The sequence below is a fragment of the Streptomyces sp. NPDC001220 genome, from assembly GCF_053597895.1.
This window is the reverse complement of record NZ_JBSFJE010000007.1, coordinates 116010-173680: the sequence shown is the minus strand read 5'-3', so window position 1 is coordinate 173680 and position 57671 is coordinate 116010. Positions and strand designations below refer to the sequence as shown.

47 protein-coding genes (1 of these 47 only partly in view) are annotated in these 57671 nt (G+C 71.2%); 27 read left to right on the top strand and 20 right to left on the bottom strand.

The genetic code is table 11. From position 1 onward, the window contains the following. Positions 1-352, top strand: partial view of an HTTM domain-containing protein gene (locus ACWDGI_RS18730; RefSeq protein ID WP_450760335.1) — the 3' end only. Its footprint begins 848 nt before the window's first position; the window shows 352 of its 1200 coding nt (coding positions 849-1200); its start codon lies off the left edge, out of view; the stop codon is at positions 350-352. Beyond that, positions 349-1083 carry a TrmH family RNA methyltransferase gene (locus ACWDGI_RS18725; RefSeq protein ID WP_450760333.1) on the top strand — a complete coding sequence of 245 codons (735 nt, stop codon included), beginning with the start codon at positions 349-351 and terminating at the stop codon, positions 1081-1083. Before ACWDGI_RS18730 ends, ACWDGI_RS18725 begins: the two co-directional genes overlap by 4 nt. 100 nt (positions 1084-1183) lie before the next feature. Here the strand turns inward: ACWDGI_RS18725 and paaN are convergent, their stop codons facing one another. Further along, positions 1184-2890 carry a phenylacetic acid degradation protein PaaN gene (gene paaN / locus ACWDGI_RS18720; RefSeq protein ID WP_450760331.1) on the bottom strand — a complete coding sequence of 569 codons (1707 nt, stop codon included), beginning with the start codon at positions 2888-2890 and terminating at the stop codon, positions 1184-1186. Between the two features lie 145 nt (positions 2891-3035). Here paaN and ACWDGI_RS18715 point away from each other — a divergent pair, with 145 nt between their 5' ends. Further along, positions 3036-4550, top strand: a complete 1515-nt coding sequence (locus tag ACWDGI_RS18715) for a 3-hydroxyacyl-CoA dehydrogenase (RefSeq protein WP_450760329.1) — start codon at positions 3036-3038, stop codon at positions 4548-4550. Continuing rightward, complete coding sequence (locus ACWDGI_RS18710; protein ID WP_450760327.1) at positions 4547-5134, top strand: TetR/AcrR family transcriptional regulator; 588 nt, start codon at positions 4547-4549, stop codon at positions 5132-5134. The genes ACWDGI_RS18715 and ACWDGI_RS18710 overlap by 4 nt, the downstream gene beginning before the upstream one ends. 16 nt (positions 5135-5150) lie before the next feature. Here ACWDGI_RS18710 and ACWDGI_RS18705 read toward each other — a convergent pair whose 3' ends face one another. Continuing rightward, positions 5151-5651, bottom strand: a complete 501-nt coding sequence (locus ACWDGI_RS18705; protein WP_450760325.1) for an Lrp/AsnC family transcriptional regulator — start codon at positions 5649-5651, stop codon at positions 5151-5153. A gap of 175 nt (positions 5652-5826) precedes the next feature. Here ACWDGI_RS18705 and pdhA (ACWDGI_RS18700) point away from each other — a divergent pair, with 175 nt between their 5' ends. The 7 genes from pdhA (ACWDGI_RS18700) to ACWDGI_RS18670 all read left to right on the top strand — a co-directional run bounded on the left by pdhA (ACWDGI_RS18700) (position 5827) and on the right by ACWDGI_RS18670 (position 14221). Continuing rightward, a complete protein-coding gene (gene pdhA / locus ACWDGI_RS18700; protein ID WP_450760323.1) occupies positions 5827-6972 on the top strand; it encodes a pyruvate dehydrogenase (acetyl-transferring) E1 component subunit alpha in 1146 nt (381 codons plus the stop codon). Then, entirely contained in the window at positions 6969-7973 is a 1005-nt protein-coding gene (locus ACWDGI_RS18695; RefSeq protein WP_450760321.1) for an alpha-ketoacid dehydrogenase subunit beta, read from the top strand. Before pdhA (ACWDGI_RS18700) ends, ACWDGI_RS18695 begins: the two co-directional genes overlap by 4 nt. Beyond that, on the top strand, positions 7973-9322 hold the full coding sequence (locus ACWDGI_RS18690) for a dihydrolipoamide acetyltransferase family protein (protein WP_450760319.1): 1350 nt from the start codon (positions 7973-7975) through the stop codon (positions 9320-9322). Before ACWDGI_RS18695 ends, ACWDGI_RS18690 begins: the two co-directional genes overlap by 1 nt. A gap of 108 nt (positions 9323-9430) precedes the next feature. Next, positions 9431-10528 carry an NTP transferase domain-containing protein gene (locus tag ACWDGI_RS18685; RefSeq protein WP_450760318.1) on the top strand — a complete coding sequence of 366 codons (1098 nt, stop codon included), beginning with the start codon at positions 9431-9433 and terminating at the stop codon, positions 10526-10528. Further along, positions 10525-11934: a molybdopterin molybdotransferase MoeA gene (locus ACWDGI_RS18680; protein WP_450760316.1), complete on the top strand. Its 1410-nt coding sequence runs from the start codon at positions 10525-10527 to the stop codon at positions 11932-11934. The genes ACWDGI_RS18685 and ACWDGI_RS18680 overlap by 4 nt, the downstream gene beginning before the upstream one ends. Continuing rightward, the gene (locus tag ACWDGI_RS18675; RefSeq protein ID WP_450760314.1) at positions 11931-13028 is read left to right on the top strand and encodes a potassium channel family protein; all 1098 of its coding nucleotides are present in this window, start codon (positions 11931-11933) and stop codon (positions 13026-13028) included. Before ACWDGI_RS18680 ends, ACWDGI_RS18675 begins: the two co-directional genes overlap by 4 nt. A 212-nt stretch (positions 13029-13240) precedes the next feature. After that, complete coding sequence (locus ACWDGI_RS18670) at positions 13241-14221, top strand: NAD(P)H-quinone oxidoreductase (RefSeq protein ID WP_450760310.1); 981 nt, start codon at positions 13241-13243, stop codon at positions 14219-14221. 7 nt (positions 14222-14228) lie between these two features. Here the strand turns inward: ACWDGI_RS18670 and ACWDGI_RS18665 are convergent, their stop codons facing one another. Further along, the gene (locus tag ACWDGI_RS18665; RefSeq protein ID WP_450760308.1) at positions 14229-14765 is read right to left on the bottom strand and encodes a hypothetical protein; all 537 of its coding nucleotides are present in this window, start codon (positions 14763-14765) and stop codon (positions 14229-14231) included. Positions 14766-14949: 184 nt separating this feature from the next. Here ACWDGI_RS18665 and ACWDGI_RS18660 point away from each other — a divergent pair, with 184 nt between their 5' ends. Further along, positions 14950-15489, top strand: a complete 540-nt coding sequence (locus ACWDGI_RS18660) for a bacterial proteasome activator family protein (RefSeq protein WP_360480622.1) — start codon at positions 14950-14952, stop codon at positions 15487-15489. An 87-nt stretch (positions 15490-15576) separates the two neighbouring features. Here ACWDGI_RS18660 and ACWDGI_RS18655 read toward each other — a convergent pair whose 3' ends face one another. After that, positions 15577-17217, bottom strand: a complete 1641-nt coding sequence (locus ACWDGI_RS18655) for a protein kinase domain-containing protein (protein ID WP_450760306.1) — start codon at positions 17215-17217, stop codon at positions 15577-15579. 330 nt (positions 17218-17547) lie between these two features. Here ACWDGI_RS18655 and ACWDGI_RS18650 point away from each other — a divergent pair, with 330 nt between their 5' ends. Further along, entirely contained in the window at positions 17548-19134 is a 1587-nt protein-coding gene (locus ACWDGI_RS18650; RefSeq protein ID WP_450760304.1) for a protein kinase domain-containing protein, read from the top strand. 46 nt (positions 19135-19180) lie between these two features. On the opposite strand, the gene ACWDGI_RS18645 is transcribed toward ACWDGI_RS18650, so the two are convergent. Continuing rightward, the gene (locus ACWDGI_RS18645) at positions 19181-20197 is read right to left on the bottom strand and encodes a phosphotransferase (RefSeq protein WP_450760302.1); all 1017 of its coding nucleotides are present in this window, start codon (positions 20195-20197) and stop codon (positions 19181-19183) included. Positions 20198-20746: 549 nt separating this feature from the next. Here ACWDGI_RS18645 and pdhA (ACWDGI_RS18640) point away from each other — a divergent pair. Genes pdhA (ACWDGI_RS18640) through ACWDGI_RS18630 form a run of 3 tightly spaced genes read left to right on the top strand, consistent with a single transcriptional unit; the run spans position 20747 to position 24385 of the window. After that, complete coding sequence (gene pdhA / locus ACWDGI_RS18640; RefSeq protein ID WP_450760301.1) at positions 20747-21961, top strand: pyruvate dehydrogenase (acetyl-transferring) E1 component subunit alpha; 1215 nt, start codon at positions 20747-20749, stop codon at positions 21959-21961. A 2-nt stretch (positions 21962-21963) separates the two neighbouring features. Beyond that, positions 21964-22944 (top strand): alpha-ketoacid dehydrogenase subunit beta, encoded by a 981-nt coding sequence (locus ACWDGI_RS18635; RefSeq protein WP_450760299.1) that lies wholly within the window; start codon positions 21964-21966, stop codon positions 22942-22944. Between the two features lie 10 nt (positions 22945-22954). Continuing rightward, on the top strand, positions 22955-24385 hold the full coding sequence (locus ACWDGI_RS18630; RefSeq protein WP_450760297.1) for a dihydrolipoamide acetyltransferase family protein: 1431 nt from the start codon (positions 22955-22957) through the stop codon (positions 24383-24385). Positions 24386-24445: 60 nt separating this feature from the next. Here the strand turns inward: ACWDGI_RS18630 and ACWDGI_RS18625 are convergent, their stop codons facing one another. Both ACWDGI_RS18625 and ACWDGI_RS18620 read right to left on the bottom strand, forming a co-directional pair. Then, positions 24446-25381 (bottom strand): BRO family protein, encoded by a 936-nt coding sequence (locus ACWDGI_RS18625; protein WP_450760295.1) that lies wholly within the window; start codon positions 25379-25381, stop codon positions 24446-24448. A 176-nt stretch (positions 25382-25557) separates the two neighbouring features. Then, a complete protein-coding gene (locus ACWDGI_RS18620; protein ID WP_450760293.1) occupies positions 25558-26457 on the bottom strand; it encodes a D-alanyl-D-alanine carboxypeptidase family protein in 900 nt (299 codons plus the stop codon). Positions 26458-26654: 197 nt separating this feature from the next. On the opposite strand from ACWDGI_RS18620, the gene ACWDGI_RS18615 reads away from it, so the two are divergent. Then, entirely contained in the window at positions 26655-27305 is a 651-nt protein-coding gene (locus tag ACWDGI_RS18615; RefSeq protein WP_360480597.1) for a GntR family transcriptional regulator, read from the top strand. Beyond that, positions 27302-28603 carry an MFS transporter gene (locus ACWDGI_RS18610; RefSeq protein ID WP_450760291.1) on the top strand — a complete coding sequence of 434 codons (1302 nt, stop codon included), beginning with the start codon at positions 27302-27304 and terminating at the stop codon, positions 28601-28603. Before ACWDGI_RS18615 ends, ACWDGI_RS18610 begins: the two co-directional genes overlap by 4 nt. Positions 28604-28852: 249 nt before the next feature. On the opposite strand, the gene ACWDGI_RS18605 is transcribed toward ACWDGI_RS18610, so the two are convergent. Together ACWDGI_RS18605 and ACWDGI_RS18600 are read right to left on the bottom strand one after the other, a co-directional pair. Then, complete coding sequence (locus ACWDGI_RS18605; RefSeq protein WP_450760289.1) at positions 28853-29617, bottom strand: SAM-dependent methyltransferase; 765 nt, start codon at positions 29615-29617, stop codon at positions 28853-28855. 86 nt (positions 29618-29703) lie between these two features. Then, entirely contained in the window at positions 29704-30528 is an 825-nt protein-coding gene (locus ACWDGI_RS18600) for a maleylpyruvate isomerase family mycothiol-dependent enzyme (RefSeq protein ID WP_450760287.1), read from the bottom strand. Positions 30529-30709: 181 nt separating this feature from the next. Here ACWDGI_RS18600 and ACWDGI_RS18595 point away from each other — a divergent pair, with 181 nt between their 5' ends. Further along, positions 30710-31504 carry a carbon-nitrogen family hydrolase gene (locus tag ACWDGI_RS18595; protein ID WP_450760285.1) on the top strand — a complete coding sequence of 265 codons (795 nt, stop codon included), beginning with the start codon at positions 30710-30712 and terminating at the stop codon, positions 31502-31504. Positions 31505-31556: 52 nt separating this feature from the next. On the opposite strand, the gene ACWDGI_RS18590 is transcribed toward ACWDGI_RS18595, so the two are convergent. Then, entirely contained in the window at positions 31557-32051 is a 495-nt protein-coding gene (locus ACWDGI_RS18590) for an LURP-one-related/scramblase family protein (protein WP_450760283.1), read from the bottom strand. Further along, complete coding sequence (locus ACWDGI_RS18585) at positions 32048-33046, bottom strand: GlxA family transcriptional regulator (RefSeq protein ID WP_450760281.1); 999 nt, start codon at positions 33044-33046, stop codon at positions 32048-32050. Before ACWDGI_RS18585 ends, ACWDGI_RS18590 begins: the two co-directional genes overlap by 4 nt. 53 nt (positions 33047-33099) lie before the next feature. Between ACWDGI_RS18585 and ACWDGI_RS18580 the strand changes: the two genes are divergently transcribed. Beyond that, complete coding sequence (locus ACWDGI_RS18580) at positions 33100-33513, top strand: cupin domain-containing protein (RefSeq protein WP_450760279.1); 414 nt, start codon at positions 33100-33102, stop codon at positions 33511-33513. A gap of 66 nt (positions 33514-33579) precedes the next feature. Next, positions 33580-35415, top strand: a complete 1836-nt coding sequence (locus tag ACWDGI_RS18575) for a thioredoxin-like domain-containing protein (RefSeq protein WP_450760277.1) — start codon at positions 33580-33582, stop codon at positions 35413-35415. 9 nt (positions 35416-35424) lie between these two features. On the opposite strand, the gene ACWDGI_RS18570 is transcribed toward ACWDGI_RS18575, so the two are convergent. From ACWDGI_RS18570 to ACWDGI_RS18560, 3 genes are all read right to left on the bottom strand, one after another. After that, positions 35425-35670: a DUF6458 family protein gene (locus tag ACWDGI_RS18570; protein ID WP_360480570.1), complete on the bottom strand. Its 246-nt coding sequence runs from the start codon at positions 35668-35670 to the stop codon at positions 35425-35427. 74 nt (positions 35671-35744) lie between these two features. Beyond that, positions 35745-37094: a M18 family aminopeptidase gene (locus tag ACWDGI_RS18565; protein WP_450760274.1), complete on the bottom strand. Its 1350-nt coding sequence runs from the start codon at positions 37092-37094 to the stop codon at positions 35745-35747. Between the two features lie 82 nt (positions 37095-37176). Further along, positions 37177-39018 (bottom strand): acyl-CoA dehydrogenase, encoded by a 1842-nt coding sequence (locus tag ACWDGI_RS18560; protein ID WP_450760272.1) that lies wholly within the window; start codon positions 39016-39018, stop codon positions 37177-37179. Positions 39019-39194: 176 nt separating this feature from the next. On the opposite strand from ACWDGI_RS18560, the gene ACWDGI_RS18555 reads away from it, so the two are divergent. The 3 genes from ACWDGI_RS18555 to ACWDGI_RS18545 all read left to right on the top strand — a co-directional run bounded on the left by ACWDGI_RS18555 (position 39195) and on the right by ACWDGI_RS18545 (position 42191). After that, complete coding sequence (locus tag ACWDGI_RS18555) at positions 39195-39677, top strand: SseB family protein (RefSeq protein ID WP_450760270.1); 483 nt, start codon at positions 39195-39197, stop codon at positions 39675-39677. 149 nt (positions 39678-39826) lie between these two features. Beyond that, positions 39827-40804 carry a pirin family protein gene (locus ACWDGI_RS18550; protein ID WP_450760268.1) on the top strand — a complete coding sequence of 326 codons (978 nt, stop codon included), beginning with the start codon at positions 39827-39829 and terminating at the stop codon, positions 40802-40804. Positions 40805-41159: 355 nt separating this feature from the next. Continuing rightward, positions 41160-42191 (top strand): AI-2E family transporter, encoded by a 1032-nt coding sequence (locus ACWDGI_RS18545; protein ID WP_450760266.1) that lies wholly within the window; start codon positions 41160-41162, stop codon positions 42189-42191. Positions 42192-42329: 138 nt separating this feature from the next. Here the strand turns inward: ACWDGI_RS18545 and ACWDGI_RS18540 are convergent, their stop codons facing one another. Continuing rightward, a complete protein-coding gene (locus tag ACWDGI_RS18540) occupies positions 42330-44447 on the bottom strand; it encodes a SpoIIE family protein phosphatase (RefSeq protein ID WP_450760264.1) in 2118 nt (705 codons plus the stop codon). Positions 44448-44617: 170 nt separating this feature from the next. On the opposite strand from ACWDGI_RS18540, the gene aspS reads away from it, so the two are divergent. Both aspS and ACWDGI_RS18530 read left to right on the top strand, forming a co-directional pair. Then, positions 44618-46381 (top strand): aspartate--tRNA ligase, encoded by a 1764-nt coding sequence (gene aspS / locus ACWDGI_RS18535; RefSeq protein WP_450760262.1) that lies wholly within the window; start codon positions 44618-44620, stop codon positions 46379-46381. Positions 46382-46529: 148 nt separating this feature from the next. Continuing rightward, on the top strand, positions 46530-47444 hold the full coding sequence (locus ACWDGI_RS18530; RefSeq protein ID WP_450760260.1) for an intradiol ring-cleavage dioxygenase: 915 nt from the start codon (positions 46530-46532) through the stop codon (positions 47442-47444). Between the two features lie 100 nt (positions 47445-47544). On the opposite strand, the gene ACWDGI_RS18525 is transcribed toward ACWDGI_RS18530, so the two are convergent. After that, positions 47545-48018 carry a hypothetical protein gene (locus ACWDGI_RS18525; protein WP_450760258.1) on the bottom strand — a complete coding sequence of 158 codons (474 nt, stop codon included), beginning with the start codon at positions 48016-48018 and terminating at the stop codon, positions 47545-47547. A gap of 217 nt (positions 48019-48235) precedes the next feature. On the opposite strand from ACWDGI_RS18525, the gene ACWDGI_RS18520 reads away from it, so the two are divergent. Continuing rightward, entirely contained in the window at positions 48236-49585 is a 1350-nt protein-coding gene (locus ACWDGI_RS18520) for a pectate lyase family protein (protein ID WP_450760256.1), read from the top strand. 73 nt (positions 49586-49658) lie between these two features. Here the strand turns inward: ACWDGI_RS18520 and ACWDGI_RS18515 are convergent, their stop codons facing one another. The 4 genes from ACWDGI_RS18515 to ACWDGI_RS18500 form a co-directional block, all read right to left on the bottom strand. Further along, positions 49659-51143 (bottom strand): polysaccharide pyruvyl transferase family protein, encoded by a 1485-nt coding sequence (locus ACWDGI_RS18515; protein ID WP_450760254.1) that lies wholly within the window; start codon positions 51141-51143, stop codon positions 49659-49661. A 185-nt stretch (positions 51144-51328) separates the two neighbouring features. Further along, on the bottom strand, positions 51329-53062 hold the full coding sequence (metG, locus tag ACWDGI_RS18510) for a methionine--tRNA ligase (protein WP_450760252.1): 1734 nt from the start codon (positions 53060-53062) through the stop codon (positions 51329-51331). Between the two features lie 167 nt (positions 53063-53229). Continuing rightward, complete coding sequence (locus tag ACWDGI_RS18505; protein ID WP_450760250.1) at positions 53230-54549, bottom strand: VWA domain-containing protein; 1320 nt, start codon at positions 54547-54549, stop codon at positions 53230-53232. 798 nt (positions 54550-55347) lie between these two features. Beyond that, a complete protein-coding gene (locus ACWDGI_RS18500) occupies positions 55348-57294 on the bottom strand; it encodes an FUSC family protein (protein WP_450760248.1) in 1947 nt (648 codons plus the stop codon). Positions 57295-57671 lie beyond the last annotated feature (377 nt).

The following is a 57671-nucleotide window of genomic DNA, read 5'->3' as shown; positions in this document are numbered from 1 at the left end:
CCTCGCCGACCTGCTGTCCGCCAACGGCACACTGGTGATGCTGGTGACCTACGGGACGGTCATCGTCCAGGTCGCCTTCCCGTTCACGCTGTTCAACCGCCGGGTCAAGAACGTACTGCTGGCCGCGATGATGACCGAGCACGCGGTGATCGCGGTCGTCCTGGGCCTGCCCTTCTTCTCGCTCGCCATGATCGCCGCGGACTCGGTCTTCCTGCCGACGGCCTTCCTGCTCTGGCTGGGCGGCCGAGCGGCACGCGCGCGTGACCGCGTCTTCCGGCGCGACGCCCCCGCACTGCCTCCGGCTCGCTCCCCGGAGGCCGACGAACAGTCCCGCGTAGGCTTCGGGGCATGACCGACCCCCTGAACCACTGGGCGCGGCTGGCGGACTCGGCCGTCCTCCTCGACGGCTTCCACGCCCTCAAGCACGCCCTGCGCTTCGGCGCGCGGGTACCGGTGGCGGTCACCACGGACCGGGCCGCGGCACTGGCCCTGGCGGACGAGCTGGCGCCGGACGTACGGGAGGCGCTGGCCGCCCTGCTGACGGAGGTGCCCTCCCAGACGTACGCGTCCCTGGTCTCCCGCCCGCATCCCACGGCCGTGGCCGCGCTGGCGGTACGACCGTCCCGTGAGGCCAACCTGCGTGAGCTGGCCCGCGACCCGCGCCCCGCCCCCGTCGTGGTTCTCGACGAGCCCCGCAACCTCGGCAACGCGGGCGCGGTGATCCGCCTGGCGGCGGGCTTCGGCGTGACGGGAGTGATCACGACCGGCACGCTCGACCCCTGGCACCCGACGGTCGTACGAGGCGGCGCGGGCCTCCACTTCGCGACGGCGGTCGAGCGACTGACCGTGCCGGAGCTGCCGCCGGGCCCGGTGTACGCACTGGACCCGGAAGGCGAGGACATCCGGGACACAAAGCTCCCGGACCACGCGATCCTCGCCTTCGGATCGGAACGAACGGGCCTGTCGACGGACCTGCGCGCGCGTGCCGATCACCTGCTGCGTCTGCCGATGCGCCCGCAGGTGAGCAGCTACAACCTGGCGACCAGCGTGGCGATGACCTTGTACCACTGGAGTGCCTTGTAGCGGGCCTCGGCCGCGACGCCCCTGAAGGGGGCCGCGGGGAACTGCGCGACCAGCCACAACGGACCCGCGGTTCCCAACGGCGATCAGCCACCCCGAACGGCTACGCCTCCCGGCGCACCTCGATCACCCGGAACCGGTTCGCCACGAACGCCCCGTCGCACAGCGCGGCGTTCGCCGCGGGGTTGCCGCCGGATCCGTGGAAGTCGGAGAACGCGGCCGTCTGGTTGACGTACACCCCGCCGACCAGGTTCAGCGACAGCTGGGCCGCCTCCTCCAGGCAGACCTCCTCCACGGCGTGCTCCACGTCCGGGTCGACGGTGTACGCGCCGACCGTCATCGCGCCCTTCTCCCGGACCGTGCGCCGCAGCAGCTCGACCGCGTCGGCGGCCGAGTCGACGGCGACCGCGAAGGACACCGGGCCGAAGCACTCGCTCATGTACGCGGCTTCGTCGTCGGCCCCCTCCCAGTACTTCCGCGCACCGTCCAGCTTCACGATCACCGGCGTACGGACGACCGCGTCCGGGAACTCCGGGTTGGCGATCTCCCGGGAGGCGAGGGCGACCTCGCCGAGCCCGGCGGCGGCCTCCAGGCGGGCCTTGACGTCGGGGTTGACGATCGCGCCGAGCAGCGCGTTCGCGCGGGCGTCGTCGCCGAGCAGACCGTCGACCGCGCGGGCGAGGTCGGCGACCACCTCGTCGTAGGTCTTGGGGCCTTCGTCGGTGCGGATGCCGTCGCGGGGGATCAGCAGGTTCTGCGGGGTGGTGCACATCTGGCCGCTGTACAGGGAGAGCGAGAACGCCAGGTTGGAGAGCATCCCCTTGTAGTTGTCGGTCGACTCGACCAGGACCGTGTTGACACCGGCCTTCTCGGTGTACACCTGCGCCTGCCGGGCGTTGGCCTCCAGCCAGTCGCCGAAGGCGGTCGAGCCCGTGTAGTCGATGATCTTGATCTCCGGGCGGGTGGCGAGCGTCTTCGCGATGCCCTCGCCGGGGCGCTCCGCCGTCAGTGCCACCAGGTTCGGGTCGAAGCCGGCTTCGGCGAGCACCTGCCGGGCGACCTGCACGGTGAGGGCGAGCGGCAGCACCGCGCGCGGGTGCGGCTTCACCAGTACCGCGTTGCCCGTGGCGAGGGAGGCGAACAGGCCCGGGTAGCCGTTCCACGTCGGGAACGTGTTGCAGCCGACGACCAGTGCGATCCCGCGCGGGACCGGCTTGAACGCCTTCGTCAGCGCGAGCGGGTCACGCTTGCCCTGCGGCTTGGACCACTCGGCCGTGTCGGGGGTGCGGATCTGCTCCACGTACGCGTAGGCCACCGCCTCCAGGCCGCGGTCCTGGGCGTGCGGCCCGCCCGCCTGGAACGCCATCATGAACGCCTGGCCGCTGGTGTGCATGACCGCGTGCGCGAACTCGTGCGTCCGGTCGCTGATCCGCTTGAGGATCTCCAGACACACCACCGCGCGCGCCTCCGCGCCGGCGTCGCGCCACGCGCGCTGGCCGGACTTCATGGCGGACAGCAGTGTGTCGACGTCGGCGTGCGGGTAGGTCACGCCCAGCTCGATGCCGTACGGGGAGACCTCGTCGCCCAGCCAGTCGTCGGTGCCGGGCTGTCCGAGGTCGACACGGCTGCCGAGAAGGGCGTCGAAGGCCGCTTTGCCGGCCGCCGCGTCCAGGCTGCCGTGCTCGCCGTAGGCCTTGGGGTGCTCGGGGTGGGGGGACCAGTACGCGCGCGTGCGGATCGCCTCCAGCGCCTGGTCAAGCGTGGGCCGGTGCTTGGCGATCAGCTCGTGCACGGTGAGTTCGGCGGTCATGCGGGACCAACTCCTCTGATGAGCTCCCCTTCGAGCTCATGACCTGGGCGGAAACGGCCGGACAGAGTTAGAGTAACCGAACGATCGGTCGGGACAAGGGGGCCTGCCGCATCTGTGGAAAACCCCGTGCGGGAGGATCGCGCACATGACAGCACTCGACCTCAGCAGCCCCGTGGGGGTCGCCGGCGCCGGCACCATGGGCCAGGGCATCGCCCAGGTCGCACTCGTCGCGGGCCATCGCGTACGGCTGTACGACGCCGTCCCCGGACGGGCCGGGGACGCCGCCGCGGCGATCGGCGCCCGTCTCGGCCGGCTGGTCGGGAAGAACCGGATGACGGCCGCCGACCGGGACGCGGCCCGCGCCCGGCTGCTGCCCGCCGAGGACCTCACCGAGTTCGCGGACTGCACCCTGGTCGTGGAGGCCGTCCAGGAGCGGCTCGAGGCCAAGCAGGAGCTGTTCCGGGCCCTGGAGGACATCGTCGACGACGACTGTCTGCTGGCCACCAACACCTCCTCCCTGTCGGTGACCGCCATCGGCGGCGCCCTGCGCAGCGCCGCCCGCCTGGTGGGCCTGCACTTCTTCAACCCGGCCCCGCTGCTGCCGCTGGTCGAGGTCGTCTCCGGGTTCGCCACCGACGTCACGTCGGCCACGCGCGCGTACGAGACGGCCCGCACCTGGGGCAAGACGCCGGTCGCCTGCGCGGACACCCCCGGATTCATCGTCAACCGCATCGCGCGGCCCTTCTACGCCGAGGCGTTCGCGGTCTACGAGGCGCAGGCCGCCGACCCCGCCACCATCGACGCGGTGCTGCGCGAGAGCGGCGGCTTCCGGATGGGCGCCTTCGAACTGACCGACCTGATCGGCCAGGACGTCAACGAGTCCGTCACGCACTCCGTGTGGCATGCCTTCTTCCAGGACGTCCGCTTCACGCCCTCGCTGGCCCAGCGCCGGCTCGTCGAGTCCGGCCACCTCGGCCGCAAGACCGGGCACGGCTGGTACGACTACGCGGACGACGCCGAGCGCCCCGAGCCGCACACCGCCGAACCGGCCGACCGGCCCGCCTACGTCGTCGCCGAGGGCACCCTGGGCCCGGCGGCCGAACTGCTCGCGATGATCCGCGAGGCGGGCATCCAGGTCCGGGAGGAGGACGAGGACCACGGCACCCGCCTGGTGCTGCCCAGCGGCGGCCAGCTGGTCCTCGCCGACGGCCAGACCTCGGTGGAGTTCCGGGACGTCGTCTACTTCGACCTCGCCCTCGACTACCGCCGGGCCACCCGCATCGCCCTGTCCGCGGGACACGACACCCATCCCCAGACGCTCGGCGAGGCCGTCGGTCTCTTCCAGGCGCTGGGCAAGCAGGTCAGCGTCATCGGTGACGTCCCCGGCATGATCGTCGCCCGTACCGTCGCCCGGATCGTCGACCTCGCGCACGACGCCGTCGCCAAGGGCGTCGCCACCGAGGAGGACATCGACACCGCGATGCGCCTGGGCGTCAACTACCCGCTCGGCCCCTTCGAGTGGAGCCGCCGCCTCGGCCGTGACTTCGCCTACGACCTCCTCGACGACCTGCACCTGCGCGACCCGAGCGGCCGCTACGCGCCCTCCCTCGCGCTCTACCGCCACGCGTACGCCACCGAGAAGCGGGAGGGCGCCTCATGACCACCGCCAAGCGCGACACCTACACCCCCGAGACCCTGCTCTCGGTGGCCGTCCAGGTCTTCAACGAGCGCGGCTACGACGGCACCTCCATGGAGCACCTCTCCAAGGCGGCCGGCATCTCCAAGTCGTCGATCTACCACCATGTCTCCGGCAAGGAGGAACTGCTGCGCCGGGCCGTCAGCCGCGCCCTGGACGGCCTGTTCGGGATCCTCGACGAGGAGCCCGCGCGCGTGGGGGGCGCCGCCGACCGCCTGGAGCACGTCGTGCGGCGCATGGTCGAGGTGCTGATCACCGAACTGCCTTACGTCACGCTGCTGCTGCGGGTGCGCGGCAACACCGGCACCGAGCGGTGGGCGCTGGAGCGGCGCCGGGACTTCGACCACCGGGTGGCCGACCTGCTGAAGGCGGCCGCCGCCGACGGGGACGTACGCGGTGACATCGAGGTGCGCCTCGCCACCCGGCTGGTCTTCGGCATGGTCAACTCGATCGTGGAGTGGTACCGCCCGGACGGGCGCGGCGCGACCGAGCGCGAGGTCTCCGACGCGGTGGCGCGCCTGGTGTTCTCGGGGCTCCGCGCGGACTGACCCGGGCCGTCCGGCGTCAGCCGCCCGGTCCCAGGTCCTCCTCCTCGAACACCAGCAGGGTGCGGGTGCTGAGCACCTCCGGGATCGCCTGGAGCCGGGTCAGCACCAGCTCGCGCAGCGCCCTGTTGTCGGGCGTGTGCACCAGGAGCAGGACGTCGAAGTCGCCGCCCACCAGGGCGATGTGGTCGGCGCCCGGCAGCAGCCGCAACTCCTCGCGCACCGTGCGCCAGCTGTTCTGGACGATCTTCAGGGTGATGTAGGCGGAGGTGCCGTGCCCGGCCCGCTCGTGGTCCACCCGGGCGCCGAAACCGCGTATCACGCCGTCCTCGATCAGACGGTTGATACGCGCGTAGGCGTTGGCGCGCGAGACATGGACCCGTTCGGCGACCGACCGTATCGAGGCCCGGCCGTCCGCCTGGAGGATCTGCAGGATGTCCTGATCAATGGCGTCCAGCGGGCGCGCGGGCGGCAGTGCGGCGCGGTCCTGCGGGCCCTCGGCCATTTGTTCAGGTGGCATGTCCCCCCGCCTTCCTCGCATGGACGTACTGCGTTCATTGCAGGCTGTGGAGAACCGTTTGTCCACAGCCTGGAGCCGCCTGTAGCCAAAATGTGCTGACGACCGAACAATCGGTAGGTGGGACGGGTCACAGCCGATCCGTCTCCCGTAGCCACCCCCACGAGGAGGTGCCGTCATGACGGTCCTGGAGCAGCGAGGCGCATACCGCCCGTCGCCGCCGCCCGCCTGGCAACCCCGGACGGACCCCGCGCCCCTGCTGCCCGACGAGCGGCCCTACCGCGTCCTCGGGACCGAGGCGGCCGCCAAGGCCGACCCGGAGCTGCTGCGCCGGCTCTACACCCGGCTGGTGCACGGCCGCCGGTACAACACACAGGCCACCGCCCTCACCAAACAGGGCCGCCTCGCCGTCTACCCGTCCAGCACCGGCCAGGAGGCCTGCGAGATCGCCGCCGCGCTGGCCCTGGAGGAGCGCGACTGGCTCTTCCCCAGCTACCGCGACACCCTCGCGGTCGTCGCCCGCGGCGTGGACCCCGTGGAGGCGCTCACCCTGCTGCGCGGCGACTGGCACACCGGCTACGACCCCTACGCCCACCGCGTGGCGCCCCTCTCCACCCCGCTCGCCACCCAGCTCCCGCACGCTGTCGGCCTCGCCCACGCGGCCCGCCTCAAGGGCGACGACGTGGTCGCGCTCGCCATGGTCGGCGACGGCGGCACCAGCGAGGGCGACTTCCACGAGGCACTGAACTTCGCCGCCGTCTGGCAGGCCCCGGTCGTCTTCCTGGTCCAGAACAACGGCTTCGCCATCTCCGTCCCGCTCGCCAAGCAGACCGCCGCCCCCTCCCTGGCCCACAAGGCCGTCGGGTACGGCATGCCGGGCCGCCTGGTCGACGGCAACGACGCGGCCGCCGTGCACCAGGTCCTCTCCGACGCCGTGCGGCACGCGCGCGAGGGCGGCGGCCCCACCCTGGTCGAGGCGGTGACCTACCGCATCGACGCCCACACCAACGCCGACGACGCCACCCGCTACCGGGGCGACGCCGAGGTGGACGCCTGGCGCGACCACGACCCGATCCTACTCCTGGAGCGCGAGCTGACCGACCGCGGGCTGTTCGACGAGGACTTCGCACGGCACGCGCGCGAGGACGCCGAGACCATGGCCGCCGACCTGCGTGAGCGGATGAACCGCGACCCGGAGTTCGACCCCATGAGCCTCTTCGACCAGGTGTACGCCGAGACCACCAGCCAGCTGCGCGAGCAGCGCGCCATGCTGCGGGCCGAGCTGGAGGCCGAGCAGGCCGACCAGGAAGGCGGCCACCGATGACGACCGTCGCCGTCAAGCCCGCCACCATGGCGCAGGCCCTCACGCGCGCGCTGCGCGACGCGATGGCCGCCGATCCCGCCGTGCACGTCATGGGCGAGGACGTCGGAGCCCTCGGCGGGGTCTTCCGGGTCACCGACGGCCTCGCCAAGGAGTTCGGCGAGGACCGCTGCACCGACACCCCGCTCGCCGAGGCCGGCATCCTCGGCACCGCCGTCGGCATGGCCATGTACGGGCTGCGCCCGGTGGTGGAGATGCAGTTCGACGCCTTCGCCTACCCCGGGTTCGAGCAGCTGATCAGCCATGTTGCCCGGATGCGCAACCGCACCCGGGGCCGGATGCCGCTCCCGATCACCATCCGCATCCCCTACGGCGGCGGTATCGGCGGCGTCGAGCACCACAGCGACTCCTCCGAGGCCTACTACATGGCCACCCCGGGCCTGCACGTCGTCACCCCGGCCACGGTCGCCGACGCCTACGGCCTGCTGCGCGCCGCCATCGCCTCCGACGACCCGGTCGTCTTCCTCGAACCCAAGCGCCTGTACTGGTCCAAGGACACCTGGAACCCCGAGCACCCGACGGACGTTGAACCCATCGGCCGCGCGGTGGTGCGCCGCACAGGGCGCAGCGCCACGCTCATCACGTACGGCCCGTCCGTACCGGTCTGCCTCGAAGCCGCCGAGGCCGCCCAGGCGGAGGGCTGGGACCTCGAAGTCGTCGATCTGCGCTCCCTGGTGCCGTTCGACGACGAGACGGTCTGCGCCTCGGTACGGCGCACCGGGCGAGCGGTCGTCGTACACGAGTCGGGCGGGTTCGGCGGACCGGGAGGGGAGATCGCGGCCCGGGTCACGGAGCGCTGCTTCCACCACCTGGAGGCGCCGGTGCTGCGCGTGGCCGGGTTCGACATCCCCTACCCGCCGCCGATGCTGGAGCGCCACCACCTGCCCGGCGTCGACCGCATCCTGGACGCGGTGGCGCGTCTGCAGTGGGAGGCCGAGGGCTGATGGCACAGGTGCTGGAGTTCAAACTGCCCGACCTCGGGGAGGGGCTGACCGAGGCGGTGATCGTCACCTGGCTGGTCCAGGTCGGCGAGGTCGTCGCGATCGACCAGCCGGTCGTCGAGGTCGAGACGGCCAAGGCGATGGTCGAGGTCCCCTGCCCCTACGGCGGTGTGGTCACCGCCCGCTTCGGCGAGGAGGGCGCCGAACTGCCCGTCGGCGCCCCGCTGCTGACGGTCGCCGTCGGCGAGGCCACCCCGGTCCCCGAACCGGAGGGCTCCGGCAACGTCCTGGTGGGCTACGGCACCGGCGCGCCCCCGGCGCGCCGCCGCCGGGCCCGCCCCACCGCCCCGGACCGCGCCAACGGCACGGCTGGGAAGGCGGCCGCCGTCGAAACGGCGGCCCACCCGCACGTGCCCGCCCCGCCCCCGCTCCCCGAGGGCCCGGTCCCGGTGATCTCCCCGCTGGTCCGCAGGCTCGCCCGGGACAACGGCCTGGACCTGCGCCGGCTCTCCGGCTCGGGTCCCGACGGCCTGATCCTGCGCGCCGACGTCGAGGACGCGCTGCGGGTCAGCGCGGCCCGCGCCGCCACCAGGACGGCCGACCCGCTGGCCGCCCCGGTCGGCTCGCCGACCGCTTCGGCAGGCAGCCCGGTGAACGACCGGACGGGCATCCGTACGCCTCTCAAGGGCATCCGGGGCGCGGTCGCCGACAAGCTCTCCCGCAGCCGCCGGGAGATCCCCGACGCGACCTGCTGGGTGGACGCCGACGCGACCGAACTGATGCGTGCCCGGACCGCGATGAACGCGGCGGCCGGCCCGAAGATCTCCCTGCTCGCGCTGCTCGCCCGGATCAGTACGGCCGCCCTGGCCCGCTACCCCGAGCTGAACTCCTACGTCGACGTCGAGGCCCGCGAGATCGTCCAACTCGACCAAGTCCATCTGGGCTTCGCCGCCCAGACCGACCGGGGCCTGATGGTCCCCGTCGTCCGGGACGCCCACACCCGCGACGCCGAGGCCCTGACGGCGGAGTTCGCCCGGCTGACCGAGGCGGCCCACACCGGAAAGCTCACCCCCGGCGAACTCACCGGCGGCACCTTCACGTTGAACAACTACGGCGTCTTCGGTGTCGACGGCTCCACACCGATCATCAACCACCCCGAGGCGGCGATGCTGGGCGTGGGCCGCATCGTCCCGAAGCCGTGGGTGCACGAGGGCGAGCTGGCGGTCCGGCAGGTCGTCCAGCTGTCCCTCACCTTCGACCACCGGGTCTGCGACGGCGGCACGGCGGGCGGCTTCCTGCGGTACGTGGCGGACTGCGTGGAGCAGCCGGCGGTTCTCCTGAGGACGCTCTAGCCGGGGAGCGCCGGAGCTCCTGCAGGGGCGCATCCCGCGACCACTCCCTGCGGAGCGCACTCAGTCCCATCGGTTCCCAGTGATCCACCCGCCCCCCATACTCGAAAGGTGACCGACACCGAGCCGCCGGCCTACGACGCGATCGTGTTGGCCGGCGGCGCAGCGAGACGCCTCGGCGGGGCCGACAAACCCTCCGTCCAAGTAGGCGGCCGTCCCCTGCTCGACCGTGTGCTCACGGCCTGTGCCGGCGCCCGCGACACCGTCGTGGTGGCGGCGCCCCGCCCCACCTCCCGGCCCGTGCGCTGGACCCGCGAGGACCCTCCGGGCGGCGGCCCGGTCGCCGCCCTCGACGCCGGCCTGCGCCACACCACCGCCGACCGTGCGGTCGTACTCTCCGCGGATCTCCCGTTCCTCGAACAGGCGACCGTGGAGCGGCTGCTGACGGCCCTGCACAGCACCGGCGCCGACGCCGCCCTGCTCACCGACGCGGAGGGCCGGGACCAGCCCCTTGTCGCGGCGTACCGCACGGCACCGCTCCGCCGCGCCCTGTCCGCCCTCGCCGAAGACGCCGGCGCCGGCCACGACGACAGCACCACCCACGGCGGCGGTAGCCATGACGACAGTGCCACCTATGGCGGCGGTAGCCATGACGACAGCGCCACCTATGGCGGCGGTAGCCACGGCGGTGACAGCGAGGCACTCGGCCGTGCGGCCCCCGGCGGCCGCGCGGGCCCCGGCGGCCGCGCGGGCCCCGGCGGCCGCGCGGGCCCCGGCCTCGCCGGTCTCCCCCTGCGGCGCCTGACCGCCGCACTCGATCTCACCCGCGTCCCGGACCCCCTCGCGTCCTTCGACTGCGACACCTGGGACGACATCGCCGACGCCAGGGCACGCATCAGGGAGCATGGGCACGTGTTGGATGAATGGATCTCCGCAGTCAAGGACGAGCTGGGCATCGACCTGGACGTCGACACCGGCGTCCTGCTCGACCTGGCCCGGGACGCCGCGCACGGCGTGGCGCGCCCGGCCGCCCCGCTGACCACGTTCCTCGTCGGCTACGCGGCCGCGCAGGGCAAGGGGGGCCCCGAGGCGGTCGCCGAGGCGGCCCGCAAGGCCGTCGCGCTGGCCCTGCGCTGGGAGGAAGAGGCGAACGCCGCCGAACAGTCCGCTTCCGGGAAGCCCGCTCCCGGCTCCGGGCCCGGCCGGTGACCGCCCGCGGCATCCGGGTCGGCGCGTCCGCCGGGGACACGGACGACGATCTCGACGTCGAGGAGGCGCTCGCCCTCGTGAGAGAGCCCAGGGAGCCCAGGGAGTTCGGCAAGGGGGCCACCGGCAGCCAGGCGCTTCCGGCCGCCGCCCAGAGCGAGCACGCCCAGGGCGGCCACGCCCACGGCGACCCGTCGGCGCACCAGCACCGTGCCACCCCCTGGCCTCAGGCCCGCGAGATCGCCGCCCGCGCCGCCCGCTCGGGCGCCCGCCGGGCCCCCGTCTCCGTACCGCTGGCGGACGCGCTCGGCCTGGCCCTGGCCACCCCGCTGGACGCCCTCACCGACCTGCCCTCCTTCGACACCTCCGCGATGGACGGCTGGGCGGTGGCGGGCCCCGGCCCCTGGGACGTGCGCGAGGAGGGCGTCCTGGCCGGGCATGCGCAGCCCGAGCCGCTCACCGACGGCGAAGCGGTACGGATCGCCACCGGCGCCCGGATCCCGGCCGACACCACCGCGGTGCTGCGCAGCGAACATGGCCGTATCGACGCCCAGGGCCGGCTGCACCCCACCCGTGAGGTCGTGCACGGGCAGGACATCCGCCCGCGCGGCCAGGAGTGCCGTAGCGGCGACCAGTTGCTGTCCGTCGGGACCCTGGTCACCCCGGCCGTCCTCGGCCTCGCCGCGGCCGCCGGCTACGACGACGTCACGGTCGTCCCACGCCCCCGGGCCGAAGTCCTGATCCTCGGGGACGAGTTGCTCACCGAAGGGCTGCCGAGCGAAGGACGCATCCGGGACGCGCTCGGCCCGATGCTGCCGCCCTGGCTGCGCGCGCTCGGCGCCGAGGTGACCGCCGTACGCCGGCTCGGCGACGACGCCAAGGCCCTGTACAAGGCGATCACGTCGTCCGGCGCCGACCTGGTCGTCACCACCGGCGGCACCGCGTCCGGCCCGGTCGACCATGTCCACTCCACCCTGGAACGCATCGGGGCGGAACTCCTCGTCGACGGCGTCAAGGTCCGCCCCGGCCACCCCATGCTGCTGGCCCGCACCCAGCAGAACCAGCACCTCGTGGGTCTCCCCGGCAACCCCCTCGCCGCCGTCTCCGGCCTGCTCACCCTCGCCGAACCCCTGCTGCGCACCCTCGCCGCCCACCCGGCTCCCGAGCCGTACGCGGTACCCCTGGCGGAAGCGACGCACGGACACCCGTACGACACCCGGCTCATCCCGGTCGTCCTGCGCGGTGACGCGGCCGTTCCGCTGCACTACAACGGCCCGGCGATGCTCCGTGGCATCGCCGCCGCCGACGCACTCGCGGTCGTACCGCCGGGCGGGGCGCGGCAGGGCCAGGAGACGGAACTGCTGGATCTGCCATGGGCGGCCGCGGGCATCGAGGTGTGTTTCACGTGAAACTTCCGGGCCATGACGCCATCGCCCGCCAGGCGGACGAGCATCTGGTGACCCAACGGGTGAAACTCCCGTCGAAGGTGGTGGAGCGCCCGATCCGCCAGGTCAGCAAACGGCTGTCACTGGCCCTGCTGTTGCTGGTCGCCACCGCGTTCATCGTCTATGCCGACCGCGACGGCTACAACGACACCTCGGACGGCAGCGTCGACCTCCTCGACGCCTTCTACTACGCGACCGTCACCCTCTCCACCACCGGGTACGGCGACATCACCCCGGTCAGTGACGCCGCCCGGCTCACCAACATCTTCGTCATCACGCCGCTGCGCGTGCTGTTCCTGATCATCCTGGTCGGCACCACGCTCGAAGTCCTCACCGAACGCACCCGGGAGGAATGGCGCCAGAACCGCTGGAGGTCCGCCTTGCGGGATCACACCGTCGTCGTCGGCTTCGGGACGAAGGGGCGGTCGGCGATCCAGACCGTCTGCGCGACGGGGCTCAACACGGAGCAGGTGGTCGTCGTCGACCCCAGCGCCAAGGCGATCGAGGCGGCCACCGCCGAGGGCTACGCCGGCGTGATCGGGGACGCGACGCGCAGCGAGGTGCTCAAGCGGGCCGAGGTGCACCGGGCCCGGCAGATCATCATCGCGACCCAGCGGGACGACACGGCCGTCCTGGTGACCCTGACCGCCCGGCAGCTCAACAAGGGCGCGAAGATCGTGGCCGCGGTCCGTGAGGAGGAGAACGCGCCGCTGCTGAAGCAGTCGGGCGCCGACGCCGTCATCACCAGCGCGAGCGCCGCCGGGCGGCTGCTGGGGCTGTCCGTGCTGAGTCCGGCCGCCGGCATGGTCATGGAGGACCTGATCCAGCAGGGCACCGGCCTGGACCTGGTGGAGCGCCCGGCGGTCAAGGCCGAGGTCGGCAAGACCCCGCGCGAGACGGCCGACCTGGTGGTGAGCGTCCTCCGCGGACACCGGGTGCTCGGCTACGACGACCCGGCCGTCGGCACCATCCAGCTGACGGACCGCCTGATCACGATCGTGCGGGCCTCCCCGGGCACCCAGGTCGCCCCGGACATACGACCGTTGCCCCGGGCCTGACCGGGACACACGACCGCTGCCCCGGGCCTGACCGGGGCACACGACCGCTGCCCCGGGCCTGACCGGGGCACACGACCGCTGCCCCGGGCCTGACCCGGACACATGACGGCTGCCGCGGGTCGACCGCGACATACCGCCGTTTCCCCGGGACATACGACCGTTGTCCCGGACCTGACCGGGAGCGCGGCCGGGCGGGGGGTAGCGTCGGCCGCATGTATGCGATCACGATTCCCGAACCTGGTGGGCCCGAGGCGCTGGTGTGGGACGAGGTCCCCGATCCCGTGCCCGGCGAGGGCGAGGTGCTGGTCGAGGTGGTGGCCAGTGCCGTCAACCGTGCCGACATCCTGCAGCGGCAGGGCAACTACAACCCGCCGCCCGGCGCTTCCGCCTATCCCGGTCTGGAGTGCTCCGGCCGGATCGTCGAGGTCGGCCCCGGTGTCTCCGGCTGGTCGGTCGGCGACGAGGTGTGCGCCCTGCTCGCGGGTGGCGGCTACGCGCAGAAGGTCGCCGTCCCGGCCGGGCAGCTGCTGCCGGTGCCGGCGGGCGTGGACCTGAAGCAGGCGGCGGCGCTGCCCGAGGTGGCCTGCACGGTCTGGTCGAACGTCTTCATGATCTCCCACCTGCGCCCGGGTGAGACGCTGCTCGTGCACGGCGGCTCCAGCGGCATCGGCACCATGGCGATCCAGCTGGGCAAGTCGATCGGGGCCAAGGTCGCGGTCACCGCGGGCACCAAGGAGAAGCTGGACTTCTGTGCGGAGCTGGGCGCGGACATCCTCGTCAACTACCGCGACCAGGACTTCGTCGCCGAGGTGCGGCGCGCCACCGACGGTGCCGGGGCCGACGTCATCCTCGACAACATGGGCGCCAGCTACCTGGACCGGAACGTGCGGGCCCTCGCCGTCAACGGACGGCTCGCGATCATCGGTATGCAGGGCGGGGTGCAGGGCGAGCTGAACATCGGTGCGCTGCTCGGCAAGCGGGCCGCGATCAGCGCGACCTCGCTGCGGGCCCGTCCGCTCGGCGAGAAGGCGGCCATCGTCGCGGCCGTGCGGGAGCATGTCTGGCCGTTGATCGAGGGCGGCCACGTCCGGCCGGTCGTCGACCGGGAGCTGCCGATGGCCGAGGCGGCCGAGGCCCAGCGCCTGGTGGAGGCCAGCGGTCACATCGGCAAGGTCCTCCTCGTGGCTTCCTGACCAGGAACTAGCTCCGCCGCACCCGGAGGGCGACGAAGGCGAGACCGAGCCCGAGGCCGATCAGGACCAGGCCGCTGCCCAGCGGAAGGATGTGCAGCACGGGCTCGGAGCCGTCGTCCTCGCTGTGGGCCACGGCCTGGTGGGCGGGGGGCGGCTGGGGTGCGCTGGGCACCAGCTCGACATCCCGGGGCGGCTGCGCCGAGGTGGCGGCCGGGCTGGCGTCACCCGTCTCCTCGCCGGGCTCGTCCTCGTCCTCGTTCCCGTTCTCGTCCTCGTCCTGCCCCTGGACGGCCGCCGCCGGGCCCTGGGGCCGTCCGGGCCGCAGCCTGCCCTCACCGGCCAGGGTTCCGGCCCGGGACGGCTCGGGGGAGGCCGAGGCGTCTGAGGAGTCCGAGGACACCGGCTCGGGACCATGGACGACCACGGGCTCGGGGTCGTACGCGACGGCCGTGCCGTACGGCAGCAGGACCGTCGCGAGGACGAGCAGCAGGCGTACCGGCGCGAGCCGTACGCCGCCGAGGGTGGATCGCGGCCTTGGAGTCACGTCGGTGACCTCCTGGAACACAGTCGTCAGAGCCGACGGACACCAGCCTCACATTCACCGACAAGACCGGCATTTCTGATTCGGCCGATGGGTCTAAGCCCGTCAGGGGCGGCTCGGAAAGGTGGATCAGGCTCAACGGGGGGCACCACGGTGGTGAGGTGTACGGGTGCGAGAGAATGGCGGCATGGAGATGCCGAGGAACGAACGGTCGCCCGAGAACCCGCAGATCCTGGTCGTGGGCCAGGACGGGATGGCACTCGGTGGCGGCAACGGGGACGAGGACTCCCGCGAGATCCCGGTGACGGAGATGGTGGAACAGCCCGCCAAGGTCATGCGGATCGGCAGCATGATCAAGCAGCTCCTGGAGGAGGTGCGCGCGGCTCCTCTCGACGAGGCCAGCCGGGTCCGGCTCAAGGAGATCCATGCCAGCTCCGTGAAGGAGCTGGAGGACGGTCTGGCGCCGGAGCTGGTGGAGGAGCTGGAGCGGCTCTCGCTGCCCTTCACCGACGACGTGACCCCGACCGACGCGGAACTGCGCATCGCGCAGGCCCAGTTGGTGGGCTGGCTGGAGGGCCTCTTCCACGGGATCCAGACGACGCTGTTCGCCCAGCAGATGGCCGCCCGTGCCCAGCTGGAGCAGATGCGCCGGGCGCTGCCGCCGGGCGTCGGCGACGCGGGCGAGGAACACGGACCGGCCGGCCGCTCCGGCGGACCGTACCTCTAGGACCACCGAGCAGGACGGCGAAGGGCCCGGCGGTGTCACCGCCGGGCCCTCACTACTGGGTCTACCGGGTACTACCGCGCCGCTGCCTCAGCCGGTGGGCGGGTTGCCCGTCGACACCTTGAGCTCGATGGTCGGCATGTTCTCGGGGTCGACGTCCGTGCCGGAGGCCGGGAACTGCTCCATGATCGTGCCGTCGCCGTACGTGTTCTCGTCCTCGGAAGTGATCTTCATCCGCCAGCCGGCGGCCTGGAAGCACTCCTTGACCGACTTGATGTACTTGAACTTGAAGTCCGGGACCTGGATCTTGTCGGCGTCGTCGTACGACTCCTGCGGCTCGGTGCACTCGGACTTCTCTATGGTCTTCGCGGTGTCCGGGCCGCGGTAGCCCGATGTGTGCGAGGCCCCGGTGCTCGCGGTGCCGCCACCGCTGCCGCCTCCGCCGTTGTCGTCCTCGCCGCCGCCGCCGTTCAGCGCCAGCGCGACGACCAGACCGATCACCGCGACCAGCGAGACCACGATCGACCCGATGACCACCGGCCGGTTGCCCTTGCCCCCACCACCGCCGGAGGACGGCGACTGGGGGGTGATGTTGTACGGCGGCGGGGTCGTCGGCGCCTGCTGGGGGTACCCGGCCGGCGTCTGGTAGCCCGCCTGCTGCGGATAGCCGTACGCCGGAGCGGGAGCCGGGGTGCCGTACGGGTTCGGGGTGGGCATCGGCTGGTACGGGGTCTGCACCGGCCCGGGAGGCGCCGGTGCCGCCTGGTCGACCGGCGGGAACACCGCGGAGCCGACCCCGGAGCCGCTCTGCGTGGGCGGGATGCCCGGGACGATGCTGGGCGCGGCAGGCTGGAGCGAGGCGGCGATCCGCAGGCACTCGTCGCGCATGGACTCGGCGGTCGGGAAGCGCTCGTTCGGGTTCTTTTTCAGGGCGCGGGCGACCAGCGCGTCCACGGCCGGGGGAAGCGCGCGGTTGACCGAGGAGGGAGCGACCGGCTCCTCCTGGACATGCGCGTAGGCGATGGCCAGCGGCGAGTCCGCGTCGAACGGCAGCCGACCGGTGACCAGCTGGAACAGCATGATGCCGACCGAGTAGAGGTCGGAGCGGGCGTCCACGCCCCGGCCGAGCGCCTGCTCCGGGGAGAGGTACTGCGGGGTGCCGACGACCATGCCGGTCTGCGTCATCGAGGTGACCCCGGACTGCATGGCACGGGCGATGCCGAAGTCCATCACCTTGACGACCCCGCGCTTGGTCATCATCACGTTGCCGGGCTTGATGTCGCGGTGGACCAGCCCCATCTCGTGGCTGATCTCCAGCGCGGCCAGTACGTCGGCGGTGATCTTCAGGGCCTTGTCGGCGGGCATCGCGCCGTGCCGCGTCACGTCCTCGTCGAGCACCGAGCCGAGCGGGCGGCCCTCGACGTACTCCATGACGATGTACGGCATGGTCGAGCCGTCGAGCTCTTCTTCCCCGGTGTCGAAGACGGAGACGATGTTGGTGTGCGTGAGCTTGGCCACTGCCTGGGCCTCGCGGCGGAAGCGCTCGCGGAAGGCCTGTTCCCGGCCGAGTTCGGTGTGCAGGGTCTTGATCGCGACCTGCCGGTCCAGGACCGAGTCGTACGCCAGGTGTACGGAGGCCATACCGCCCGCGCCGAGCAGGTCGCGCAGTTGGTAGCGGCCACCGGCCAGAGCCCGCCCCGCGTAACGGCCGTGTGCGCCGTCCTGGCTCATTTTCCCCGTCCCCCGCCGGGCGCTCAGGCACCCTTGTTGATCGAATGTCCCATTCCTGGTCAAGTTCCGGGCCAAGTCTGCCCGAGGGCACTGACACGTCAAGCGCGGTGCCCGTTCCGTGACCGTACGCGAAAGAAGAGGCGCGGAAGCGTTACAGCTGCCGTACCTCCGGTACACGGAATTTGCACGGCAACGCGGGGTACGGGTTTGATGGCCGGTCCGTCCACGGGCCGGAACCCGGACCTGGGGGTTGCGCGGAGGCTGTAGCGTGGCCGACGGAGACCGTGACAACACCGCGCGTACCGCGGGCAGAAACGACGGCGAGGACCGATGGCACAGACGCACAGCGCCCAGGGCCCGTCCGACCCCGAGGCGACTGGCGGCGGCATGTCAGAGACGCCGGAGATGTGGGGCAACGGCGGCCTGGTCGGCGACGGCCGTTACCGGCTCACCCACCGGCTCGGCCGGGGCGGCATGGCCGAGGTGTTCGCCGCCGAGGACGTACGGCTCGGCCGGACCGTGGCCGTCAAGCTGCTGCGCGCCGATCTCGCCGAGGACCCGGTCTCCAAGGCCCGTTTCACCCGCGAGGCACAGTCGGTCGCCGGGCTCAACCACCACGCGATCGTGGCGGTGTACGACTCCGGCGAGGACGTCGTCGGCGGCCAGTCGGTGCCGTACATCGTGATGGAGCTGGTCGAGGGCCGCACCATCCGCGACCTGCTGATCAACGCCGAGGCGCCGGGCCCCGAGCAGGCCCTGATCATCACGTCCGGGGTGCTGGAGGCGCTGGCCTACTCGCACCAGCACGGCATCGTGCACCGTGACATCAAGCCCGCCAACGTGATCATCACCCACAACGGCGCGGTCAAGGTGATGGACTTCGGCATCGCCCGCGCCCTGCACGGTGCGTCCACGACGATGACGCAGACCGGCATGGTCATGGGCACCCCCCAGTACCTCTCCCCGGAGCAGGCGCTCGGCAAGGCCGTCGACCACCGTTCCGACCTGTACGCCACCGGCTGTCTGCTGTACGAGCTCCTCTCGCTGCGGCCGCCCTTCATCGGCGAGACCCCGCTGTCGGTGGTCTACCAGCACGTCCAGGACATCCCGGTGCCGCCGTCCCAGACCTCCGAGGGCGTCGCCCCGCCGGAGCTGGACGGCCTCGTCATGCGCTCGCTCGCCAAGGAGCCCGACGACCGCTTCCAGACCGCCGAGGAGATGCGCGGGCTGGTCCAGTACGGCCTGCAGATGCTGTACGACCAGGGCGCCCACACCGGCACCTGGAACACCGGCCCGGTCACCGTGCACGACGGCCGGCACGCCGCGGCAGGCGGTTTCGCCGGCACGTCGGTGATGCAGAACCCGATGGACTCCAACGGGACCTCGCAGATCCCGCAGCCGATCCTGCCGTCCGGCTACGGCGGCGGTGACGACGGCGGCTTCGAGGGCCACGGCAACCGGGGCAGCGGTCGCGGCAAGCTGTGGATCCTGGCCGTCTTCGCGGTGATCGCCATCGCGGCGGGCGTCGCGCTGGCGCTGAACAAGGGCGGCGGCCACGGCGGTGACCCGGGCACGTCGACGTCGCCGAGCATCTCGCACTCCACCAAGGACGAGACGCCCAGCGAGAGCCCCTCCGACAAGGCCACCGACACCGCCACGGACACGGAGACCGACACCAGCGGCTCGGGCAACAACGACAACTCCCACTACACGCCGTCGGAGACCCCGTCGTACACCCAGTCCCAGACGGAGAGCACCGACCCGACCGACGAGCCCTCGGACACGGCGAGCGCCTCCCAGCCCACCGACACCGCGAGTTCCCCCGAGACGGACCCCACCGAGTCGACGGGCACGGACGGCGGCGGCGGGAACACGGACGCGGGTTCCGTCGCCGGCACCGGCCTGGGCAACCCCTGAAGGACACCGACGCCTCTGCGGGGCTGAGCGCCGGTGCCGGCGGTCCTCACCGGACGAACGCGTCGCACACCGCGTCGTACTCGCTGGTCCACCACACGGCCAGCGCCGAGGCGGCCGGGAACTGCGAGTCCGCGCGGGTGTCACCGCGCTCGTAGTGCCAGCGCAGCATCCAGAAGTCGTTGAGCCGTTCCCACCACACGCGGTGCACGGCCGCCGCCAGCTCCGAGGGCGTGGCGCCGGCCGCGCGCCGGTACGCGCGCGCGTACGCCCGCACCTTCGGCAGGTCGAGCGCCCCCGCCGGGCGCACGAAGAAGATCGCGGCGGCGCGCACGGCCTCCTCCGCGCGGGGCTGCACGCCCAGCCGGTCCCAGTCGACGATCGCGGCGGGCGCGTCGTCCTTGTAGAGCAGGTTGAACGGGTGGAAGTCGCCGTGCACCCAGCCCACCGAGGCGCCGCGCGGGGGGCGCCGGCCGGCGTGCTGCTCCAGGAGGGCGCGGCGTTCGAGCAGCCGGTGGCGGGCGAGTTCGTCGAAGGCGTCGGCGGGGCGGTGCCGGCTGACGTGGGCGAGCAGGTCGTCGATGAGCGCGAAGGTGTCGGCGGGGTCGGCGCTCTCGACGGGATGGGGGCTTGTGGCCGGGCGCGTGCGCCCCTTGGGAGGCATCACGCGCTCCAGGCAGGCGTGCACGGCGCCCAGGAGCGCACCGAGCCGCGCGCACTCCCCGTGCGTGAGCTGCCCGCCGTGCCGGTGCCTGCCGTCGATCCAGGGGTGCAGCGCGTAGGCGTGGCCGCCGACGACGGCGACCGTCCGGCCCTCGCGGTGGGCCAGCGGCGGGGCGACCGGGACGCCGAGGGCGGCCAGGCGCTGGGTGGCCAGGTGGCGGCGCTCGATGGCGGCCGGGTCGGCGGTGTCGGGGTCGAAGTGGTGTTTGAGGAAGTAACGGCCGTGGGTGGTGCGGACGCGGTAGCCGCGGTTGAGCAGGCCCTGTTCCACGGGTTCGCAGGTGAGCGCGGAACCGGCGGCGTACAGCCGGAGCAGGGCGCCCAGAGGGGGCGCGTGGGGCACTGGGGGTGGTACACATGGGCGCGGCACGCGGCAGATGCTAGGGCAACGCCTGGGCCTGTGAGCTGGGGATTGTCGCAGGCAGTCGCTGTTGGTCGCTTTCGGTCACCTGGTGGACGGTGACGGACCCGGGTGTACTGGCCGGGTGCACGGGAACGAACGGTTCGACGCGCGCGGCGGGCGGAGCGGAGCCGGGGAGGGCGCGCTCGGTGAGAGCCGGCGAACTCTTCCCGTGGCCCGGTGCGGCGGGATAACGTGCGGTAGCTCCGGCCCGCCTGCAAGGCTCTGACCAGCGACCTTCCGGCCCCTGTCGACTTACTAGGAAACCCAAGCAAAAAGTACTTGGATTTCCAAGCAAAATCGCAGGTCAGGAGGGGTTTCACAGAAATGTGGAGCACTGGGTAACGTGCACCTTGCAGGACGCTCGCCGGGGCACCTGTCACGCCTGTTCCCGTCCGAGTGGCACCCACCCCGTGCCACCGGTGCCGGAAGCAGGTGAGCCGCACTGGTTCACCCGGCAACCCCGGGGGCCGGACCGACGGAGGAGCACACGTGACCGTGGACAGCAGTGCCGCGAGCCAACCGCGACGCAGCGCCGCAGGCAAAGCCGGGACCACCGGCAGAAAGACCGGCACCAAGCGCACCACCCGCGCCACCACGCATCGCACCACCACGAAGAAGAGCACCGATCCCGAACTCGTGCAGTTGCTGACGCCCGAGGGCAAGCGGGTCAAGAACGCCGAGTACGACGCGTACGTCGCCGGGATCACCCCCGAAGAAATGCGCGGGCTGTACCGCGACATGGTGCTCACCCGCCGCTTCGACGCCGAGGCCACCGCCCTGCAGCGCCAGGGCGAGCTGGGCCTGTGGGCGTCCCTGCTCGGCCAGGAGGCCGCCCAGATCGGCTCCGGGCGCGCCACCCGCGAGGACGACTACGTCTTCCCGACCTACCGCGAGCACGGCGTGGCCTGGTGCCGCGGGGTCGACCCGACCAACCTGCTGGGCATGTTCCGCGGCGTCAACCACGGCGGCTGGGACCCCAACAGCAACAACTTCCACCTCTACACGATCGTCATCGGCTCCCAGACGCTGCACGCCACCGGCTACGCCATGGGCGTCGCCAAGGACGGCGCGGACTCGGCGGTCATCGCCTACTTCGGTGACGGCGCCTCCAGCCAGGGCGACGTCGCTGAATCGTTCACCTTCGCCGCGGTCTACAACGCCCCGGTGGTGTTCTTCTGCCAGAACAACCAGTGGGCGATCTCCGAGCCGACCGAGAAGCAGACCCGCGTCCCGCTGTACCAGCGCGCCCAGGGCTTCGGCTTCCCCGGCGTCCGCGTGGACGGCAACGACGTGCTGGCCTGCCTCGCGGTCACCAAGTGGGCGCTGGAGCGCGCCCGCAGCGGCGAGGGTCCGACGCTGGTCGAGGCGTACACCTACCGGATGGGCGCCCACACCACCTCCGACGACCCGACCAAGTACCGGGCCGACGAGGAGCGCGAGGCCTGGGAGGCCAAGGACCCGATCCTGCGCCTTCGCCGGTACCTGGAGGCCTCAAACCACGCGGACGAGGGATTTTTCGCGGAACTCGAAGCCGAGTCCGAGGCGTTGGGCAGGCGAGTGCGCGAAGCGGTCCGCGCCATGCCGGACCCGGACAACTTCGCCATGTTCGAGCATGTGTACGCGGACGGGCACGCGCTCGTCGACGAGGAACGAGCCCAGTTCGCCGCCTACCAGGCGTCGTTCGCGGACGTAGAGGGGGCCTGACCATGGCAGCGGAGAAGATGGCTCTGGCCAAGGCGATCAACGAGTCGCTGCGCCGCGCCCTGGAGGCCGACCCCAAGGTCCTCGTCATGGGCGAGGACGTCGGCAAGCTCGGCGGCGTCTTCCGGGTCACCGACGGCCTGCAGAAGGACTTCGGCGAGAGCCGCGTCATCGACACCCCCCTCGCGGAGTCCGGCATCGTCGGCACCGCGATCGGCCTCGCCCTGCGCGGCTACCGCCCGGTGGTGGAGATCCAGTTCGACGGCTTCGTCTTCCCGGCGTACGACCAGATCGTCACCCAGCTCGCGAAGATGCACGCCCGCTCGCTGGGCAAGGTGAAGATGCCGGTCGTCGTGCGTATCCCCTACGGCGGCGGCATCGGCGCGGTCGAGCACCACTCGGAGTCCCCCGAGGCGCTGTTCGCGCACGTGGCGGGCCTGAAGATCGTCTCCCCGTCCAACTCCTCGGACGCCTACTGGATGATGCAACAGGCCATCCAGAGCGACGACCCGGTGATCTTCTTCGAGCCCAAGCGCCGCTACTGGGACAAGGGCGAGGTCAACACGGAGGCCATCCCCGGCCCGCTGCACAAGGCGCGGGTGGTCCGCGAGGGCACCGACCTCACCCTGGCCGCCTACGGCCCGATGGTGAAGCTCTGCCAGGAGGTCGCCGACGCGGCCGCCGAGGAGGGCAGGTCCCTGGAGGTCCTGGACCTGCGGTCCGTCTCCCCGCTGGACTTCGACTCCATCCAGGCCTCGGTCGAGAAGACCCGCCGCCTGGTCGTGGTCCACGAGGCACCGGTGTTCTTCGGCTCGGGCGCGGAGATCGCCGCCCGTATCACCGAACGCTGCTTCTACCACCTGGAGGCCCCGGTGCTCCGGGTGGGCGGCTACCACGCCCCCTACCCGCCGGCCCGCCTGGAGGAGGAGTACCTTCCGGGCCTTGACCGGGTGCTCGACGCCGTCGACCGTGCCCTGGCGTACTGAGGAGAGGGTCGTGACGACGATGACGGAAGCGTCCGTACGCGAGTTCAAGATGCCGGACGTGGGCGAGGGGCTCACCGAGGCCGAGATCCTCAAGTGGTACGTCCAGCCCGGTGACACGGTCACCGACGGCCAGGTGGTGTGCGAGGTCGAGACGGCCAAGGCGGCCGTCGAACTGCCCATCCCCTACGACGGGGTGGTGCGCGAGCTGCGCTTCGCCGAGGGCACCACGGTCGACGTGGGCACGGCGATCATCGCGGTGGACGTGTCGGGCGGAGCGGCGGCTCCCGCGCAGGAGCCCCCGCGCGCGCAGGCGCCGGAGGCCGAGGAGGAGTCCGAGCCGCAGGGCCGCCAGCCGGTCCTCGTCGGCTACGGCGTGGCGGCCTCCTCCACGAAGCGCCGCCCGCGCAAGGGCCCGGAGGCGACGACCGCCGAGGCCGCGGTGCAGGCGGCGGTCCAGCAGGAGCTGAACGGCCACGGCCGTGCCGGGGCCGCCGAAGCGGTCCCCGAGACCCCCGCCGTGGAGCGTCCGCGCCCGCTGGCGAAGCCGCCGGTGCGCAAGCTGGCGAAGGATCTGGGCGTCGACCTGGCCACGGTGACCCCGTCGGGCCCGGAGGGCGTCATCACGCGCGAGGACATCCACGCGGCGGTGGCGGCCGTACCGACGGCTGCCCCGGAACCGGCGCCGGCCGCGCCGACGGCTCCTGCCGTCGCGGCGGCTCCCGCGGTGCCGTACGACGGCGTGCGTGAGACCCGGGTCCCCGTCAAGGGCGTCCGCAAGGCGACGGCGGCGGCGATGGTGGGTTCGGCGTTCACGGCGCCCCATGTCACGGAGTTCGTGACGGTGGACGTGACCCGCACGATGAAGCTGGTGGAGGAGCTGAAGCAGGACAAGGACCTGCAAGGCCTCCGGGTGAACCCGCTCCTCCTGATCGCCAAGGCCCTGCTGGTCGCGATCCGGCGCAACCCGGACGTCAACGCGTCCTGGGACGAGGCGAACCAGGAGATCGTGCTCAAGCACTACGTCAACCTGGGCATCGCCGCGGCCACCCCGCGGGGCCTGATCGTCCCGAACATCAAGGACGCCCACGCGAAGACGCTGCCGCAGCTGGCCGAGTCCCTCGGTGAGTTGGTGACCACGGCCCGGGACGGCAAGACCTCGCCCGGAGCCATGCAGGGCGGCACGGTGACGATCACCAACGTCGGCGTCTTCGGCATCGACACGGGGACTCCGATCCTCAACCCGGGCGAGGCGGCGATCCTGGCGGTCGGCGCGATCAAGCTCCAGCCGTGGGTCCACAAGGGCAAGGTCAAGCCCCGCCAGGTCACCACGCTGGCCCTGTCCTTCGACCACCGTCTGGTCGACGGCGAACTGGGCTCCAAGGTCCTCGCGGACATCGCGGCGATCCTGGAACAGCCGAAGCGGTTGATTACCTGGGGCTGAGCCCGGATAGATTGGGACAGTGGGCGGTCGCAAATTCGTCTTGCGACCGCCCACTCACTTTCAGAGCCGGTTCAGCACGTAGACCGGCGCCCCCTCCTCCGTCCCGCCCCGCGAGTGGATGCAGGCGTGCTTGCGCAGCAGCCGGAGACACTCGTTGACACGGTGCACGGTCAGGCCGGTGCGTGCGGCGATCGATTCGAGCGGTTCACGCAGCTCACCCCGCTCGACGAGGACCGGGGCGATGACGACGGCCACCGTCCACACGTCCTCCGTCACCGACAACCGCTGTCGACAGTCGGCGAGTACGGACTCGGTGGTCGGCAGCGCCAGGGGCGGGCCGTACGGCTTACGGCGTTCGAGGACGAGTTCGTCGAGCCGGTCGGCGATCCGTTCCATGGCCCGGACCATGGCCTGCTGCACGGCGAGCGTGCTCTTCTGCAACTCGATCAGTTCGCGCTGCCCGTCCGTCAACTGCTCGTCCAGCTGAAGGTTGTGCGCCTCGAGCCGGACGATGGCCTCCGCGACCTGCTCCGGCATGGCGTAGGCGATGGGTGCACCCGGCTCGGTGGGCTGCACCTCGGCCTCTTCGAGAGTGTAGGAACCCTCTCGCTGGACTGTCGCGATGACTTCGGCGACCCACTCCTTGAAGGGGGCGCAGGCGGGCTTCGTGCAGCCGTTGACGAGGGCGATGAGGCCCGGGAGATCGATGAGGTTCATGTCTCGACGCCAGTCCCTACCTGCGGGAATGCTGAGACCGTAACCTCCAGTTACGCTCTCGATAGTCTCTCGATGCTCCTCCGGAACATGGTCGGCGAGAGCCTTCCGGGCGTTGGCGTAACCCAGTTCCTTGCACACATCCACCGCCGGGAACCAGTGCGCTCCGTCCGGCATGGTCAGTCGTCGTACGCGGGCTCCGGTCGCCGCGTACACGAAGTCGCTGACGTCGATCGCCTCGTGGGACTTCGCGGGCTTCGCTTGCTTGTCGGGTTCGTTCATGGGAACCACCTCCGCCGCGGAACTTAGGGCGAAGAAAATCGAATATGCCAGTCAAATACTGCGATGTTCACGATTGCGAGGGAAGGGCGTGAGTTCTGCTGCGCCGGGTCGCTCGGGTATGCGAAAGGCCCGCCGCGTGGATTGCGGCGGGCCTTCGGTGGCTTGGTTCGAGGGGATCAGATCGTCGAGAAGCCGTAGTTCAGGAGCTTCGTCGCGTCCGTCGCGCGCTGGGTGATGGAGGAGGAGGCGAGGACGGTGCCGATGACCGTCTTGCCGTTGCGGGTCGCGGCGAAGACGAGGCAGTACTTGGCCTCGGGGCCGGATCCGGTCTTGATGCCGATGGCGCCGCTGTAGCTGCTGAGCAGCGTGTTGGTGTTGGTCCAGGCACCCATGGTGCGGGTGGAACCGGTCTTGGTGATCGTCTTCGCCGTGTACTTCTTCGTCTTGACGACCGCGCGGAACGTGGAGTTCTTCATCGCGCTGCTGGCGATCTTCGTCAGGTCGCGCGGCGTCGAGTAGTTGTTGCCGTTGCCGATGCCGTCGAAGGAGTCGAAGTGGGTGTGGGTCAGATTCAGGTTCTTCGCGGCGGTGTTCATCTTGGAGATGAAGTTGGCGACACGCTTGGCGCGGGTGGTGCCCGAGCCGTAGGTGTCCGCGAGCGCGTAGGCGGCGTCGCAGCCGGAGGGCAGCATCAGCCCGTAGAGCAGCTGACGGACGGTGACCTTGTCGCCGACGATCAGGTGCGCCTGGGAGGCGTTGTTGGCGACGACGTAGTCGCTGTACGCCTTCTGGATCGTGACCTTCTTGTCGAGGTTCAGGTTCGACTGCGCGAGCACGACCTTCGCGGTCATGACCTTCGTGGTCGAACCGGTGGACAGCTTGGTGTCCGCCGCCTTCGTGTACAGCGTCTTCGCGTTCGCGTTGTTCATGATGTAGCCGCCCTTGGCCACGATCGAGGGCGTGGTGACGGCCTGCGCGGGCGCCGCGGTGAGGGCCCCGGTCGCCAGCAGCGCGCCGGACGTGACGGCGACGGCGGCGGCCTTGCGGAAGCGAGTGCCCTTAATACCGGTAATCAACTGAAATACCCCGAGTCGAGTCGAGTCGTAATGCCCCTGGCGTGCGGCCGAGTTGGGGGTGCCAAAGCGAATGGAGCCGCACGTGTGTGACACGTAAGTAGCACACATGGTTGTGCGGTTGCTGAGGGCGATTTTCGTCACGTCCGGATGGTGGACGTCCCTGCCTCTTGCGTACGTGTTGTATCTAAGCTGTAGGCATGAGCCTGGCCGTCAAGCAGCCCCCCGCCGCCGACCGTGTGTACTCCCATGTCAAGCAAGCCGTCCTGGACCGTCACTACGAGGGCGGCACGCTCCTCACCGAGGGCGAGCTGGCCGAGGCCGTAGGGGTGTCCCGCACCCCGGTCCGCGAGGCGCTGCTGCGTCTCGAGGTCGAGGGCCTGATCAAGCTCTACCCGAAGAAGGGCGCCCTGGTGCTGCCCGTCTCCGCGCAGGAGATCGCGGACGTGGTGGAGACCCGGATGCTGGTCGAGGAGCACGCGGTACGCAAGGCCGTACCGCCGTCGGCGATGCTGGTGGCCCGCCTGGAGGAGCTGCTGGACCGGCAGAAGGCCGAGGCCGCCGCCGGTGACCTGGCCGCCGCGGCCGTCACGGACCGCTGCTTCCACGCCGAGATCGTCCGCGACGGCGGCAACGAGATCCTCTCCCGGCTCTACGACCAGCTCCGCGACCGCCAGCTGCGCATGGGCGTCGCGATCATGAACGCCCACCCCGACCGGATCGCCAAGTCGCTCACCGAGCACGAGGAGATACTGGACGCGCTGCGCGCCGGGGACGCGGACCGTGCCGTCGAGCTGGTGCACCGGCACGTCGACTGGTTCGCGCACCTGGCGCGGGGTGAGGTCCGATGAGCCGCAGCAGCGTCTCGTTGCCCGGCGATCCGCCCGGCGGCCGCCGGGCCGTCGCGGTGTGGTCCATAGGCGTCTCGGTCTACTTCGTCGCCGTCATCTTCCGTACGTCCCTCGGTGTCGCCGGTCTCGACGCCGCCGACCGCTTCCACGTCAACGCCTCGGCGCTGTCCACCTTCTCGATACTCCAGCTGCTGGTCTACGCCGGCATGCAGATACCCGTCGGCCTGCTGGTCGACAGCCTCGGCACCAAGAAGGTGCTCTCGATCGGCGCGGTGCTGTTCACGGCCGGCCAGCTGGGCTTCGCGTTCTCCCCGTCGTACGGCACCGCGCTCGCCTCGCGCGCGCTGCTCGGCTGCGGCGACGCCATGACCTTCATCAGTGTGCTGCGGCTCGGCACCCGCTGGTTCCCGGTGCGGCGCGGGCCGCTCGTCGCACAGCTCGCCGGTCTGGTCGGCATGGCGGGCAACCTCGTCTCCACGCTGGTCCTGGCCCGGCTGCTGCACGGCATCGGATGGACCCCGGCGTTCGCGGGCAGCGCGCTGGCCGGCGTGGTCGTGCTGGTCCTCGTCCTGTTCTTCCTGAAGGACCACCCCGACGGGTACGAGCCGGCGCCCTTCCCGCACCAGGGTGCGGCGTACGTACGCAAGCAGATCGCCGCGTCCTGGCGGGAGCCGGGGACCCGGCTGGGGCTGTGGGTGCACTTCACCACCCAGTTCCCGGCGATGGTGTTCCTGCTGCTGTGGGGGCTGCCGTTCCTGGTCCAGGCGCAGGGGCTGTCCCGTGCCACGGCCGGTGAACTGCTGACGCTGGTCGTGCTCTCCAACATGGTGATCGGCCTGGTCTACGGCCAGATCGTCGCCCGGCATCACGCGGCGCGGCTGCCGTTGGCGCTGGGCACGGTCGGGGCGACGGCCGTCGTGTGGGCGGCGACGCTGGCGTATCCGGCCGAGCACGCGCCGATGTGGCTGCTGGTGGTGTTGTGCGCGGTGCTGGGGGCGTGTGGGCCGGCGTCCATGCTCGGCTTCGACTTCGCGCGGCCGGCGAATCCGCCCGAGCGCCAGGGGACCGCGTCCGGGATCACCAATATGGGTGGTTTCGTGGCTTCGATGACGACGCTGTTCGCGGTGGGTGTGCTGCTGGACGCGACCGGTGACGACTACTCGGTGGCGTTCTCGTGTGTGTTCGTGCTGCAGGCGATCGGGGTCAGCCAGATCCTGCGGTTGCGGGGGCGGGCGGCTCGGCGGGAGCGGGAACGGTTGGTGGCTAGCCGGGTGGAGACGGTGCACGTGCCTGCGTGAATTCTTCTCCCATCCGCGCACCAACCCGTTTCCAGTCGGCAGAGAGGCCGGGCGACCTGCGGGGGCGATCGCCGTCGGCGGCTTTCCGTGGGTGCGATCGGTCAGCCGCCGGTGCTGCGGTCGGGTGGGCGTCGGTCCGGCGGTCGGTCAGCCGCCGGTGCCGCGGTCGGGTGGGCGGCGGTCCGGCGGTCGGTCGGCTGCCGGTACTGCGGTCGAGTGGGCGGCGGTGCGGTGCGGTGCGGTGGGTGGTTAGTCTGCCGTTGGTACGAGGGTGAGGTAGGTCAGGCCCAGTACGCCTCGGTAGGTCAGCCAGGACGATCGGTGGGTGTCCAGGCGGGCCCGGGTCTCCGTGGCCAGGGGGTGGCCGGGGTTGGTCGCCAGCCACACCTCCTGGTCCGCCTGGTACGCCGACTCGAACTCCTCCCATTCCGCCGGGCTCGCCGTCTCCGTCCACTCCGGGCGGAAGCCCGCCGCCACCGCCAGGTCGACCAGGGCCGCCAGGTCGTGGTGGTCGGCGGTCGAGGCGCCCGGCCACATCCCGGAGAGCTCCGCCTCCGTCGGGGTCCGCTGCCAGAAGCCCTCACCGAGCAGGACCCGCCCGCCGTCGCTCACCAGCCGCCGCAGCTCCCGCAGGGCCGTCACCAGGTCGTCGCCCAGCGCCTGGCTCGCCCCGAGGCACAGCACCACGTCGGCCGGACCGCGAGCCGTGCCCGCCGCCGACTCCTCGGCGAACTCCACCCGGTCGGCCAGCCCGCGCGCCTCGGCGGCCCGCCGTCCGCGCGCCAGATCCCCGGCGTGCACATCCAGTCCCACGCCGTGTGCATGGGGTACGGCCTCCAGCAGACGGAGCATCAACTCACCCCAGCCGCAGCCGATGTCGAGCACGGTGGTGGGGCGCGTGGCGGCGAGCCGCCGTACCATCGCGGCCGCGCGGGTCTCGGAGAGCGGGCCGTGGAAGGTGAGACGGGTCAGGCGGGGCGGGAGGTCGTCGTGCGCTGTGGTGGCAGTGGTCATGCCGGGCAAGGTAGATCCCGACGGCCGCCGAGGCACACCGAATTTCCGGCGCGTGCCCCCGTTTCCTCCCGGGGGACCGTGAACCGCTACTGCGTGACCGTGAAGTTCCGCAGGATCGCCGCCGTCAGTTCCGGGTCGCCCTCCGCCTTGACCCGGTCCGCGACCGCGTCCGGGGTGGTGCGGCCGCAGGCCAGGCGGACGTAGGTCTCCCAGTCGAGGGTGAAGATGGCCGCGGGGCCGAGGGCGGGGGTGGTCTCCAGGGTGCCACGGCCCTGGATGTCGATGCGGATGGTGCGCAGGAACTCCACCGGCCCGTGCACGTCGAAGATGACCGCCGAACTGCGCGGCGCGCCGGCGTCGTTGGCGACCACCCGGGGCAGCTCGCCGAGCAGCACGTCCCGGGCGACCTGCGCGCCCGGCGAGTCGAGGTTGCCGGGCCGGCCCAGCGCCGCCCGCAGGTCCTGCTCGTGCACCCACACGGTGAACGCGTGGTTGCGCATGGCATCTTCGAGGGTGATCTCCTTGCTCATCGGCCCGCGCACGAGGTGCCCCGGCTCCCGCGACTCGTTGCGCAGCTGGCGGTTGCGGCGGATGACCGTGTACTCCAGCTCCGAGGTCATCTCCGGGGCCGTGTGATGGCGTCGTACGTCGACCTGCATCTCCATGTAGCGCTGGTGCTCGTTGGTGACGTGGTACAGGTCGCGCGGAAGGGTGTGGATCGGGCGCGGGTCGCCCAGCATCTCGCAGTCCATCCCGATGACATGGGAGACCACGTCCCGCACCGACCAGCCCGGGCACGGCGTCCGCCGGTTCCACTCGCCCTCGGCGAGGGGCGTCACCAGCTCGGATATCGCTTCGATGGAGTGGGTCCAGGCGTCGGCGTAGGGCTGGAGGGTGGGATGCAGACTCACGGAACGGGACCCCTCGGCGGTCGGTACTCGGGCAGGTTGTGGCGGCGCTGCCAGTGGAGGTGGCTGCTGTCGGCGGGTGTCTTGAAACGCTAAGTTACGCTGCTGTGAGGCACCCCGGCAGTGCTTTCGTGTGACGATCGTAGGCCTGTGTGGACGGCTCGAATGCCAGGACGGTGGTAGTGTGCGCGCCTCGCTCATCCAGATCGATGTAAACGAGGGCGAATCGGTCGAATCTCGTCGGCGGCGCGTGACCGCACTGGTGCGCGAGCAGACGGACGCCGATCTCGTCGTACTGCCCGAGCTGTGGACGACCGGCGCGTTCGCCTACGAGGAGTTCGCCACCGAGGCCGAGCCGCTCGAGGGCCCCACGTACGAGGCGATGGCGAAGGCGGCGAGCGACGCGGGCGTCTGGCTGCACGCCGGCTCCATCCCCGAGCGGGACCCCGAGGGCCCCCTCTACAACACGGCTCTCATCTTCTCCCCCTCCGGTGAGCTGGCCGCGGCCTACCGCAAGATCCACCGCTTCGGCTTCGACAAGGGCGAGGCGGTGCTGATGGGCGCCGGACAGGAACTGGTGACCGTCCGGCTCCCGGAGACCACGCTGGGCGTGGCCACCTGCTACGACCTCCGCTTCCCCGAACTCTTCCGCGCACTCGTCGACGCCGGCGCCGAGACGATGGTGGTCTCGGCGGGCTGGCCCGAGCGGCGACGCGCGCACTGGACGCTGCTGGCCCAGGCGCGGGCGGTCGAGAACCAGGCGTTCGTGCTCGCGTGTGGAACGGCCGGGACGCATGCCGGAGTTCCGCAGGCGGGTCACTCGATCGTGGTCGATCCCTGGGGCGAGGTCCTGGCCGAGGCGGGCGCCGGCGAGGAGGTCCTCACCGTCGACCTCGACCCGGCCAAGGTCGCCGTCACCCGCGAACAGTTCCCGGCGCTGAAGGACCGCCTGCTGGGTCTCGACCCCCCACGCCGATAGCCCTCCCGCGTCGGTCCTCCCGCGACAGCCCTTCCGAGACAGCCCTTCCGCCTCAGTCCTCCTCCCGCTCCTTGTCGGCGAGGTGGATCACGCAGACCGCCACCGCGATCAGCAGCGCCGGGTCCGCGTCGTCCCGTACGACGTCGACACCGTAGGTCTCCCGGACGTGCAGCCAGCGCCGGGAGACCACGGCCAGCAGCTCACCGTCGTACTCCACGGCGAACTCACGGTCGAGGATCTTGCCGCTGACGTCGAGTTCGGTGCCGTCGACCAGGTTGACCCGGTAGTGGTTGCGCAGGAGCGACAGCCGCTTGCGCCTGATGGTGGCCAGGGGTTCGCCCTCGCGTCCGATCACCATGGTGTCGCGCAGGGCGAACATCTTCTGGTGGATGTCGACGAGCACGCGCCCGTGCCGGTCCTTCAGCTCGAACGTGTCCCGCACCCGCATGGCCTTGCCGTCGACGAGGAACACCTTGTCGCCGTGGTCGTCCTCGATCCAGTAGTCCTCGCCGAAGCCGAGGAGCCGGTCGCGTACCAGGAATCTCATGTCCGTACCCCTTCCCGGCCCACCGGCCCGAAACGCCGACGGTAGTCCGACGGGCTGAGCCCGGTCTCGCGCCGCAGCCGTGCGCGCAGGTTGGCCGCCGTGCCCAGGCCGCTGCGCGAGGCCACCACGTCCAGGCGCTCCTCGCCGCGTTCGATCAGCCGGCAGGCGAGGGCCACGCGTTCCCCGGTCAGCCAGGCCAGCGGGGTGGTGCCGAGCTGGGCCCGGAACCGGCGGTGCAGGGTGGCCGGGGAGAGGGCCGCCCGCGCCGCCAGGTCCGCCACGGTCAGCGGCTCGTCCAGATGCTCCTGTGCCCAGGCCAGCAGCGGGCCGAGCGATTCGTCCGGCACCTCGGGCACCGGCCGCTCCACGAACTGGCGCTGTCCGCCGTCCCGGTGCGAGGCGAACACCAGCCGCCGGGAGACCGCGTTGGCGATCTCGGCGCCGTGGTCCTGCCGCCAGATGTGCAGGCCCAGGTCGAGCGCGGCCGCGCTGCCGGAGGCGGTGAGCAGGTCGCCGTCGTCGACGAAGAGCACGTCCGGACGGAGCAGCACCCGCGGATGCAGCCGCCGGAAGACGTCGGCCCAACGCCAGTGCGTGCTGGCCGGCCGCCCGTCCAGCAGCCCTGCCTCGGCGAGCGCGAAGGTCCCGGTGCAGAAACTCACCACCCGCACCCCGCGCGCGTGCGCACGCCGGATCGCGTCCAGGACGTCCGCACCGCGCGGTACGACATTGTCCGGGCGCCCCGGCACGACGAGGGTGTCCGCCGCGTCCACCGCCGTCAGCCCGGCCACCCCGCTCAGGGTGAAGAAGCCGTGGTTCATCCGCACCTCGCGGGTGGGCGCGCACAGGATCACCTCGTACGGCGGCACGGACAGGCCGAGCTCCGGCCGCGGCAGCCCGAACAGCTCGGTGGCGACACCGACCTCGAACGGATTGGTGCCCGCGTCCACGATCACGGCCACCCGGTGCGTCGACTGCGAGGATCCTTGCGCCATATGCGATTTCTAGCACTCACCCCACCACCGGGCGAGCGCCCAGGATGAACGCCATGAACGCCACGAGCAGCGCCAAGAACAGCGAACCCGTCTCCCTCGCCCACGCCCTCGGCTCCTTCGAGGACCTGTGGAGCCCCCGGATCGTCACCGCCGTCAACGACTACGACGTCCGCGTCGCCAAGGTCCGGGGCGAGCACCTCTGGCACGTCCACGACCACACCGACGAGTTCTTCCTGGTCCTGGAGGGGGAGCTGCACATCGCCCTGCGGGAGCCGGCCGGCGAGCGCACGGTCGTCCTGCACAAGGGCTCGGTCTTCACCGTCCCCCGCGGCACCGAGCACAAGCCGGCCGCCCCGGCCGGAGCCTCGATCCTCCTCTTCGAACCGACCGGCACCTCCACGGTCGGCGACCGCCACGACGAAATCCCGCACCACGTGGACGCGACCACGGGCCACACCCTCGCCTGACCAGGGCAGACGCGAGTTGTCCACAGGGGCGAACACGCTCCCGCCGACAAGTGGCACCCTTGATCCATGAGCGACACATCCCCGGCCCCCACCCCGCGCCGTGCCCGCGTCCGTGCCCCCGAGCTGATCGGCAAGGGCGGCTGGCTGAACACCGGCGACAAGCAGTACACCCTCGCGGACCTGCGCGGACGCATCGTCATCCTGGATTTCTGGACATTTTGCTGCATCAACTGCCTGCACGTCCTGGATGAGCTGCGGGAGCTGGAGGAGCGTCACCGGGACACGGTGGTGATCATCGGGGTGCACTCGCCGAAGTTCGTGCACGAGGCGGAGCATCAGGCGGTCGTCGACGCCGTGGAGCGGTACGGCGTGGAGCACCCGGTGCTCGACGACCCGGAGCTCGCCACCTGGAAGCAGTACGCGGTGCGGGCCTGGCCGACGCTGGTGGTGATCGACCCCGAGGGGTACGTCGTCGCCCAGCACGCCGGCGAGGGGCACGCGCACGCGATCGCCCGGCTGGTCGAGGAGCTGGAGGCGGAGCACGAGGCGAAGGGCACCCTGCGGCGCGGCGACGGCCCGTACGTGCCGCCGGAGCCCGAGCCGACCGCTCTGCGCTTCCCCGGCAAGGCACTGCTGCTGCCCTCCGGGAACTTCCTGGTCAGCGACACCACCCGGCACCAGCTGGTGGAGCTGGCCGAGGACGCGGAGACGGTCGTGCGGCGGGTCGGCGCCGGCACGCGCGGCTTCGCCGACGGTCCGGCGGCCGATGCCGCCTTCAGCGAACCTCAGGGCCTGGCGCTCCTCGACGACGGCTCGGTGGTCGTCGCCGACACCGTCAACCACGCTCTGCGCCGCCTCGACCCGGCCACCGGCGAGGTGACCACGCTCGCCGGTACCGGCCGCCAGTGGTGGCAGGGCTCCCCGACCTCGGGACCGGCCCGCGAGATCGACCTGTCCTCCCCCTGGGACGTGGCGGTCTTCGGCGGCAAGGTGTGGATCGCCATGGCGGGCGTGCACCAGCTGTGGGCGTACGACCCGGAGAGCCGGACGGTCGCGGTCGCCGCCGGCACCACCAACGAGGGGCTGGTGGACGGGCCGGCGGCCGAGGCCTGGTTCGCGCAGCCGTCCGGTCTGGCCGCCACCGCCGACCGGCTCTGGCTCGCCGACTCCGAGACCAGCGCCCTGCGCTGGGTCGATCTGGACGGACACGTCCACACCGCCGTGGGTACCGGCCTCTTCGACTTCGGTCACCGGGACGGCGCGGCCGGGCAGGCGCTGCTCCAGCACCCGTTGGGCGTGACGGCGCTCCCCGACGGCTCGGTCGCGGTGTCCGACACCTACAACCACGCGCTGCGCCGCTACGACCCCGCGACCGGCGAGGTCACCACGCTGGCGACGGATCTGAGAGAGCCGAGCGACGCGGTGCTGGTCGGTGACGACATCGTGGTGGTGGAGTCGGCCCGCCACCGGCTGACCCGGCTGCGGCTGCCCGAGGAGGCGGTCCGGGTGGAGTCGGTCGCCCACCGCACCCAGCGGGCGGCGACCGAGGTGGCCCCAGGGCGCCTCCGGCTGGACGTGATCTTCCAGGCCCCGGCGGGCCAGAAGCTGGACGTGCGCTACGGCCCGTCGACGCGGCTCCTGGTGTCCTCGACCCCGCCGGAGCTGCTGCTCAAGGGGGACGGCCCGGACACGGACCTCTCCCGCGAGCTGGAGCTGAACCCGGCCGTGGCCGAAGGCGTCCTGCATGTCTCGGCGATGGCCGCGTCCTGCGACGACGACCCTGCCAACGAGTACCCGGCCTGCCATGTCCACCAGCAGGACTGGGGGGTCCCGGTCCGCCTCACGGAGGGCGGAGCGGACCGGCTGCCGCTGGTCCTGGCCGGAATGGACCAGGAGGCCTAGGCGTCTTCGTCAGGCGCCGTACCCGCCGCCGTACTCGTCCTGGTGGTGATGGTGCCGTTCCTCGACAACCGTCGTCGGCGGCACCATGACCCGCCGACGGCGGGCGATGTTGGTGAACGTGGCGACGCCGATGATCCCGACGGCCATCAGGATCAGGCCGACGACATCGAGGTTGACGCCCTGCATGTGCCAGTCGGTCGCGAACGTGAGGATGGCCCCCACGGCGATGAGGATGATGCACCCGCCGAGCCCCATGAGCGTTGCCTTCCCTTCAGGTCCGGTGGTTCCGGTTCGTGCCGGGTACCCCGGGAGGCGCGGGGCATGTGCGACTAGCCCTCCAGGAAAGCCGCCAGCGCGTTCGCGAGGAGGAACGGGTCGTCGGCGCCGCAGAGTTCACGGGCGCTGTGCATGGAGAGGATCGCCGCGCCGATGTCGACGGTCTGGATGCCGTGGCGGGCCGCGGTGATCGGGCCGATCGTGGTGCCGCAGGGCATGGAGTTGTTGGAGACGAAGGTCTGGAAGGGGACCCCGGCCCGGTCGCATGCGGCGGCGAAGATCGCGCGGCCCGAACCGTCCGTCGCGTAGCGGTTGTTGACGTTGACCTTGAGGATCGGGCCGCCGTTGAGGCGGGGGTGGTGCGTGGGGTCGTGGCGCTCCGCGTAGTTGGGGTGCACGGCGTGACCGGTGTCGGAGGAGAGGCAGACGGTGGCGGCGAGGGCTCGCGCCCGGTCCTCGTAGGACCCGCCGCGGGCCAGTACCGACCGCTCCAGCACGCTGCCGAGCAGCGGGCCGTCCGCACCGGTGTCGGACTGGGAGCCGGTCTCCTCGTGGTCGAAGGCGGCGAGCACCGGGATACAGGGGAGCTGCGGGCCGCCCGCGGCCACGGCCGCGAGGGCGGCCGTACCGGCGTGCACGGACAGCAGGTTGTCCATCCGGGGGCCGGCCATCATGTCCTGGTCGCGGCCCAGGTAGGCCGGCGGTTCGATGGCGTAGGTCATCAGGTCCCAGCCGGTGACCGAGCCGGCCGGCAGACCCGACTCCTGTTCCAGGAAGGCGATCAGGTCGCCGTCGCGGATGTCGTCACCGAGGCCCCAGATCGGCTGCAGGTGGCGCTGCTTGTCGAGCTTGAGCCCGTCGCTGCTCACCGCGCGGTCCAGGTGGATGGCGAGCTGGGGCACCCGCAGCAGTGGCCTGCGCACGTCGACGAGACGGGTGGTGCCGTCGCGCAGGCTGAGCCGGCCGGCCAGGCCCAGGTCCCGGTCGAGCCAGGAGTTCATGAGCGGTCCGCCGTAGATCTCCACGGCGACCTGGCGGAAGCCGTGCGCCCCGGTGTCCGGGCGGGGCTTCACCCGCAGGTTCGGGGAGTCGGTGTGCGCGCCGACGATCCGGAACGGCGTGTGGGGTGCGGCGCCCTCCGGGACGTACCAGGCGATGATCGCGCCGCCGCGCAGTACGTACTTGCCGCCCGTCGTGCCGTCCCAGGCGTCCGTCTCGGCGACCTGTTGGAAACCGGCCTTCTCCAGCCGTTCGCCGGCGTTCGCCACGGCGTGGTACGGCGTGGGGCCGGCCGCGAGGAAGGACATCAGGTCGTCGGTGTGGCCGCGGTCGAAAACGGCGGGGGTACGCGCAGCGCTCCGTGGAAGGGCGGTGGCGGGCGACGGGCGGGCTGGTTCGCTCATGCTCTTCACCTTAACGACGTACGGTGGCCCGCTCCCCGGCGAGGGAGCGGGCCACCGTGGCAAACCGGGTCGATCGGAGCGATCAGAAAGCCGCCTCGTCCAGCTCCATCAGGTCGAGGTCCACGTCGGCGGCGATCTTGCGGGCCAGGGTGACGCCCGGCAGCACGTTGGCCGCGAAGAACTTCGCCGCCGCGATCTTGCCGGTGTAGAAGGCGACGTCCTTGGAGGAGACGGCCTTGGTGGACGCCGTCTCCAGCTTCTCGGCGGCGACCGCGGCGCCCTTGAGCAGCAGGTAGCCGACGATCACGTCGCCCGAGGCGAGCAGCAGGCGGCTGGTGTTGAGGCCCACCTTGTAGATGTTCTTGACGTCCTGCTCGGTGGCCGCGAGGTCGGTCAGCATCAGGCCGACGATCGCCTCCAGTTCCACGGCGGCCTTCGCGAGGTGCTCGCGGGCGCCCGCCAGTTCCTCGCCGCCGGTGCCCAGCGCCAGGAACTTCTTGATGTCCTCGGCGAGGGAGTTCAGCGCCGCGCCCTGGTTGCGGACGATCTTCCGGAAGAAGAAGTCCTGGCCCTGGATCGCGGTGGTGCCCTCGTAGAGGGTGTCGATCTTGGCGTCGCGGATGTACTGCTCGATCGGGTACTCCTGCAGGAAGCCGGAGCCGCCGAAGGTCTGCAGCGACTGGGCGAGCTGCTCGTAGCCCTTCTCGGAGCCGTAGCCCTTGACGATCGGCAGGAGCAGGTCGTTGAGGGCGTGCTCGGCCTTCGGGTCCTCGCCGTTCGCCTCCTTGACCGCGATCGCGTCCTGGATCGAGGCGGTGTAGAGGACCAGGGCGCGCATGCCCTCGGCGTACGCCTTCTGCGTGATCAGCGAGCGGCGGACGTCGGGGTGGTGGGTGACGGTGACCTTGGGCGCGGACTTGTCCATGAAGTTCGCGAGGTCGGGGCCCTGGACGCGCTCCTTGGCGTACTCGAGGGCGTTGAGGTAGCCCGTCGACAGCGTGGAGATCGCCTTCGTGCCGACCATCATGCGGGCGAACTCGATGATCCGGAACATCTGGCGGATGCCCTCGTGCTTGTCGCCGATCAGCCAGCCCTTGGCCGGGTGGCGGTCGCCGAAGGTCATCTCGCAGGTGTTGGAGGCCTTGAGGCCCATCTTGTGCTCGACGTTCGTGGCGTAGACGCCGTTGCGCTCGCCCAGTTCGCCGGTCTCGAAGTCGAAGAGGTACTTCGGGACGAGGAAGAGCGACAGCCCCTTGGTGCCCGGGCCGGCACCCTCGGGCCGGGCCAGCACGTAGTGGAGGATGTTCTCCTCCATGTCGTGCTCACCGGAGGTGATGAAGCGCTTCACGCCTTCGATGTGCCAGGAGCCGTCCGCCTGCTGGACCGCCTTGGTGCGGCCGGCGCCGACGTCCGAACCGGCGTCCGGCTCGGTGAGCACCATGGTCGAACCCCAGGTCCGGTCGACCGCGATCTGGGCCCACTTCTTCTGCTCCTCGGTGCCCTCCTCGAAGAGGATGCGGGCGAACGCCGGGCCGGAGGAGTACATCCACACGGCCGGGTTGGCGCCGAGGATCAGCTCCGCGTACGACCAGATCAGCGACGGGGGAGCGGTGGTGCCACCGATCTCCTCGGGCAGGCCGAGCCGCCAGTACTCGGAGTCCATGAAGGCCTTGTAGCTCTTCTTGAAGGAGGCCGGGACCGGCGCGGTGTTGGTCTCCGGGTCGAAGACCGGCGGGTTGCGGTCGGCGTCGGCGAAGGACTCGGCCAGCTCGTTCTCGGCGAGCCGGGTCAGCTCCTCCAGGACGCTCTTCGCGGTGTCGGTGTCCATCTCGGCGAACGGGCCGGTGCCGTACAGCTTGTCGCGACCGAGTACTTCGAAGAGGTTGAATTCGATGTCGCGGAGGTTGGACTTGTAGTGCCCCATGGTGACGGCTCCGTATCCGGATCGGCGAGGCACTGAATCCCCGCGCAAGCTTTCACATACCAACGAGTAGCTCCGATGATGCTACCCGTCGGTAATAAGACGCAACCCCCCTCGGGTTAAGTGTGAGAAGGGTCTACCTTCTCGCGGAGGCCGCGTGTCTCGGTAGGCTTGCGCCCATGTACGGATACGGCGGCCAGCCCATGGACGGTGCTGCTGCTCAGCAGCAGTACGCCCAGCCGCAGCAGCAGATGCCCGGCGCGGGCGGGTACGGCCAGCAGCCTCCGCTCTACCCGGAGCCGTCTCCGCCCTCGCTCGCGGACGCGGTACGGGCCTTCACCACGGGCCAGTTGACCGCCGAGGACTTCCAGCAGGTCTTCGCCACGTCCAAGGTGTACTGCCCGCGCGGCGACAACCCCGGGTTCCTCGCCCTGCACAACACCCAGCAGCCGGTGATCCCGATGTTCACCTCGCTGAAGGAGCTGCGCCGGTACGCGGGCAAGGAGTCCAAGTACTTCGTGATCACGGGTGCGGAGGTCATCGACCTGCTGCCGACCGGCTACGGCTTCGTCCTCGACATGGAGGGCGAGCACCGGATGGTCTTCGACGCGAAGGCGGTCGAACAGATGGTGGACTTCGCGATGCGGCGGATGTACGGCTGACCCCCGCGAGGCGGCGAGCGACATCTTCGACAACTGATCCACTGATCGGCGACGACCGGGCCCGGAGGGAATGTCCTCCGGGCTCTCGTCGTTGGGGCTGGCAGAAAGTTCAACGCTCAACTAAACTGGGCGTACAAGGAGGAGCCAACATGCCTGCAGTGACCGTCGAGAACCCGCTGACCCTTCCCCGGGTGGCCGCACCGGCCGACGCCGTGGCCCGTCCCGTGCTCACCGTCACGACCGCGCCGAGCGGGTTCGAGGGCGAGGGCTTCCCGGTACGCCGGGCGTTCGCGGGGATCAACTACCGCCACCTCGACCCGTTCATCATGATGGACCAGATGGGTGAGGTGGAGTACGCGCCGGGCGAGCCCAAGGGCACGCCCTGGCACCCGCACCGTGGCTTCGAGACCGTCACCTACATCATCGACGGCATCTTCGACCACCAGGACAGCAACGGTGGCGGTGGCACCATCACCAACGGTGACACCCAGTGGATGACGGCCGGCGCCGGCCTGCTCCACATCGAGGCTCCGCCGGAGTCCCTGGTCATGTCCGGTGGTCTCTTCCACGGCCTCCAGCTGTGGGTGAACCTGCCGGCCAAGGACAAGATGATGGCGCCGCGCTACCAGGACATCCGCGGTGGCAACGTCCAGCTGCTGACGACCCCCGACGGCGGTGCGCTGCTGCGTGTCATCGCCGGTGAGCTGGACGGTCACGCCGGCCCCGGCATCACGCACACGCCGATCACGATGATCCACGCGACGCTGGCCCCCGGCGCCGAGCTCACGCTCCCCTGGCGCGAGGACTTCAACGGGCTGGCGTACGTGCTGGCGGGCAAGGGGGCGGTGGGCACGGAGCGCCGGCCGATCCACCTGGGCCAGACGGCCGTCTTCGGCGCGGGTTCCTCGCTGACCGTCCGCGCGGACGAGAAGCAGGACTCGCACACGCCGGACCTGGAGGTCGTCCTCCTCGGCGGGCAGCCGATCCGGGAGCCCATGGCCCACTACGGTCCGTTCGTCATGAACACCAAGGACGAGCTGATGCAGGCCTTCGAGGACTTCCAGAAGGGCCGCCTGGGCACGATCCCGGCGGTCCACGGAATGACGGAGACCGGCCCGCAGGCGTAACACAGCCACCGCCCCGAGAGGCCCGACGTCCACGGACATCGGGCCTCTCCCCTTTCCACCCGACCACCGACTTCCCCCCCACCGACCCAGCCGCTCCCGGGCGCCCGACCTCACCTTCTGCGCGAACCGAGCCGCTCCCGGCGCCCGACCTCACCTACTGCGCGAACCGAGCCGCTCCCGGCCCCTCGGCCCCCGCCCTCTGACCGCCCGAGTCGATCCGGAGCCCTCGACCTCGCTTTCCAAGTAGCCGAGTCGGGTGGTGGGTGGGCATGGGTGGGGTTGGGGCGAGGGCCCGGTCACTCGGCAGGGGGTGTACCGCAGGGCGTGTGGCGGCTCTGCGTGATCCGCTGGACCCGTGTCCCTGTTGCCCGAGCCCGTGCGCCGGTTCGCCGCCTGGTGTGCCGTTCTGCTGCTGGCCGCCGGCGTCGGCTGGGTCGGCATCCGGCTCTGCTCGGAGCTCCGCACCGCGGTCACCCCCGTGCTGCTCGCCCTCCTCGGCACCGCCCTGCTCAGGCCCCTGTACCGGCGGCTCGTCACGGCCGGCGTGCAGCGCTCCCTCGCCGCCGGTCTCACCTGCGTCGCCGTCGTCGCGGTCGTCGGCGGGGCCGTGTACATCGTCGTCGCCGCACTCATCGACACCGGCGGCCAGATCACCTCGTCCCTCAAGAACGCCGCGAAGTCGCTCGCCCGGCACTTCGGTGCCGCCGGCACCTCGCTCGACGACCTCGCCGGCAACGCCAAGGAGCTGCTGGGCAAGTTCGGCGGGACGGCCGCCTCCAACGTGATCAGCGGCGTGAGCGTGGTCGGCGAGGGCATCGCCATGGCCGTACTGGCGTTGCTGCTCGTCTTCTTCTTCCTCCGCGACTCGCATCTCGTCGTCGAGTCCATCCGGGCCGTGGCGCCCGGCGGCAGCGCCGATCTGCTGGAGGCCATGGCCCGCCGTGCCTTCGAGCGCATCGAGGGGTTCATGCGCGGCACCACCGTCATCGCGTTCATCGACGCCGTCTGCATCACCGTCGGCCTGCTGATCCTCCATGTGCCGGGCGCGGTCGGACTCGGCGCGCTGGTTCTCGTCGGCGCCTACATCCCCTACCTCGGCGCCTTCATCTCCGGTGCCGTCGCCGTACTGGTCGCCCTCGCCGACCGGGGTTTCGTCATCGCGCTGTGGGCGCTCGGCGTCGTACTCGCCGTGCAGGTGCTGGAAGGGCATGTGCTGCAGCCCGTGATCCAGAGCCGCACCGTGCAGATGCATCCGGCGGTGGTGATGGTGACGATCACCGCAGGGGCCTCCGTCGCCGGGATCCTGGGCATGCTCCTCGCCGTACCGCTCACCGCGGCCGCCTTCGGGGTCGTAGACGAGCTGCGAGCGCGGTACGCGACGGACTAGACCGGCCCCGCGGGACCGGTCACCCCGCCCGGGCCCGGCCCGGGGCTCCCCTATCCCTCGCAGCCCCTATCCCTCGATCCCTCGCAGCTCCTATCCCACGCAGCTTCTATCCCTCGCAGCTCCTATCCCACGCAGCCCCTATCCCTCGCAGCCCTCGCGGCCCTCGTACAGCTCGAACCAGATGCTCTTGCCCTCCCCGCGCGGGTCGACGCCCCAGGCCTCGGCCAGGAGCTCGATCAGGACCAGGCCCCGGCCGGAGGAGGCCAGTTCCCCGGGGCGGCGCTTGTGCGGGAGGTCGTCGCCGGCGTCCGTGACCTCGACGCGCAGCCGGCGGTCCGGGGCCTGGCCCCAGACCTCGGCGAGCAGCAGCGCGTCCGCGTCGGTGTGCACCAGGACGTTCGTGAGCATCTCGGAGACCAGCAGCACCGCCGAGTCGACCTGGTCGGGCGAGTCCCAGTCGTGCAGCAGCTCGCGCAGCTGCTGGCGGGCCTCGGCGATCCGCTCGGGCTCGTCCTGGGCCACCGACAGCAGGGTGCGGCGGACCCGGGGCCGTACGGCGACGGTCCCGTCGTCGCGCACGGCACCCGGCCGGGACAGCAGCAGGACCGCGATGTCGTCCTCGCGGCGGTCGGCCAGCGGTCCCGTGGTGTGGTGCGAGGAGGGGCCGTGCACGGCCTGCACCAGGGCGTCGGCCAGTTTCTCCAGGTCGCTGTCGTGATCCTCCATGATCGCCCGGACCCGCTGCCAGCCGCTCTCGATGTCATGGCCGCCGGTCTCGATCAGGCCGTCGGTGCACATCATCATGATCTCGCCGGGTTCCAGGGTGAACCGCGTGGTCGGATAGTCCGCGTCGGGGTCGATGCCGAGCGGCAGGCCGCCCGCCGTCGGCCGCCGCAGCACCGTGCCGTCGCCCATCCGGATCGCCGGGTCGAGGTGGCCCGCGCGGGCGATCTCCAGCACCCCGGTCACCGGGTCCGCCTCGACGTACAGGCAGGTCGCGAACCGGGTGTCGGCGATCTCCTCGTCGTAGGTGATCCCGTGCAGGAAACGCGAGGCCCGGGTGAGGACCGCGTCCGGGCGGTGGCCCTCGGAGGCGTAGGCGCGCAGTGCGATCCGGAGCTGGCCCATGATGCCCGCGGCCCGTACGTCATGACCCTGGACATCCCCGATGACCAGCGCGAACCGGCCGGACGGCAGCGGGATCATGTCGTACCAGTCGCCTCCCACCTGGAGTCCGCCGCCGGTCGGGATGTAGCGGGCGGCCGCATCCATGCCGGGTATCTCGGGACCGAGCGTCGGCAGCATGGACCGCTGGAGGCCGTCGGTCAGCTCCCGCTCCGAGTCGGCGATCCCGGCCCGGGACAGGGCCTGCGCCAGCATCCGGGCGACCGTGGTGAGCACGGACCGCTCGTCGGGCGTGAACGACACCGGGTAGGTGAACCCCGCCATCCAGGCGCCCATGGTCCGCCCGGCCACCGTCAGCGGCAGAAAGGCCCAGGACCGGCGTCCGAACCGCTGGGCCAGCGGCCAGGTGACCGGGTAGCGGGACCGGTACTGCTCGGCCGAGGAGAGATAGACGGCCCGGCCGGTCCGCACCACCTCCGCCGCCGGGTAGTCGGTGTCCAGCGGCATGCTGGTGAAGGGGCTGTCCTCGTCGATGTGCTGACCGTGGTGGCCGATCATCATCAGCCGGTCGCCCTTGACTCCGAAGACGGCCAGCCCGTCCGGGGAGAACCCGGGCATCGACAGGCCCCCGGCGACCCGCAGCACCTCCTCGGTGGACCGCGCCTCGGCCAGCGCCCGGCCCGCGTCCAGCAGGAACGCCTCACGGGAGCGCCGCCAGTCGCCGGTGACCGGATGCTGGGCGGCGTTGCCGGGGGACGGCTCGGAGACCTCCTGAATGGTGCCCGTGACCCGGTAGACGCGCTCCTCGGAGTCGTACACCGGCCGAAAACGGCTGCGGACGGTACGGATCAGCCGGCCGCGCTCGTCCATGACCCGCAGCCGTACCTCGCCGAGCGTGCCCTCGGTGGCGGCCAGCCGGGTGATGCTGGTGTTCTCGTTCCAGTCCACCGGGTGGAAACGGGACCGGACCAGGGCCTCCGAGAGAAGGGACGGTTCGGCCGGCAGCCCGATGAGCCGCGCCGCCTCCGCATCCGCGGTGACCAGCCCGGTGGCCGTGTCCCAGTGCCACAGCCCGGTCGCGAGGGCGGCGAGGACGTCCTCCACGGCGGGCAGGGGCTCGCCAGTTCGCATTGCCCCACTTTAGGAAGATGAGATCGAAAAAAGCTACCGATCACCTCCCTGGTAATGAGGGGAGTCGGCCCTGGGGGGCCCGGTACGCTGGGTGGTGTTTCACGTGAAACACCAGCGTGAAGCACCAGGCTGACACCACACCCCGATCCGCGAAGGCTGGATGAACCACGATGCATCGGTACAGGTCCCACACCTGCGGCGAGCTCCGCTCCTCTGACGTCGGCACCGACGTCCGGCTGAGTGGCTGGCTGCACAATCGGCGCGACCTGGGCGGCATCCTCTTCATCGATCTGCGCGATCACTACGGCATCACCCAGCTGGTGGCACGTCCGGGCACGCCCGCCTACGAGGCCCTGGACAAGCTCAGCAAGGAGTCGACGGTACGGGTCGACGGCAAGGTCGTCTCCCGTGGCACCGAGAACATCAACTCCGACCTGCCCACCGGCGAGGTCGAGGTCGAGGTCGGCGAGGTCGAGCTGCTCGGTGCGGCCGCCCCGCTGCCATTCACGATCAACGCCGAGGACGGGGTCAACGAGGAGCGGCGCCTGGAGTACCGCTTCCTGGACCTGCGCCGCGAGCGCATGCACCGCAACATCATGCTGCGTACGGCCGTGATCTCGGCCATCCGCCACAAGATGGTCGCCCTCGGCTTCAACGAGATGGCCACCCCGATCCTCACCGCGACCTCCCCCGAGGGCGCGCGGGACTTCGTGGTGCCCTCCCGCCTGAACCCGGGCAAGTTCTACGCGCTGCCGCAGGCCCCGCAGCAGTTCAAGCAGCTGCTGATGATCTCCGGCTTCGACCGCTACTTCCAGATCGCGCCCTGCTTCCGCGACGAGGACGCCCGCGCCGACCGCTCGCCGGGCGAGTTCTACCAGCTCGACGTCGAGATGAGCTTCGTCGAGCAGGAGGACGTCTTCCGGCCGATCGAGCAGCTGATGACCGAGCTGTTCACGGAGTTCGGCGGCGGCCACGAGGTCACCTCGCCGTTCCCGCGGATCCCGTTCCGCGAGTCGATGCTGAAGTACGGCTCCGACAAGCCGGACCTGCGCGCCCAGCTGGAGCTGGTCGACATCACCGACATCTTCGAGGGCTCGGAGTTCAAGGCCTTCGCCGGCAAGCACGTCCGTGCGCTGCCGGTGCCGGCGGTCCAGGACCAGCCCCGCAAGTTCTTCGACCAGCTCGGTGACTACGCGGTCTCGCAGGGCGCCAAGGGCCTGGCCTGGGTCCGCGTCGCCGAGGACGGCTCGCTCTCCGGCCCGATCGCCAAGTTCCTCACCGAGGACAACGTCGCCGAGCTGACCAAGCGGCTCCAGCTGGCCGCCGGCCACGCCGTCTTCTTCGGCGCGGGCGAGTTCGACGAGGTCTCCAAGATCATGGGCGCGGTGCGGGTCGAGGCCGCCAAGCGCGCCGGGCACTTCGAGGAGAACGTCTTCCGGTTCTGCTGGATCGTCGACTTCCCGATGTTCGAGAAGGACGAGGAGACCGGCCGGATCGACTTCTCGCACAACCCGTTCTCGATGCCCCAGGGCGGCATGGAGGCCCTGGAGACCCAGGACCCGCTGGACATCCTGGCCTGGCAGTACGACATCGTCTGCAACGGCGTCGAGCTGTCCTCCGGAGCGATCCGGAACCACGAGCCGGACATCATGCTCAAGGCGTTCGGCATCGCGGGCTACGACGAGGAGACCGTCGAGCGCGAGTTCGCCGGCATGCTGCGCGCGCTGCGCTTCGGCGCCCCGCCGCACGGTGGCATCGCCCCGGGCGTGGACCGCATCGTGATGCTCCTCGCCGACGAGCCCAACATCCGCGAGACCATCGCGTTCCCGCTCAACGGAAACGCCCAGGACCTGATGATGGGCGCGCCGACCGAGCTGGACGAGACCCGGCTGCGCGAGCTGCACCTGACCATCCGGAAGCCGCAGCCGAAGTAAGCCGCAGCCGAAGTAAGGCGTACAGAAGCAGCACAGCTGAAGGAAAGGCTCGAAACCGGCGTCGGTTTCGAGCCTTTCGCTTGCGCACCGTGATTCACAGCTTGCTCCGATGTTCCCACCGGCTCCGCCTTGTCTACGGTCCCTGACCATGACAGACACCCACACCCCCACAGATGCGCAATCCGCGGAAGAGAGAAGGAAGTTGGCCCGCCGTACGGTCCTGGCGGCGGGCAGCGTGGCCGTGACCGCGGTGGGCGTCGGCAGCGCCTTCGCCGCCGGCGACGGCACCGCCGCGGGGCAGGGCACCCAAGCCGCGGCCTCGCCCTCGTCCTCGGAGGGCACCTGCTACACGCTCACTTCCGAACTGGTCGAGGGCCCGTACTACATCGATGCCGACAAGCTCCGCCAGGACGTCACCGAGGACCAGGAGGGCATCCCGCTGCACCTCACCCTCAAGGTGATCGACGCGGAGACCTGCAAGCCGCTCAGGAACGCGGCCGTGGACATCTGGCACTGCAACGCGTCGGGCATCTACTCGGGGTACGAGGAGATGGGCAGCGGCGGTGGCGGCACCCCGCCGACCGGCCCCCCGCCGACCGACGCGCCCACCGGCGCTCCCACCGGCCCCCCGCCCGGCGGTGGCGGCGGCCACCAGGAGCCCACCGACGACACCCGCTACCTGCGCGGCACCTGGCACACGGACCGGCACGGGCACGTCACCTTCAAGACCGTCTTCCCCGGCTGGTACCAGGGCCGGTGCGTCCACATCCACGTCAAGGTGCACGTGGACGGCGAATGGACGGACGCCGGGTACGAGGGCGGCCACACCTGCCACACGGGTCAGCTGTTCTTCGACGAGAAGTCGGTGCTGCTGTCGGCCGAGGTGGAACCGTATTCGAGCAACACCACCACCCGCACCACCCTCGACGGGGACAGCATCTACCCGGACAACGGGCACGAGGGCGGCCTGCTCTACCTGAGGTACGACCGCCACCACATCGCCCGCGGCGTCCGCGCCCAGCTGACCCTGGGCGTCGAGCCGGACGAGACGAGCAACGGCTGACATCCGAGAGACGTCCGTGACGCGGGGCGCCTGGGACTCAGAAAGGAAGGCCCCGGGCGCCTCCAGCGTGTTCACTCACCGGCGTCGTCGTCGAAGTCGGTCAGGTGTCGTACCGGCCGTCCCAGGGCTCACCGAAGCCCAGGTGGTCCGGGTAGAGCTCGGCCCATCCCCCGTCGTCGTCCTCCTTCGCCACCAGCCCGAAGAACACACCGTCAACGACGAGCTGGAACGGGCGTATCGCGATGTCCGTGTACGTCCGCCTCGGCAGGCTGCGCAGCATGTTCGCCATGTGCGCGCGGGCCCGCACCAGCACCGACCCGGTGCCGTCCGGGTCGCGCTGCTGCTCGGCCCAGCTGCCCGCGCACCAGATCTGCGAGTCGCGGTAGTGCCCCTCGGCGTCGAAGAGATGCAGCACCGAGTAGAGCCGCTTCTGCTCCTCCCAGCCCTCGTCGAGCCGGAACCCCTCGGGGAACGCGTAGGTGACCGACGCCAGGAACTGTCCGTCGGAATAGCGGCCGATCGCCTCGGTACGGCCGTGCGGCTCATAGGCGATCGGGATGAGCTCAGGGGTCATGGCGAAACCATACGGATGTGTCGGGGACATGCAGGGGCCGGGGCCTCACCCCGCCCAAACATTCACTTGATTCTGCCGAGGATGCCACGGCGTTCTCGCAGCAGGGGCCCCGCCTGATCGCCGCCGGCAACCTTTTCGATCTCCGTGACCACAGAGGAGTGAGGCCCGCCCCGGCGGGCCCGTCCCCAGCACTTCGGAAGTATGTAAGGACTCCCCCGTGGCCTCTGCCTCTCACCGTCGGTCTCTCCGTAAGCGCCGTGTCCTCGTCGTCTCCGCCGCCGTCGTGGCGGCCGGGGTCGGGGCCGGTGCGCTCGTGCTGAGCGCGAACGCGTCCGGCGCCGACCTCTACCACCGGACGCTCGGCGCCAAGGACGGCTGGGCGGCCTCCGGTTCCGGTACGACCGGTGGGGCGAAGGCCGACGCCGCGCACACCTTCACCGTCTCGACCCGCGCCCAGCTGGTGAAGGCGCTGGGGTCGGCGTCCGACACCATCCCGCGCATCATCAAGGTCAACGGCACCATCGACGCCAACACCGACGGCAGTGGCAGGAAGCTGACCTGCGCCGACTACGCGGCCGGGACGGGGTACTCGCTGAGCGCCTACCTGAAGGCGTTCGACCCGTCGACGTACGGCCGCTCCGAGCTGCCCTCCGGGACCCAGGAGACGGCCCGGGCCGCCGCGCAGAAGAAGCAGGCCGCGAACGTCGTCTTCAAGGTGCCCGCCAATATGTCGATCGTCGGTGTCCCCGGCACCAAGGCCGGCATCACCGGCGGCATGCTCCAGATCCAGAGCGTCGACAACGTCATCGTCCGCAACCTGACCTTCTCCGACACCGAGGACTGCTTCCCGCAGTGGGACCCGACCGACGGCGACGACGGCAACTGGAACTCCGCGTACGACTCGGTGACGCTGCGCGGGGCGACACACGTCTGGGCCGACCACAACACGTTCACCGACGCGGGCCACTTCGACAGCACCAACCCGAAGTACTACGGCCGTGAGTACCAGGTTCACGACGGCGAACTCGACATCACCAAGAGCTCGGACCTGGTGACCGTCGAGCAGAACCAGTTCACCAGCCACGACAAGACGATGCTGATCGGCAGCAGCGACAGCGAGCCGAGCGGCAAGCTGCGCGTCACCCTGCACCACAACGTCTGGAGGGGCATCGTCCAGCGCGCCCCGCTGACCCGTGTCGGCCAGGTGCACCTCTACAACAACTACTACGACGTCACGACCCGCGACGGCTACGCGCTGCAGTACAGCATCAACTCCCGCGCGAAGGCCCAGGTCGTGGCTCAGAACAACTACTGGACCGTGCCCGGCTCCATCAAGATCTCCAAGCTGCTGAGCGGTGACGGCACCGGCTCCGTCGCGGGCGGCGGCAACCTCGTCAACGGCACCACGACCGACCTCGTCGCCGCCTACAACGCCGCCGGCTCGAAGAAGATCAAGACGACGGTGAACTGGACACCGACCCTGACGGCGGGCCTGGAGAGCAGCGCCGGGAACCTGCCGGCGGAGCTGGCGAAGACGGCGGGCGCCGGGGCGCTCACCGCGAGCTGAGAAGCGCCCGGCCCCCGGATCCGTGGGGAGGATCCGGGGGCCGGGGCACGGGCGCGCGGGGCTGCGGGGGTGCTCAGTCCTGTCGGGGGCTGCGCATGCGGCGGCGCAGGGCCGGGCCGAGGCGGACCAGTACTCGCTTGTCGATGCCGGTGACCCGGCGCTCCACCGCGGACAGCTGCTTGGTGGCGGCGGTCAGTTCCTTGCGGAGGGCGTCGAGCTGGCGATTCGTCTCGGTCGTGCGCTTCTCGGCGGTGGCCAGCCGGTTGCGCAGCTCCCGGTTCTCCTTGGCGTGCTGGGCTGCCTTCGTGTCGGCCGCGGTGATCCGCTCGCGCAGCCGGCTGATCCGGTACCGCATCTGGCCGTCGTCCCCGCCGTCCCAGACCGGCATCGAGGCGGGCAGGTCGAGGGCGGCCAGCCGGGCGTCGAAGGCGGCGCCGCCGTCGCCGTGGGTGTAGGTGTTCTGCAGGTCGTTGCGGTCGAGGAAGGCGATGATGCGCTCGAAGCGCTCACCGTGCCCCTTGAGCATCGCGGAGAAGTCGGCGTCCTCGTACAGCTCCCGCGGGTCGGTGTCGGCGCCCAGTTCGGTCAGCGAGCGGTGCGGGATGTCGAAGTAGCGGCACAGTTCGAGGGTGCGTGAGTCGTGGGTGAGGACCACGCTCGGGGTGCCGGCCAGCAAGGCGGCGACATTGCCGTGGATACGGGTGCCGTAGGCGAAGTCGTAGCCGCGCAGTTCGTCGATCCAGGTGGCCGGGTCCAGCGGCATGCGGACCTTGTTCTCCTGGAGCAGGGCGTGGCTGAGCTGGAGCGGGAAGGGGTCCGTGTGTCCGGACTCCGGCGAGGTGTCGCCCCACATCAGCAGTTCCGCGTCGACGGTGTTCTGCGCGTAGTAGGCGAGGTGGGGGTAGCGCTCCCACGCGTGCCGGGCCAGGCCCGCTATGTCGCCGACGGGTATCGCGTCCGGCGACAGGTTCAGGGCGATGCGTGAGGCGGCGGTCAGCTCCGTGGCCCGGATCTCCGGGAAGGTGTCGCCGTACAGGAACATCGACGGGCAGCCGATGATGTCGACGTCCTCGTCCTTGAAACCGAGGCCCTTGAGGTAGTCCGAGGTCAGCTCGCCGCGCACGCCGATGGAGGCGGAGCGGTCCAGGACGGCGCGGGCGAAGCGGCGGACCGAGTCCGCCATGGGCTGCAGCCAGCCGGTGTCGTAGTCCGCGGGGGCCTGGGCGCCGACGCCGAACACCACGACCGGGATGGTGAGTTGCTCGATCAGCGTGGTGAGCCGGTCCAGGGAGGCGTGGAACGTCGGGCGGAAGGCGTTGGCGAGCGGGACGACGAAGGCGTCGTACTGCTCGTTGATCTCCGCGGCTCGGCGGGCCGAGGGGTCGGTGCGGATGCCGTTGGACGTCACCTCGGTGTCCGGGGTGGTCAGCATCTTGTGGGCCGAGTCGCTGAAGAGCAGATTCCCGGTGTTCGTTCCGATCAGGTCCTGGTGGATGAACTCCGCCGGAGAGGCGACACGGAACGGGCTCTTCCCGGAACGGATCAGAATTCGTTTCACGAGCGGCACACTATCCCGCAGGTAAACGCGAGGTGAAGGTGCGGTAAGAGTCTGATCGGTCTCTTTCCTGGGATTTACCTCACGCCGAAGGCCCGGCGGGAGGGGGTCTCCCGCCGGGCCTTCGGCGGTGCGTGGGCTGCGGTGGTGCGTGTGCTGCGGTGGGGCGTGTGTGGTGCGGGCAGGGCCTACTCGGCGGGCGTGCCGCCGAAGCGTTCCTTGTACGTCTCCAGGTCCTCGTCCGTGAGCTTGGCGAAGAGGACCGGGGGGACCGTGAAGGGGGTGCCGGCGGGGACGAAAGCCAGCGCCTTCGCCTCGGCGGCGGTGACCCAGGTTGCACGCTTCTGGTCAGATGCGGTCTCGGCCGGGGCGAACGCCTCACGCATGATCTTCGCCGTCGCCGGGATGAAGGGTTCCGAGACCACCGCGTAGAGGTGGATCAGGTTCATCGCCGTGCGCAGGGTCAGGGCCGCGCCGTCCTTGTCCGTCTTGATCTCCAGCCAGGGGGCCTTCTCCTCCAGGTAGGAGTTGCCGGCCGACCAGAGGGCACGGAGGGCCGCCGCGGCCTTGCGGAACTGGAGGGACTCCATCTGCGACTCGTACTCGGCGAGGAGTTCGGAGATCTGCTCGCCCAGCTTCGCCTCCGCCTCGCCGGGCTCGCCGCCGGCCGGGACCTCCTCGCCGAAGCGCTTCTTGGAGAAGGACAGGACGCGGTTGACGAAGTTGCCGAGGGTGTCGGCCAGGTCCTTGTTCACCGTGGCCGTGAAGTGCTCCCAGGTGAAGGAGGAGTCGTCCGACTCGGGGGCGTTGGCGATCAGGAAGTAGCGCCAGTAGTCGGCGGGGAGGATCGCCAGGGCCTGGTCGGTGAAGACGCCGCGCTTCTGCGAGGTCGAGAACTTGCCGCCGTAGTACGTCAGCCAGTTGAAGGCCTTGACGTAGTCGACCTTCTTCCACGGCTCGCGGACGCCGAGTTCGGTGGCCGGGAACATCACCGTGTGGAAGGGGACGTTGTCCTTCGCCATGAACTCCGTGTAGCGGACGTCGGTGTCGACGTCGTACCACCAGGACTTCCAGTCCCGGTTCTCCGGGTCCTGGTCCGCCCACTCCTTCGTCGCGCCGATGTACTCGATCGGGGCGTCGAACCAGACGTAGAAGACCTTGCCCTCCGCCGCCAGCTCCGGCCAGGTGTCGGCCGGGACCGGGACGCCCCAGTCCAGGTCACGGGTGATCGCCCGGTCGTGCAGGCCCTCGGTCAGCCACTTGTGGGCGATCGAGGAGGCCAGCTGCGGCCAGTCCTTGTCGTGCTTGGAGACCCACTCGCGGACCTCGTTCTCCAGTTTGGACTGGAGGAGGAAGAGGTGCTTGGTCTCGCGGATCTCCAGGTCCGTGGAGCCGGAGATCGCCGAGCGCGGGTTGATCAGGTCGGTCGGGTCCAGCACGCGGGTGCAGTTCTCGCACTGGTCGCCGCGGGCCTTGTCGTAGCCGCAGTGCGGGCAGGTGCCCTCGACGTAGCGGTCCGGGAGGAAGCGGCCGTCCACCGGGGAGTACACCTGGCGGATCGACCGCTCCTCGATGAAGCCGTTCTCGTTCAGGCGGCGGGCGAAGTGCTGGGTGATCTCACGGTTCTCGGGGCTGGAGCTGCGGCCGAAGTAGTCGAACGCGAGCGCGAAGCCGTCGTAGACCGCCTTCTGGGCGTCGTGGGCCTGCGCGCAGAACTCGTCGACCGGGATGCCCTGCTCCTTCGCCGCGAGTTCGGCGGGGGTGCCGTGCTCGTCCGTCGCGCAGATGTAGAGGACGTCGTGGCCGCGCTGGCGGAGGTACCGGGAGTACACGTCCGCCGGGAGCATGGACCCCACCATGTTGCCCAGGTGCTTGATCCCGTTGATGTACGGAAGGGCGCTGGTGATGAGGTGTCGAGCCATCGGGGGCTGCTCCCAGGTCGGATTCGTTGCTGCTTTTGCGAACCTTGAAATCGTAGCCGACATGTGTATGCCGCCCGCCTCCCGTTTTACGGGGTGAGAAGCGGGCGGCATGGGGCCGTGCGGTGGGTGGTGGCGGCGGGTGTGCCGCCGGGTGTGCCGCCGGGGGGTTACGGGCGCCAGTCGATCAGTACGCCGTCGTAGAGCTCCGCGTCCGTGAGTTCCAGGGGGGTCGGGCCCGCGTGGAAGAAGGCCGCGTTGCCGGTCTTCAGCTTGCGGAGGTAGTCGAAGGCCTTGTTCTCGTGCTCGCCGAACGCGACGAAGGAGAAGAACACCGAGGGGTGGGACTTCGCGGCGTCCGTGAGGGACTGGGTGGCGGGGGTCTTGGCGTCGGGGGCGCCGTCGGTCTGGAAGACGACGAGGGCGGGGGTGTCCGGGGCGCCGGGGGCGGCGTTCTTGTCGTAGTGCGCGAGTACGGCTTCCACGGCGGCGTGGTAGCTGGTACGGCCCATGCGGCCGAGGCCGGCGTGCGCCTCGTCGATCGCGTTCTCGGGGGAGGCCGGGGTGAGGTCGGTGGTGCCGTCCACCTCGGTGGAGAAGAAGACCACGTGGACGGTGGGGGTCTCCGTGGCCGGGGTCAGCTGGGCGGCGAGGGCGAGGGTCTGGTCGGCGAGGGCCGCGGCGGAGCCGTCCTTGTAGTACGCGCGCATGCTCGCGGAGCGGTCGAGGACGAGGTAGGTGGCGGCGTGGGTGCCGGTGAGGCCGGCCTTGGCGAGGGCGGTGGCTGCGGCGTCGTCGCCGGCCTCGGCCTCGGCCTTGGCTTCGCCTTCGGCCGGGTCGTTCCCACCCGCACCACCCGTGACGGTTTCGTTGTCGGGTGCGGGTGGCCCCTGTGGGGCGGATGCGCCGTCGGCGGCCGCGACGGGTTCCGGGGCGTCGGCCGGAGTGGCCTCGGGGGCGGGCTCCGCGACCGTCTCGGCAGCCGGTGCGGGCGCCTCCTGGGCCTTCTCGGCCGGGGTGTTCTCGGGCTCGGTGGTGGCGGGTTCGACCTCCGCGACCGGCTCGGCCTCGGCCTCCGGCTCGGGCGACGGCTCGACAACCGCCTCGGCGACGGGCTCGGCCGCGGCCTCGGCCTCCGGCGTCGGCTCGATCGCGGCCTCGGCCTGCGGAGCGGCGACGGGCTCGGCCGCCGCCTCGGCCTCCGGCGTCGGCTCGATCGCGGCCTCGGCCTGCGGCTCGGCCGCTGCCTCCGCCTTCGGCTCGGGCGACGGCTCGACAACCGCCTCCGCCTTCGGCTCGGTGACCGGCGCGGCCTCGGCTGCCGGCTCGGCCGCCACCTCAGCCACGGGCTCGGCCTCTGCCTCGGCCCCGGTTTCCGGCACCGGCTCCGCGGTCACGTCGGCCGCGGCTTCGGCCTTCGCCTCGGCCACCGGCTCGGCTCCGGCATCCCGCGCAGCCACCGGCGCGGCCTCGACCTCAGGCTCAGCCACCGTCTCCGCTTCAGCCTCGACCGGCGCTTCAGTCTCCGCCTCGGCCTCGGTCTCCGCCCCTGACTCGGTCGGCGCTTCGGCCTTCGCCTCCGCCGTGGCCTCTGTCTCGGTCGGCGAGTCAGCCTTGTCGTCAGCCGCGGCTTCCGGCTCGGCCGGTGCTGTCGGCTCGGCCTCAGCCGCGGCCGCGGCTTCCGGCTCGGTCGGCGGCTTCGGCTCGGTCGGTGTCTCTGCGCGGACCTCGATTTCCGGTTCGATCGTTCGTGAGGCCTGCTTCGGCACCGTGACGTTCTCGAACGCCGCCGTTACCAGATCGTGCTCGTCGGAGTTCCCCGGGCGGGGTTCCGGGACCGCTGCCGGGGCGGCCGGTTCCGGTGCTTCCTGCTTCGACGCCGGTGCCGGCGTCGGCTGCGAAGGGAGCTGGTCTGCACCCTCCGCCTCGGCGGGCCGCGGCTTTCGCGACCGGCCGAATGCGTTCCGCAGGAGAGTGAGAATGCCCATGTGCGCAACCCTTCGCGTGAGTTGATACCCGTCAATCGCTGGCCAGGACGGACACGTAAGGTTAGCTGCCCCAGGTTGCGATCTTGGGGAGGGTCGATGACTCCTGTCGGGCGTACGGTCGTCGAGTTCCGGCCCCTTCTCAACTCCCCGTCGGGTCCTCTCGGTTCACCTCTCGTTCACTCGGCGGCGGCCCGTGTGCACGCCCGTACCCCCGAGGTCACGCTCACGGCACGAGGTCGCAATGGGATAGTAAAGTACGCGAGCTGCTGCCGGTGCCCGGCGAGCGGGGCAGGGCGCGTCCTAGTGCGGGGACGCGATCGCGCGGGCCGCCGCCACCTCCTGGCGGAGGGGTTCCAGGACGCTGTGCGATGGACCCGTGAGGTCCGTGCGGACCGCGACCAGGGTGTCCGCCTCGCGGACGCCGTCCGCCAACTCGCGTAGCTGCAGGGCGATCTGGTCCACCTCGGCGCGGGGCGGGGGCGGTGCTCCGTGCCGTACCCGGACCCGGGCCGCCGTCGTCGCGTCGACGATGCGTTCCACGGCGACGACGAGCGGCCACCAGGCCGCCGCCCGCCGTCCCGTCGGCGGCGGCTCGGTCAGGGCGCGCTGGAACTCCGTACGGATGGTGGACAGGTCGCGGTAGAGACGGCGCCGCATCCGGGCGCGGGCAGCCGGCTCCGCGCCCTCTTCGAAGGCCAGGTCGACGTAGTCCGCGGTGTCCGCGACCGCGTTCGCGAGCCGGTCGCCGACCCGGGTGCGCCAGCTCTCCGGCCACAGGAGATAGCCGGCGATCAGCGCGATGGCGCAGCCCATCAGGGAGTCGAGGAGACGGGGCACGAGCAGGCCGGTGCCCATGTGGTTCAGTTCGTCGGAGAGGAGCAGGATCACCGGGGTGATGGCGGCGGTCTGGAAGCCGTAGCCCCGGGGGGTGACGGCGGGGATGAGCGGGGCCAGGAGCAGCATCACCGGGACGTCCGGCCAGCCGCGCGGGACCAGGGTGAGGACGGTCGCCGCCACCACCAGGCCCACCACCGTGCCCAGCGCACGCAGCAGCGCCCGGGAGAAGACCGAGCCGAAGTCGGGCTTGAGGACGAAGGTGACGGTGAGGGCGACCCAGTAGGAGCGCGGGACCGGGACCAGGGACACCAGCGCCTGCGCGATGCCGATGCACAGGGCCAGGCGGATGCCGTAGCGCCAGGAGTTGGCGGACAGCACGACGTTGCGGGCGGCGCGGGAGGTGCGGATGCCGAGGGCGGCGGGGCGGCCGAGGCGGTCGTCGATGCCGCGCGGGTCGACGTCGGGGCTGGTGGCGACCTCGGCGACGTGCCGCAGGGCGTGGTCGACGGCCCGGGCGGTCTCGTTGCGCGGCTCGGGGAGGTCGAGCTCCATCGGGCCGGTGTAGCCGGTGTCGACGGCGTCGGCGATGTGGTGGACCGCCGCCGGGATCTCGGGCGGCAGCGGCTTCCCGGCGAGCCGGGCGGCGGGGGCGGCCTCCACCACGGGGGTGATCGCGTTCAGCTGGGCCAGCATGCGGGTGAGGTCGCGGCTGCGGCCGCGGTACCGGGCGCGCCGGGCCAGGATCAGGTCGTACGACTGGTTCAGCGACTGGGTGACGGTGTGCCGGGCGAGGTCGTACTCCTCGGCGTCGGCGGTGCCGATGGCCGTGAGCTGGTCGGCGACCGTGCGGTAGGTGGCGGCGACCGCCGAGCGTTCGGGTACGCCCGAGCGCAGCGGCCAGGCCAGCAGGGCGAGGAGGAGGACCAGCAGGCCGCCGCCGGTCATCAGGACCGGGGTCAGCCACCAGGCGCCGGGCAGCGGCAGGCCCGCGCCGATCACGGAGTTGAGCAGCAGCAGGAGGCCGGAGACGGAGGACACCGCGCCGATCGTCGAGATCATCCCGGAGATCAGCGCGATGCCGGTGATGACGACGACCGTCAGCCAGCCCTGGCCGTAGACCAGCGCGCCGGCGGTGACGCCGACGGCGCCGAAGAGCTGGGGGACCGCGATGTTGAGGATCCGCATCCGGTAGGCGTCGGCGGTGTCGCCGATGACCCCGGACAGGGCGCCCATGGAGGCGAGCGCGCCGTACGCGGGCTGTCCGACGGCGAGCCCGACGGTGAGCGGGAGGGCCATGCCGAGGGCGGCGCGGGCCAGGGCGGGCCAGTTGAGGGGCGCGGCCTGCTGGGGCCGGAGGTTCCTTACCAGCCAGTCGGGAGGGGTGAGGCCGATGGGGAACTCGCGGGACATGCGCCCATTATCGGCGCCGGTGCTGGTGGAGCGTGATGTCCACGACGAGGGCGCGGTGGCCGGTGCGGGTCAGGTGGAGGAAAAAGCGGAGGAAAACGCGGAGGAAAACAGGGCGGCCGCCCAGGTCGCGAGCCGGTATCCGGGGCCGAGCGCCGTCGCTCCCGGCCGCGATCACCGGCCCTTCCCGTCCACCGGGATCACCGGCCTTCCCGCCCACCGGGATCGCCGGTCCCTCCCGGCCGCCGGGGGTCCGACCCTTCGCCCACCGGGATCGCCGGCCGCTCCCGGCCGCCGGGGGTCCGACCCTTCGCCCACCGGGATCGCCGGCCGCTCCCGGCCGCCGGGGGTCCGACCCTTCGCCCACCGGGATCGCCGGG

Excerpts from the sequence above, each read along its gene's own strand:
- ACWDGI_RS18605 (WP_450760289.1), bottom strand. The coding sequence starts at position 29,617 with ATGACCACTGCCACCACAGCGCACGACGACCTCCCGCCCCGCCTGACC.
- ACWDGI_RS18715 (WP_450760329.1), top strand. The coding sequence starts at position 3,036 with ATGACAGCACTCGACCTCAGCAGCCCCGTGGGGGTCGCCGGCGCCGGC.
- ACWDGI_RS18550 (WP_450760268.1), top strand. The coding sequence starts at position 39,827 with ATGCCTGCAGTGACCGTCGAGAACCCGCTGACCCTTCCCCGGGTGGCC.
- ACWDGI_RS18660 (WP_360480622.1), top strand. The coding sequence starts at position 14,950 with ATGGAGATGCCGAGGAACGAACGGTCGCCCGAGAACCCGCAGATCCTG.
- ACWDGI_RS18695 (WP_450760321.1), top strand. The coding sequence starts at position 6,969 with ATGACGACCGTCGCCGTCAAGCCCGCCACCATGGCGCAGGCCCTCACG.
- ACWDGI_RS18555 (WP_450760270.1), top strand. The coding sequence starts at position 39,195 with ATGTACGGATACGGCGGCCAGCCCATGGACGGTGCTGCTGCTCAGCAG.
- ACWDGI_RS18690 (WP_450760319.1), top strand. The coding sequence starts at position 7,973 with ATGGCACAGGTGCTGGAGTTCAAACTGCCCGACCTCGGGGAGGGGCTG.
- ACWDGI_RS18585 (WP_450760281.1), bottom strand. The coding sequence starts at position 33,046 with ATGGCGCAAGGATCCTCGCAGTCGACGCACCGGGTGGCCGTGATCGTG.
- ACWDGI_RS18540 (WP_450760264.1), bottom strand. The coding sequence starts at position 44,447 with ATGCGAACTGGCGAGCCCCTGCCCGCCGTGGAGGACGTCCTCGCCGCC.
- ACWDGI_RS18650 (WP_450760304.1), top strand. The coding sequence starts at position 17,548 with ATGGCACAGACGCACAGCGCCCAGGGCCCGTCCGACCCCGAGGCGACT.
- ACWDGI_RS18615 (WP_360480597.1), top strand. The coding sequence starts at position 26,655 with ATGAGCCTGGCCGTCAAGCAGCCCCCCGCCGCCGACCGTGTGTACTCC.
- ACWDGI_RS18580 (WP_450760279.1), top strand. The coding sequence starts at position 33,100 with ATGAACGCCACGAGCAGCGCCAAGAACAGCGAACCCGTCTCCCTCGCC.
- metG (WP_450760252.1), bottom strand. The coding sequence starts at position 53,062 with ATGGCTCGACACCTCATCACCAGCGCCCTTCCGTACATCAACGGGATC.
- ACWDGI_RS18500 (WP_450760248.1), bottom strand. The coding sequence starts at position 57,294 with ATGTCCCGCGAGTTCCCCATCGGCCTCACCCCTCCCGACTGGCTGGTA.
- ACWDGI_RS18575 (WP_450760277.1), top strand. The coding sequence starts at position 33,580 with ATGAGCGACACATCCCCGGCCCCCACCCCGCGCCGTGCCCGCGTCCGT.
- ACWDGI_RS18625 (WP_450760295.1), bottom strand. The coding sequence starts at position 25,381 with ATGAACGAACCCGACAAGCAAGCGAAGCCCGCGAAGTCCCACGAGGCG.
- ACWDGI_RS18710 (WP_450760327.1), top strand. The coding sequence starts at position 4,547 with ATGACCACCGCCAAGCGCGACACCTACACCCCCGAGACCCTGCTCTCG.
- ACWDGI_RS18560 (WP_450760272.1), bottom strand. The coding sequence starts at position 39,018 with ATGGGGCACTACAAGTCCAACCTCCGCGACATCGAATTCAACCTCTTC.
- aspS (WP_450760262.1), top strand. The coding sequence starts at position 44,618 with ATGCATCGGTACAGGTCCCACACCTGCGGCGAGCTCCGCTCCTCTGAC.
- ACWDGI_RS18530 (WP_450760260.1), top strand. The coding sequence starts at position 46,530 with ATGACAGACACCCACACCCCCACAGATGCGCAATCCGCGGAAGAGAGA.
- pdhA (WP_450760323.1), top strand. The coding sequence starts at position 5,827 with ATGACGGTCCTGGAGCAGCGAGGCGCATACCGCCCGTCGCCGCCGCCC.
- ACWDGI_RS18525 (WP_450760258.1), bottom strand. The coding sequence starts at position 48,018 with ATGACCCCTGAGCTCATCCCGATCGCCTATGAGCCGCACGGCCGTACC.
- ACWDGI_RS18565 (WP_450760274.1), bottom strand. The coding sequence starts at position 37,094 with ATGAGCGAACCAGCCCGCCCGTCGCCCGCCACCGCCCTTCCACGGAGC.
- ACWDGI_RS18635 (WP_450760299.1), top strand. The coding sequence starts at position 21,964 with ATGGCAGCGGAGAAGATGGCTCTGGCCAAGGCGATCAACGAGTCGCTG.
- ACWDGI_RS18655 (WP_450760306.1), bottom strand. The coding sequence starts at position 17,217 with ATGAGCCAGGACGGCGCACACGGCCGTTACGCGGGGCGGGCTCTGGCC.
- ACWDGI_RS18670 (WP_450760310.1), top strand. The coding sequence starts at position 13,241 with ATGTATGCGATCACGATTCCCGAACCTGGTGGGCCCGAGGCGCTGGTG.
- ACWDGI_RS18610 (WP_450760291.1), top strand. The coding sequence starts at position 27,302 with ATGAGCCGCAGCAGCGTCTCGTTGCCCGGCGATCCGCCCGGCGGCCGC.
- paaN (WP_450760331.1), bottom strand. The coding sequence starts at position 2,890 with ATGACCGCCGAACTCACCGTGCACGAGCTGATCGCCAAGCACCGGCCC.
- ACWDGI_RS18705 (WP_450760325.1), bottom strand. The coding sequence starts at position 5,651 with ATGCCACCTGAACAAATGGCCGAGGGCCCGCAGGACCGCGCCGCACTG.
- ACWDGI_RS18590 (WP_450760283.1), bottom strand. The coding sequence starts at position 32,051 with ATGAGATTCCTGGTACGCGACCGGCTCCTCGGCTTCGGCGAGGACTAC.
- ACWDGI_RS18570 (WP_360480570.1), bottom strand. The coding sequence starts at position 35,670 with ATGGGGCTCGGCGGGTGCATCATCCTCATCGCCGTGGGGGCCATCCTC.
- ACWDGI_RS18725 (WP_450760333.1), top strand. The coding sequence starts at position 349 with ATGACCGACCCCCTGAACCACTGGGCGCGGCTGGCGGACTCGGCCGTC.